Source organism: Chryseobacterium sp. PTM-20240506, assembly GCF_048296755.1.
In the GTDB taxonomy this organism is placed as follows: Bacteria; Bacteroidota; Bacteroidia; order Flavobacteriales; family Weeksellaceae; genus Chryseobacterium; species Chryseobacterium proteolyticum.
Genome location: NZ_CP182581.1, coordinates 1,441,790 through 1,496,628 on the forward strand (window position 1 = coordinate 1,441,790; position 54,839 = coordinate 1,496,628).

A 54,839-nucleotide genomic window follows, 5' to 3' on the forward strand; every position below is an offset into this window, starting at 1 on the left:
GATTTTATTAGGGCATTCCAACATTAAAGTAACTATGATCTACGCTCATATAGTTGAAGATGAAGTAGTGGAAACATTACATCTACTTGATTAAAAATAGAACGGAGACTAAAAAGTCTCCGTTTCTATTTCCACTGAATAATATTTTTTAGAAACTGAATTTTTCACCCAGGATTTAATCCAGTGTTTCTTATTATAGGCGAAAATTTCTGATCTAATATTGAACTTCCGGATCTTTGCTTTTGATATTAAAAAAGTCCATTGATACGTGAAATTAGTAAGTCTATTCAAAAACCAATCTTTAACTGAATCAGCGAAAAAAGTTCCGTGCAAACCATCAGGGTTTTTGGCGTGATTATCTCCATTCTGGTCAAGACCATCATAATGAACCAACATTAAAGAATTACTTTCATCATAAACTTTTGCAGTTGTTACAGCTCTAAATGACTCCAATGGCAAACAGAATCCATTAATAACAATTTCAGTAGTATCTTTTGGTAAAATAGGCTTGTTAAGTACATATCCAGTTTCATCAAAAAAAACATCATCAAGCTGTACACCTTCTACATCTGGAAACTTAATATTGAAGAACTTCTTATCATTTCTTTTCCGGATTGGATCATCAATTTCAAATTCTCTAAAATCCTCCGGTTCAACTAATTTATCAATTACGATCCGGTTCATCGTTGCAACATTGTTTTCAAAGGAAAGATCATAATTTCTCCAGTTCTTGATCGTATTTACTAAATCTCCAAAAGTCATATCCGGAAGAGCTCTTCTTAGATCTACTCTGTCAAAATTAAAAACGAACGGAATCGGATCTCCAGAGGTTGTATTCTGTCGCATTGGATTGATCTTAATTTCTGCAATTCCAATATTTACACCTTCCACATTAAAACGATCACTAAAAACCCTTCCAAAATACTCAAAGCTGAATTCCGGAGCAGTTTCAGCTTCATCAACTTCGATTTCAATAACCTGATCAAAATTAATAAACGGAGAGGTAGTTCCACTTCCATAAACATTTAGAATTACCCCATTTTTCTTAATAGTAAGGGAACAATTTCCATTATTGTTGGTCAAGCAACTTCCTACAAAACGATATTTACCTGGAGCATCAATTTTAAATTTTTTAATCCAATGGCCAAAGATTTCTCCTGCAACGATTTCGTTATCAAAAAATTCAGCAGAAAACACAAACGTCTTTTGATATTTTTGCTCTCCAGTAGTATAATATTGTTCCGGAGAATAAATACCTTTTTGCTTCAGCTGCGGATCTTCCAGGATATCTCCCTGAAGAGTAAATCCGGCATCCTGAAACCCAGCCTTCAGGACATGTAATAAGTATGGTACAGGTTGAATGATATTTCTATTAAGAACATCCCAACCATTGGCATTTTCTTGAATTTCATTACGGGGAAATTCTTTAATATTAGTTCCCGAAATTAATATTCTATCATTTATAAATGAGCTGAAGTTCTTCCATCCATCCTGCTCTGTATCATATTGAGTAGTGTAAAGCTTTGGAAAGTTATAATTAGTTTCCGGATACTTCTTTGAAACTATTTCATTAGCATGATTATAAATATCATTAACAAGTTTAAATTCTACCGGTAGATACTTAAGTTTTTTTTCAAAATTTGGAAGCTCTTCGAATCCGGAATCAATTTGAATACTAGCCCATTTTTTTCTTATTTCTAAAAACTCGAGAACTCCCTTTCTAATTTTTCCTTCAAATACGTGATATCCTTCATGTTTTTGCTTTAAGCTGCTATTATTAAGTGATGAATATTGGCCATTTTCACTTAGAAAATTTCTCTTATAATAATACTTGAATGGTAATGTATATTTGGTCCAAATTGAATCCTTAAAACGCGGGTTTTCTTCCGTAAAATTCGTTTCAATTCCAGTCAGTCGAATGATGGAATTTTCAGTGACAAATTGATCAGTTCTAGTCCTCATTCTCTAAAATTTTAAATTCAATATCCATAGAAAAAGTATTTTTCCCCGAATCCTTCAACTCATTTTTATTAGTGACAGGATATACCTTATATCTAACTCCTTCAGCGTAAATAAAGCATAATCGCGATTTCAATAAATCAGTGACCAAATCAATTTCTTCTTTTAACACCCAGCCGGTATTGACAGTTAAATTCTTTTTAGTGACACTGTCAAACTTTTCCTCCAGGTACTCATCGGACTCACCAACCACGCTTTCAATATCAACCGGAATTTTAAAATCACCAGAAGCAGAAAACCAATCAAAAACTAAATTTTGATTTTCCCATTCGATATGAATGACCTTTTCAGGTTCCGGAAGCGGAATAAACTGCAGATCATTTGAAACTATGATCTTTTTTTGAAGATCTGCTTTAAAGCTTGAGCGTAAAAATGTGAACTGATCAACATTAAATTTCGGTGTATGAAGGGGTTTTGGAAGTCTATATTGACTATATAATTTATTTAACTCTTCTTTCTCTGAGAGCCTATCAACATTAATTTTAATTATACTTTGACTGTATGTGCTTCTTATGGGATAATCCGTAAATAATGGGAAACATTTAGGCTTTTTCCCTGGTGCGAAATATAAATTATCAATAACGAAAGTAGATTGTATTTCATCTAGATCATTCATTTCATTGAAAGTCATTTCAACCAACGAGAGACTATATTGATACACAGGATCCAGAGAGGTTCTTATATCTTTTGCCTTTATAAAGAAATCCTGAATTTCCTCTCCAGGGAAAATTTCAACAGAACCTTTAAAATATGGAAAAGTATATTCCTCTTCTTCCTGGTACTGTTCCCCAAAGCCATTAAAAAACATTTTCAATGTCATTTTAACATAAGTTGAGGAAGAAACAGTTTTATTCAGAATGACTTTATTAGGGTCTTTTGCAAAATAATAGTTCGATCCTTTAAAATCGTGAGTGATTGCCTGAACAACACTAATATTTATAGTTACCTTTTTTACAACAGTTCCTGAGCGGAGAAGAATTTCTCCGGAATAATTACCGACTGCGAGTGTCGATGAATTTACAGTTGTAAAATTTAAAATACCATTGGTAATAAGTGCTGTATCAATAAATGATGGCTTACTTTCTACTACAATTGTTAAATTGTTAGGATTCGAAATAGTTGATGAAAATTGTTTTATCTCCGACAAATTTTTTTGCATGGAGGTATTGACAGTAGATGGATTAACATAAAATATGGTATTATCATTAATTACTTGCAGATTTACCGTTACCGTTTTTACTGCTGAACCTATTTGAATTGTAACAGTTCCGGAATAACTTCCAATAGCCTTATTTTGAATTACAGTATTATTCTGAAACTTCAAATGTCTTTGAGAGTTTACAGAATCTTGTGTAAGATTAATGAAAGGATCAGTTGCAGTAACGGTCACCGGATCCGTGACAAAAACTATAATTTTAAGATCACCGGATAAAAGTCCATCGGCCTTATTGAAGGTCAAATTATAAGTGTTTTTATCTGTTGAAATACCGGTTCCTGCCTGAACGGTTACTGAGATTTCAGTATAATAAGATTCCACAAAATGTTCCTGGTTATTTGTATCTATTCCGTAGGCTTCAATTGTGACAGGCTGCACATGATTTCCAACTGATAAATTATCCAGGTTCTGAAAATCACAAAATACTCTCTCAGTAATCAGGTTTGTTTGATTAAATACATCTCCTACCAGTTTTGTTGATGTTAACTTAACGAAGTCAACAGATCCCGAAGCAATATTTTTTTTGATTTTAAATCGATAATTTGTATAGGTATAAACAAATTCCAATTCAGGAAACGTAAAATCCTGAAACAGCTGACCTGGAGCAGCTGTTCCCATCTGCCACACTTTGTTTAACTGAGGAGGATTAATTTTCCAGTCTCTGATCGGAACATCTACAATAGTAGAGATCGTAGAGCATGCAGAACCGCCAGCATGTCCTGGTGGACAAACTAAAATATATTGAGTTTCTTTTTTGGTTCTAATTGGCATAAGTAAGGTATTTTATTATTAAAAAGTTTCTTTTGTTTGTCGGTATTTCGTTCCATGTAATTCCATATTTCTATAGCAAAACTGTTCAGATATATGATTAATCTTTCAGGTCTTTGCTCTATGGTTCTGGCTTCCGGAAAAAGCCGGTCCTTATTCCTGATTAATTTTTGAAAGCCAGACATTGAAACAATAAAATCAATGTCTTTGATCTTATATTCTTCAGTTAAATCTCCATTCAATATTTTTGAAACAGATCCAACGAGATAGATATCTTCTCCGGTAATTATTTTCGCTCTATGGCTTATTAAATCACAACATTCATTAAGGATTGCTGATTCGAAAATTTGCAAATCCTGGAAATTATTTTCTTGCATTTCGATTTTCAATTGTTTCGATTTCATTTATTGCTACTTTCATTAATTTTCCGTTTTTAGCGTCAGCCACCATATAGGACTCAATGCCTTCTTCATCTATTTTTTGAAGTAATTTTTTTACTTCAGACATTACCTGCAGGTTTTGGCTTACAACATCAATTAAATTTGTTTGTGGCTGAGATCTATTAACATTTGGGGTATCAGAACCAGGATCAGAGAAACCGCCATCAGCAAAAGGAGTTGTTTTTCCCTGGCGAACACTTTCTAAATAATCAATGACCTGGGCTGTTCTTGGATTCTGAAGCATCCAAGCCGGAGCAACCCATTCATTTACGTGAACAATTCCTGCAGGAACTTCACCCGTCTCATCAGGTCCACCAAAACCCTGATTAGAAGTGAATCCCCCTTTTGCAAATGTTGGTTTATCTGGAAGAGGAGTTGAAAGAATAGTTCCCAGCTGTATAGCACCCAGAGTTCCAATCAGAACAGCTGCTATTGTTCCTCCGATTGGACCAAGCTGGCTATAAGCCTGCATGATAGCCAGTGAAGTATTGGTAATTGTTTCCGCAATTTTTAGAGCTCTTTCAGTTTTAGCTTGTTTATATGCTATTTCTGCTTTTTTATTCGCAGTCGTTGCATCGATTTCCTGTAATTTCTTATTGTATTCCGCCTGAGTAATTATTCCGGAATTCAATTGCCCTAAAAGATCTTTCTTCTTTTTATCATTATTTTTTTCAAATTTTGCCATCTCACGCTCAGCAAGAGCGTTTTGTAATTGATAATAGGCCTGAAAAGCATTACCAAGGGCCTGAATAACCATTTTAACAGCTCCGAGTTTACCTTTTGTAGTATCAAGGTTCTTCCAGGCGGTTTCCCAGTCTTTAGCAGAAAAACCAAGGATATCAACTTTTTCTTTTTCAGTATCTCCTTCTTCTTTTACCTTTTTTGAATCTGCTTCGGATCCACCCTTCATGGATGATTGAACTTCAGTGATTTTACTATTTAGCTCCTCAAGATCCTTTTTAAGCTTTTCAAGAGACTCAGACGATAATGACGGATCCTGAAGTAACTTCTCTAGTAACTTTTTTTGTTCTTTTAAGAAATCTTCCTGAGATTTTAAATAAGCACGATCAGCATTTTCTCTTAATGCTTTTTTGGCATCTTCCAGCGTTTGTATGGCTTTCAATTCCGTTTCTGTAAGCTTCAGATAACCCATTTTAGAAAGGGCTTCCCGAGCTTCATTCATCGTCGAAATATTGTTTATTGAATCCTCAGCAGATTTTCTCTCCAAGTCTGCTGAGCTCTGAAGTGCTGCAACATCTTTTTCATATTTTTTAGTTATATATTTCTCCTCAATTCTTAACAAATTGAAACCGTGAGTCTGGAAAAACTGATCTTCAATTGTGGCATTCGCCTTAATTAAACCTTGCCGTTTTTCATTCGCTTTCTGGAGACCCGCAATTGCATTTCCGAATTCAGCTGCTGCTGCAGGATTTTTTGTTTCTTTTTTATCACGCTCCAGCTTTTTTATTTCATCATTGGTTTTCTGGATCTGATTTTTAAATTCGGCCGTTTGTTGCTGAAGTTCCGCTTTACGATTTTCGTAATCCTGAAGCTCAACATCCCATTCTTTCTGCTTATTTTCTTCCCATATTTTAAATTGTTCATCAATCCGATTTCTCTCAAGTTCTCCTGCTTTTTTATCAGCTTCAGTTTTGGCTTCATTAGCCTTGTTAACAGCATCTCTTGCTTTTTCTAGATCATCAGCAAGTTTCTTTTCCTTATTTTTATCTTTATCTGGAAGGGCTATATTTTTAGGAACTTCAGGACCAGTACCCTCAGTTTTCTTTGGCTTCCCGACTTCTACGATATCAAGCAAAAATTTATCTTGCTCTTCGTCTTCTTTTTTTTGTGCCTCTTTGATGTTGTTTAGAACCTTTTTTCTGTATTCAGCACCTGCAGCAACTTCTTCTTTGGACAAAGTTCTAGGACCGCCGCCGGAAAGTTCATTTGCTCCTGAAAAGCTGGTTCCCTGAGTAGTTTTTGATTGAGGATTCTTTATTATTTTATCCTGTTCTGCAATGTCTTCATCAATTTTTTGATCTCTCTCAAGTCTTTCAGCTGCTCTTTCTTCTAATTTTTTTTGAGCAGCAGCAGCCCTAGCTGATGCAATGATTGAATCACGAAGCCTTTTATAACTTTCCTCAGCTTTACCGTTCATTATAATCTCATCCTTTATATTTTTGAAATAATCTGGATACTGAGCTTTTAATTCATTGATAGCTGTTAATCTATCTTTTGTCGACTTGTTAACATCGGTTGCTTTTTTATAGAGTTGATCGAGATTATTAATTTCTTTAGCTGAATTCTGAGAAGCATCTTTTGTAATATTATCAAGGATCTTCTTCTTCTTTGCTGTTTCATCCAGTTCATTAGAAAACACTTTGTAAGCAGTAACAACCGCCGCAATTAGCCCAATTAAGACTCCAAGACCATTGGCATTTGTAGTAGCATTGAAAATAGCTAAGGACTGTCGGACCCTCCTTAAACTTAGATTGAGAATACCTAAAGCAACGTTATAAGCTAATATGGCAACCTGGCTTAACCAAACCGCTGCAGCTTTTGCTTTATCAGCAACAATACTCAATAAGGTGGCTCTAGTTGCATTCGTGGTTAATAAGGCGCTTAAAGCAACACCAGCATTATAACCAATAAAGCCAGCCACAGCAATCTTTATAATGTTAATTAAAAGCTTGAGCCTTTCTTTAAAAACATTAATACCATCACCACTTTCAGAAGTTACTCCGGTTAACCATCCTACTACCTGAATAAGTTTTTCAAATTGATTGATGACGTTAGTAGAAGTAAAAATATCATCATAAGCATTTTTGATCTTTTCCAGGATTGCCGGAGCATTGTTATTTTTTTTATTGAATTCGTCCTGAAGAGAACTCATTTTCTCCATTTCGATTCCTGCAGTCTTAATCGCTTTCTTAAACTCATCAGTTTTATTAGCTGCAGCACCCACAGCCTTTTGTACTTCTAATGAGTTTAATTTTAAGCTTGCATAAACCTTTGCAGTTTCAGTAGCATCCAGGCCTTTCATACCTTGAGCAAAACGAAGGAAAAACTCTTCTGGCTTGGTATTCATTAGATTTTTAGCCTCTCCCACACTCATATGCATAGAAATGGCAAAGCCCTCAATATTTTCGGCTGCGTTGGTTATGAAATTTGAAAATCCGGAAGAAGCAATCTGAGCATCAATACCAGCTTCTTCGAAAGCGGCTCCTAAACCTAAAACCTTATCAAGTCCGGGCTTTAATGCATCTGGCAGAGCACCCACCCTTAAGGCAAACTGCGAGATATTTCCCTCAGATGATGTTCCGGAAGCTGCTAAAGTGTTAAGAGCAGAACCAATTTTATTAATTGCTTCTGCATATTCAAGATTTTTTGTATCGTTGAAAAGTCCTTTAATCTTTCCAAGCTGATCAACAACACCTTCCAGTCCTCCCTCGAAACTATCTCCTAAGGCAACATAGGCTTTATCTACCTGTTGAACGAAATCTTTCATTTCCTGGATAGGAACCCCAAGACGTCCACCAACTTCAGCAATTTTAAGACGGTCGAGCTTACTGGTTCTGGTGTCCATACCATCAAATTCCGTCCAGAGATCCTTGACTTGTTCCGTTGACATTCCCGTAGTTTTCTCAACATCGGTCATAGCATCAGCAACTTTCAGGAGCTGATCAATAGTTTCTTTGCCTTTGTCAATGATAACATCGAAAAATTTTCCTGCCAGATCCGCAGAAAAGACTTCTTTAAATGTGTCTCCAAATTTTAATAAACCATTATTGAATAAACCCAGGAATCCTGAAGCTTTATTCATAGACTCATTGACTCCGTTAATTTCATCTTTAACTTCTGCAAGTCTTTGTCTGGCTCGCTTTAATTCTTCAGCTTTTTTTACAAATTCAGCAGAACCAACTGGAAGCTTTTTCAATTCGGATTCTAGCCTCCTGGTTATTCGGGATACACTTTGAAATGTATTTTCAACCTGATTTCCGTTAATGTATAAAATACCGGTAGTGGTAATTGTTGTACCTGCCATTTTCCTTGAGAATTTGTGGCAAGGTCGATTTGAGAGAGAATTTGCGAAAGGACATAAAAAAAGCACCTGAAGGTGCTATCTCTATCTATTTTCTAAAATCTTTTTTAGGTTTACAAGTATCGCTTCAGATCTTATTCTGGTAATTTCATTCATTACAAAATCTTTCACCCTCGAAGATTCTACAGCCTCATTAATGAATGGTTGTGCTGCCATTTTCATTGTATGGGATTTGAAGCTGTAAGTTGTATTTCCTTCATTGCGTTTTCTGGATCCTCCGGATCTGGTAGTATCTACTCCGGCATCTAGTATAAATCCATGTTTCGGCATTTTGATCGATAAGCTTCTCATGTAAAAGTTTGGACCAAATTTTTGAACTTTTGAAACTGCAATTGCATCTTTTACCGACTTCTGTCCACTTTTCCTGTTGACATGATCTGCAAAAGATGCTGTTTTAGATCGCAAAGATGATTCAAGCATTGCTTCAGCTCTTCTTGCAACTTGTTCTTCATTTCGATACATAAGAGAATTTTTATTCTAATTTGTCATAAAGATCCCAGACCAGGATTCTTCCTATTTCAACGTCTTTAAATTCAGGCTCAATACCTAAATTCTTATTTCCTTTTTTTGTTTGAACTTGTTTTGTAAGAATCTTTTGTGATTTTTTATATTCCATTTCTGTAAGAACATCGAAAACATCATGTTGATTAATCGGTTCTCCAGGTATAACTCCTCTAAACCATTTCAAAACATCACTTGTTTGCATTTCGACTTTATTACCCTCCGGAGTATTGGAATAATGTTCTTTAATAAGGTCTTTCATGACCTGGATATAATCATTCATGAGCTACTTTTTAAACTTTGCTAAATAGATGGCCGATATTACTGCTTGCATTTTTAAGCTCACGCCATGAGTCTTTGTTTCTATCATATGCTTTAAAATATCCATTTCAGAAACTCCGTGCTTCTTTTTAAGTACAATAATAAAGCTTCCAATAATATCTAAATTCTCCTCAGTTTCTTGGAGTTTATAAAGAGCTAAAAGCATTCTAAACCTTGTAATTATTTCCTTTCTTGGAGGCATCCCAACAAACTCAGTTTCCATGATGGCATATGAGTCTAACTTCAAATTAACTTTTACAGTGATATCTTTTTTCATAAATTAATTATCTACAAATTTGATCTAAATCTTTCCAGTCATTGGTATCTACTTTAAGAATCTGTTTATTTTTTAAACTAAACAAAACATCAACGCCAAAATCACTGGAGGAAAGTTCTACAGGTTTAATTTCAACAGTCTCTTTCATAAATGAATTATATAGGAAATGATTGGGATTACAACTATCAATCATTATTCTTGAGAGCATTTTGATAGCTAATTTTTCAGCCTCATAGATAGCATTATATTGCGCTTGAAAATCGCCTGCAGGAATTTTATTAAACATTATAGCAAAACCTAATTTTCGAACCGCTATTGTATTATGGTCATTACCTTCAAAGCCCAATTCATAACGAAACAATGCCAAAACAGGAGCTTTTATGCCTCCAACCTGTGCTTTTTTAGCAGCCCATTCTCTTTCGGAAAAAGCCACAAATTCATTGATAAAATTCGATTGTTCAACCAAATTTTCAAAATAATCCTTAGTTTCAATGTAGCTATTTTCCTTCATATGCTTTTGCTTTTTCTTTGTGATATAAAATACTTTCCGACAGAACACTCAAAAACTCATAAATGCGAACATCGTTAATGTCTTGTTTTTTTCCAAGTGGCTGCAATTCATCCATAGATAAACCAATAATTATTTTGTCAAAAGGAATGTATTGTTGTTCTTTTTTCTTGAAGACTGGTTGCAATTTTTTTTCCTCTTCAGACTCTTCTTTCACTTCCGGGAAGACTACCTTATATTGATCTGAAATTGATATCCTGGTAAACAAATAAGCCAATGCTATTGCTTCCATTTTTTTTACGGGAATTTCTCTCGTAATTGCATCAACTGCAGAAAGATCCAGATCGTCATATTTTTTGTTGATTCTGTAAAGCGATGCTACAAGCCTTTTTAATTTAAGTAAAGACCTATCCTGGTTCCATTGATGGAAGAAAGTATCTATGGTGGAGAATTGCCTGATTGAAATGTTTCCTAATCGGTCCGAAGGTTTTATAAGTCCTGGAATCGATGGAAATCTATAATAATTGTTTTCTTCTAAAAGAAATGTAGTATATTTTCCAAGTTCTGAAGCTGGAACATTTCTGATCAGCTTAAACAATTCAAATCTATGGATAGGAGTATCTTCTTTCTGATACACAATAGCGATCATTTGAGGATAAACCTCATGAAAATTTTTTGCAGGTGTATTTAAGTAAAGATGAGCTATTTCCTGAATTTGCCATTCGTTTAATTCATTCCAGGAAGTTGCGATCCAGATATTTTGAGACATTGCCATATTTTTGCTGCAATGTAATAAATTGTCTCCCTATAAAAAGGACAAAAAAAGCACCTGTTAGGTCAGGTGCTTTGCTTTAACTTCAATTTTTAAATGTATCCAATTAATATTAGAACATATTTTTATCTAACTCTTTCAGTATTTCATATTCTTCCATAGTTAGAATTATCTTCTTTTCGTTTATACCAAAACGAATCTCATTTTTTTCCCTGTTCACGGTCATAAAATCACGTGTTTTCTCTCCAGATACTTTCTTTGTAATTATTTGTGTTAAGGCTACTTTCATAATTCAAATTTATAACAACATTTTTACGCCACCTTACGGGTTTCCGTAGTAATTAAAAATTTATCAAATTGATTTCACCTGGTATTACTTTTAATGAGAATTAAATTTTATTTCGTTCCCCCAAACCACATCAAGAACCTAGCAAGCTTTTGCCCATTTACTTCAACACTTTGAACTCTCACATTTCCAATATACATTGCACCTAATTTCATATTGCTGACCGCTTCTTTTAATAAGTCACTATCAAAGAAAATATCTACTTCTTGTTTCTCATGATATGTTAGGAGCCTAATATAGTTAGGCCCTATTTCTTCTATAAATCCCTTTACTTCCATAACTCTACTTTTTATTTTGATTTACTTGGTTATGAGCCCAATTATAATCGCCTTGTCCTTTACCTCTTTTTTCGGGTAATGGTTTACCAGGCGAAATAATGAAAGATAACCAAAACTTTCCGAGTTTCATTCCTTGTATTTCTATAGACTGAGTCCTGACAGATAAATGTACCTTCTCCGGAACAATCAAAATTTTTATATCATCCAGTTTTGAATCTGTAAAAAATACATCTAACTCCTGATCCTTATCATTCGAAATGACTGTCAGCCGATCAGGAAGTATTGCTTTTAATTCCCCTCTAATTTCCATTTGTCAAAATTGATACAATTTGTAACAAATACAAAATATTTTCAGCTACAAATTGTAGCTATATTTTATCTATACTTTTTTAATTATCCTATTTCCCAACTGAATAAAGGGTTTTTCAATGTATTTATTTAATATTATAGAAATTAAATATGAGGATCCAACAACAAGCCCATAGATTAAAGTAAACATTAAATACCCTTCCATTTTAGGAAGTACGAAAAATGGTAGAATGAAGTGAATAATATAAATAGAATAAGAATTGATTCCAATTTTCTGAAACACAATATTATTAATAATTTTAAATTCTTCTGCTATCACAAACAATGCGCAAAAAGATATTGCTGAGATTATAGGAATAATCCTAAATGCGTATCTGTAACCACCAAATTTAAACAGCTCTTGATTTCCTGAAATCAGTATTCCAAATGATGTAAATAGTAAAAAAATAATTACAGAATTTCTTGAATTTGTAAGATACTTTTTATGTAAAAAGAAAAATATTCCAATAACAAACACAGATAACTGATTCAATATGTTAAAATAGAAAAATTCATAGTTAAAGTTTGGTTTTCGCTGGAAATAGAATATAACTAATTGTGCTATGACTATTAAAAAAAATCCCTTTAATAGTGATTTTCCAGAGCTTAAAAATTTAAACAAGAATGGAAAAATCAAATAAAACAACATTTCCGTACCAATGGACCAACCACCCGGAACAATTGTATTGTTGGCAGAAGGCACAAGACCATGGAAAAAGAAAACGTTTGCTAGAATGTTTTTGATTGTATAATTATCAGGATCCTTAAAATATAGGTTAAGCAAATAGTAAATTATTATTCCTAAATAATAAATTGGAAATATTCTGAAGTATCTTCGAATGTAAAACTTTAAAACATGCTTTTCTTCCTTTTCCCGGAAGTGGCTTGAAAGGCACAATGTATACGCTGAAGCAATAAAAAATAATTGAACTCCCATCTTTCCATAATCAAAAATCTCCCTTTCAAATGATGAAGTAAAATTAAAGAGCTGCGATACATGCACTAATATAACCATTAGAATTGCAATGCCTCTCAAAGAATTTATGTGTGATTGGTGCATAAGCAAATATAAAAAAATAAAAGGGCACTCCCATGAAGGCCCTAAAAAAACACAAATAATGTAAAAAAATCACATTGATTTTAAAGGTAAAGAATATTTCGAAATAATTGTATATTGGTCAAAACTAAAAAACATATCATGGAACAATCACACATCTGCCTTGTTGAAATACGGGGAATGGAAATCGCTGAAAAATCACTCGTTGCCTTTCAAAATTATACCATTACAAACTACGTTGTCACTAGACTTAAGGAATTAGAGCTGCATTATGATTCTGGAAAATTTTTGGAAATTTTTGGATCCGGCGATTCTAGCAAAATAAAGGACGGGAATGTATTTATGATTGTGAATGTGTTCAAAGACTTTAACCAAAACCAAATTCAAAATCATGTTCTAAGTGTGTTAACTAATTTATGGCGAATAAAAGACAATAGCGTACATACGGGTCAATTTTTCTACATACCATGTGATCCTAAAGGAACAGACTATTATAGAGGTACAATGCCAATTATATACAATTCTATTGGAAGTATCAACACTACACATTTCAGTCCTTCTGATTTTACAAATTTACTTTCTTATGTCAGAGAACTTCAAAATTGGCCAAGTAAATTACAGGTAGATTACAGCAAGGAAATGGAAGGAGGTGAATTAGGTTTATGGCAAAAAGTAATTAACTATAAAGACTTACACAGGGTGGAGCGATCGATGGCTTTCATAACAAATGCGAGAAGTGTAGGTTTATTACCATTAAAAATTACCAATTATATTGCATGTTTAGAATGTCTGTTTTCTACTAGCGATAGGTTTGTAAAAAGAAATACATCAGAAAGAACTTCGCTATTTTTAGTTCATCACAATACTGCTGACAAAGTACCTACACACAACTTTATTCAAGAGTGTTATAAGATAAGGTCCCAATATATCCACGGAGCGGAACTTGAAAACGACCTAAATTATGAGGAGTTTAATTCCGTAAGTATTGACCTCGATGAAATATGTAGAAAGGTTATGAATAACATACTTTCAAAAGGATTGTTTCTGTTCATCGGAAGCAAAACAGATATTGATAATTACTTTGATGGTATAGGGCCATATTAGTGGTTAAAACGAGGTACTAATATTAAATAATCCCCATTTAAGTAGGTGGGGATTATTTAATATATCCTATTTAATATTCAATTAATTTTTGGAATATTTTTTATACGCGGATGCTAATTTTTCATCATATTTATTTGCTTTATACCCGGAGCCATTATAGCCCTTTGCAAATGCATCCCAATCTTTATTTCTTAATTCATCATCAAGTTTATTATTGATAACGAAATTAACAAATGCATCCAATTGTTTTCCAGCTGACTCATACATCGCGTTGATAAAAGTCTGTAATGAGGAATAGCCGGCAAGTTTATAATTGAATCCCATAATTTGGAAACTTCCCCAGGAGGCAGAAGCAAGAGCTGCATCCCTATTGATTTTTGAAGCCTTTTGTAATCGAAGATGTTCTGCAGCTCCACCTTTGTAATATTTCTTGGTCCATTTTTCATAAAGAATATCTTCATTGCCTTTCAAATGTTCGAAGGGATTAATTCCTCTTTTTTTCAATTCCCTCCAAAAAACATGACCTTCAAACAAAATTTTAGGCTGGCCATCAGGTAAGAAGCCAGAACCACTACTTTCAACTTCGTTCACTGTTTTAACTGTTGCTATATCAGTTCTAAGTTTATTTGCAGAATTTCTTAAATCCTGCTCAGTAATTGTTTTCATCTTTTAGCAATTAATTTTAAAAATGGTATAAGACTTACTCCGGAAACGAACAATAAAACGTAAAGCCACCACATTGGTTTATTACTTTCCAAAGAAGATTTAAGATCTTTTTTTAATTCTTCATTTGTAGCCTGGAGATTAATTTTCTCTTTTTTTATTTCTGCAAGTTCTAATTCCATTGTTTTAATCCTTGATACTTGATCAGAAGTATTTTCAATATTTATTTCTGAGTTTTCATCAACTGGAATATTAGCTTCATTCCCTTTAGAATCTTTAATTGTCATGATCCTAGCTTTAGAGATGTCAGAATTGTTTTGAGGATCTGCACATTTGCTCGTTTTTGGAATGATGGAGATCTTACTTTTGGACAGGTCATAGATCTCTAAATTTGATTCTTTTCTACCAAACTTTACAGAAGCTTCAGAAGTAATATTTACTGAAGTATCTGAGATGGTTTTACTTTCATTTTTATCAACGGTCTTGTGTCGTGATCCACAGGAAAACAAAACAAAACTAAATACTATTATCTGCAGACTCTTTTTCATCTGATTGCGCTTTAATTAATTTGTTTAATATGTCTTCCTTTTTCAATACATCAATTATTTGACGGAAGCTTGCATCGGTTTTTCTACGAAGTTTTGCATCTCCTTTTTCCCTTACTGACTTTGCTTCAGTAAAAATTAAAGCTACAGCTCCTAATAAAGTTATTATCGGTAATGTTGACAAAGGAAATGGCATATAGTATGAAATAGGGAGTAGAGCATCAAAGATTAAAGCAAATACTAATAAAGCATAGTAGTAATTAAATTTTTGAATACTTCGTCTATATCCTTCCGATGAAGTATGTTCTCCTAATGCTTTGGATTTCTTTACCCCAAAGTAAAGATCTATTAGGATTGCAAGGAGTACACATCCCCAAGCACCTGAGACAACTACTAATTTAAGCCATAAAGCGGCATAATCATGTTTAATAAGTTCTAATATCATTTTAATTATATTTTACTGGTACAATTCCGACTAATTCTTCTTTGGTTCCGTCAAACTCAACCATTCTTAATTGGGTAAGTAGATCAGGAATATTCTGTGCTAAACAATAGCTGATATAAGTTTTACCATCAGCCTCAATGACATGGGGGGTTGCTGTCTGATCAGAAGTAGTCGCACTGGCATTCGTAGCACCATGATTTTTAATAACATCCGTTACTTCTATTAATTTCTGTTTATTGATCCAGTTTAATGGAACTGCATCAAAACATTCTGCATAATAGCAAGCTGTTGGAAGGTTTCCTGTTAGATCATGAGTTGCATGATAAAAAACCATCCATCGATCATTATTTATTGATCTCATTAATCTGGCTCCTCCGTACATCCCACCAGCTTTAACTTGTAGACTAGGTAATTTTTGGACAGTAGTCCATCCGCTTTCAAAGTTTTGAGATTTAACCAAATGCAATTCCCATATATCTGCAGGTCTACCTTCTACTAACCCATAGAAATAACCGTCAGGTTGTTTTTCTGGCCATATTCCAATGTTTGCAACTTTGGGCATATCTGAAATAAAAGAGCCAACTAAACTAAAATTTTTGCCGTCCGAGCTTTTATGAATATTACTTCCGGCATTATTCACATTATAATCTACTGCAGAAAAAACGTAAACATTATCATTATAGACACCAGCCCAGCAACCCATTGCGCGGGTTACACCTGCTTTACTACGATTTCCCCCAATAACAGCATCATTCGTGTACATCATATATCCACCATCTACTCTAGTTGATAATGCCACCCCGATACCACTATCTAAAACGACACTTGGGGTCGCTTTGTGGGCTGAAAAATAAAGATGATATATCCCTTTGAATTTCACAATACATTGTTCGGCATCATACTCAAAATAAGGATTTCCAATCAGGGCGTTTGGTAAAAGAACAAGTCCCTCTGTTGGAAAAACCTTGTCTTCTCCGGTCGTTAAATCAAAAGGATTTAAATAAGTTTCAGGTAAAGTAGAATCAGCCCATTTTAACATTCTGGCATTAGAGATCTCTCTGTTCCAATAAGTAATGTTTTTAACTTCTTGATTATTTGTTTGCGGAAATTTTAATTGAACTTTTGAAATTACTTTTCCTTTATTCAAAAATCCAATCTGAGTTCCATTTACATAACAGGCCATAAAATAGGCATTACCCTTAACACAGAAATGAACATATTTATTAGCATAATTAAATGCAATATTATTTGCTATCAAACCATCTCCAGTAATAGCAATACCGGATCCGCCTGCTACTATATTCATTGTAAAGCTTCCAAAATCAAAATTTGCTACCGTTACATTTGTACTGTACATATCAGGAAAACGAACTACAAAGCCCAATGAAAATGAGTACTTTGATTTTGATTCAAAGTTTCCAACAATTGAAGTTCCATCAATTGAAATGGTATTATTTTTCATGGCATCTTGTAAAGAAGGAAGATTGAAATATGAAATAACCCCTAAATCGCGGCTCCTCAATTTTGGAGAGGCTAGCCTATTCAATCGATTAAAGTCATTTGTGTTGATCTCTTTTACAAGCAAAACATCTTTCAATGTATTTCCATTGTAGACTTTATTAAAAACCTCTAAGGCAATATTCCCATTTTTTACTGTAATATTTCCTCCACTTATAGAATAATAGTTTCCACCATTATTATCAATGAAATATAATTTTGATGTAGAAGATGATGTTGTATAACCTATATAATCATCAGCTAATCCATCAAAATCAACAGCTACATCATTCCACCCAGGAACTAATGGGACATCCACTTTAATTGGAATAATAGATGTTCCTCTACGAGCAACAAAATTTCCAATTCCTGCATTTTCAACCTTGACTCTAAGTTTAGATAAATTCTGACTTGAATCAAGTTTTACGGTAAAAATAGAAGATCCGGTTCCGCTGGGAATTGATGTACTGAAGCTAACGGTTGATAAATCTTTTGAGATTAAAGAAACTTTCGATGAGCCTATCGTTTTTGCAACTTTATTAAACTGTGCTTCAGAAAACTCATCTGTCTGTGGAACATTCACTTCCATCTTTTCCCAGGTAGATCCATTATAAGAGAGTATGTTTACCTTTTTATCTGCGAGTATCAAACCTCCTGCATTTGAATAGGTTCCAGGATTTCCAAAAAACCATTTTTGAACACCTGGTGTTACTACAATATTGGATGACGGATTTACAACACCTCCAAAAGTCAGCGTTAACATATTCTTATCAGGAATAATATTTGCGATCGAAGTTAGAATTACATTCAATATAGGACCTGTTATTTCCTGAAGTTCATTACTTGTAATGTATTCGGCAATAGCATCTAAAATTTGTTGTTTAGTCATATTGTTTAAAAAAATCATTATTGAAATCATTATTGAAATCGCCTGGTGTGGCAATGTGATCAAGAGGCTTTTGATAAAGAAAAACTGAAGAATTACAGTTTAATGTTACTGCAGCTCCTGAATTGTCTTCGTATTTTTTACCCGACCAAACTTCTGCAGTTTCCATGAAAGCCCGATTGATTGAATGTCCAATTTGCCAGTTGTTTCCATTAGCGTCCTCGATAAAAAAAATTAATGGTATATTTTTACACCTCAGTATAAATCCCAGAACAGATGGAGCAAACCCCAGAATAAAAACTGATAGATTGGTTACAGACCTTTTTCTTTGCTTAGATCCATTCAAGGTGACTCTTAATTCATTTTCATCTACCAGGATATCAATAAACCGGAGCTGCTTATTTTTCTTCATAAGAATCTCATTGGTTATGATAATTTCACTTTCAAAAGATTCGCCAGGTATAGGTAAAGGAGTATAGAAAAAATGCGATGCCGGGGCAAAGTATAATCTCGTTCTAAGACCTGATATAAAATCTATATCCGGACAATGATTAATATTCTGTATGTTTATGTTTTCAAAGCTCATTACAAGCACAAAAAAACCGATATCACTACCGGTCTAAAAGGACATTAAATAAGGTAAATCCCTGAAGTCCTGGATTGCATTTTGCTTTCAGGAACAGGTCCCGTATAACATGGAAATTGTGCAATATTCCTTTTAATATAATCGGTGATCACTTTCATACTCGCATCACCAAGCTTTATAAAATCCTTACCAGACTTCGCTTTCATTTCAGGACTTAAAACCTGCGATTTCTGCCACGGAAGTTCCTCGTACTGTATTGCTATGGCATTTTGCAGAAAAACGAAATTTGGCATCAATGAAGCGTAATACAAGCCATAACACACATTAGCTTGTTTTAAAAATTTGTACAATTCAGGTTTTGCTTTGATCTGGTCAATACATTCTGGTTTTATTTTATCCAGGATATCCAAAGAATAAGACTGTTCCAAATATGCCAGAAGCATTTTAAATACCTTTGGAGAGTTTTTGATTGGATAAATTTCTTCAAACTCAGCAGGCGTTTTAATATGTTCGGAAACATTCGAAAAAAAAGGTATTGTATTTTTCAGTTCTTCTATTTCTGAAATCTTTGTCAGAGCTTCAGAAAACAATTTATCAGCAAATTTCAAAAGAGACAATCCAAGATCTCGAACGTCCCACCAGGGAGCTGCTTTCGATTTCTCTTGAGTAAATTCCTGTACGCCATAATTTGTGATATGAACTTTAATTTTCGGAATTGCCAGGATAAAAGAATAATGCACACATGCTTTTGTTAGAAGCCTAAAAATTTCTTTCTTGTTATCTTCAGTTTCCTTTTTTAACTGTAAATAAATTTCTTTCGGAACGATGTCAAATATTTCTGAGAACCCGAGCTCCTGATCAACCAGATTCCAATCAAATTCTCCAGGTAAAATAAAATATTCCGGGAGCGTAATTTTATCAATATAATATTCCATTTTTTTGTCGCATTTTTACACATAATTAATTGACAACTTTCTCTTGACCGTTTTTGTTTTTGTCTAAAGTTGTCAGATTTATGTTTGGAAACTTTCCAAACACAGTAAGATCCCAACCATTCCAAATTTTTATAATTTCAAAAATCTGAAGCGTTCGAATTTGTTTGATCGGAAGTTTAGCACAAAGAATTGTCCAGGCTTCTCTTTTATCTGATCCGGATCCACTCAGTGTTTTTCCTCCGAACGCTCCACCACTGATCAAACAAGGGTCAATACCCATTGCAGTTAGAATCTCATAATTAGCTGCAGAACCATCCAAAAGGAAGTCTCCATTAGATTGTGTTTGTGGAACTTCTTCGATCTGGATTCCTTTTATTTCTTTTCCGGTAGAATGATCAATAAAAAACGGTGAAATGATTGATTTCCCTCCAGCTTTATTTCCTTGCAAATTATCATGAATAAGATCTACAAGTTCAGTTCTTTTCTTTTGTCTTTCCTCCGGAGAAAACAAGTTCCAGTCCTGGCCATAAACATGTGAAAAATATTGATCTGAAATATGAATCAAATATTTAATGTTCAGCTGCTGTTCGAACATTGCTTTCTTAAAAGCAGGTATGGACAGAACAACATCAACCCAACCATTTTTGAATGAAGCATGCCACCCAACAGATGGATAAGATTTTTCAACCAATAAGGTGTCAATAACAGGAATAGTGAATTTTCTGATTCCTTTTTGCTTACAATAAGCTTTTATTTCTTCAACTGGAATGTTAGCATTAAAACAAGGAATAACAGTTGTCTTTTTTTCATCATACTTCTCCCAATCTGTATTCACTCCAATATTATTGATAATCCCATTCGGATCCGGAGTTTGGAAACGGCAATCAGCTGCTTTAATACGTCTTACAGAAATAATCTGATCACCATTTGGAGAAAGTAAATATTCGGGAAATGCAACACGGAAAACCTCATAATCCATAATGATCTCCGACAGAGTAATATTAAAGTTTGTCCGATAATAAAATACTGCGATATCAGGAAATGAATCAACCAGTCTTTCCTTAAAAATGATAGCCTCTTCCGTTTCTGTTCCCTGGTAAAGACGGAATCCGGTTCCAAAGTGAGCAGCTGTTAAAACTTCCAAACCACCTATGGCAATATTTGTCTTCTTAAGTTTTTCAGCGAACTCCTGAGGATAGAGATTATTATCACCCCACGGAAGCCATTTTCCACCAATTAAAGAATCAGTAATATTTGGTTTAAATGTGGAGTGTACCGGATCTGTTGTTTTGTTAAAAAAAATTGCAGTTTTATTATTTAATCCGCCAACTGCATAAATGTCTTTTGAGATTTCCATCAGTTTAGACGACGTCACAGCCGTTAAATTTTATAATGAATAGAATATTAATTTTCTTAATGCCTTCATCCGTCTTTATATTCCGGGTTCTATTATCGAAGTGATTAGGATTCTTAAAAGCTCTATTTTGAGATAATCGGATTTTTCCAGGGGTCTTTGGAGCTTGCATCAAAACTGCATTCTCATATGTTATCAATTTTCCTCCGGATTTATTTTGACTGTTATAGGTTCTGACTGAAATTGTAAATGGAACCGGATTTTTATTTGGATCCAGTTTTTTCATTTCCGTGAGAACTTGACTCAAAAAGATTGCTTTTTGCATGAGCCAAATATCAAACTGAACGCTTTCCAGAGAAAGGACATTGATTTATTTTCTCATTTTACATATTCCATTCTCATGATGAAAAAACATAATTGAAAGATTATTAATAAATTAAACTCATAATCATGCGCGCAAAACAGAGTTTTTTATCATTATGCGAGCGTTAACCACAGGCCGCCTTATCTCTTTCTACACTTGCAGTTTTCGATTTTCACGAAATATGCCCCTAGGGGCAGGCAGAAATCGCCAAAAACGCCATAAAATAGGGCATTTTCAAGGTTTTCGCACAAAAAAGCCTGCTACTGCAGGCCTATTAGCTTAATATGAGGTTGGTCACTGGATAAGATGATTGATATCTCGCATCAACAAGATGATAGAACTGCCAGTACAGGTTGTAATCTAGCGTATCACTGAAGTGGGTTGCATGCTCCTGCAGTATAGTCTTACTCCTTTCGGATGACTTATCCTTCTCAAAAGCATCATCACCCTTTAAGGGAGCATTCTCCATCGAAATAATCAGGTTAGGACAGTTATCAACATTGATCCTTATTGAAGGAAGTCTGTGATCTGTTTCTGCAAGTATAGTATTAATTAGCTGATACTTTTCAGCATGTGGAGGATTGTTTGTATTCGGTGTCTTCTTGATCACCACCCATCCTGCTTTTGTGAGCTTATTGATAACATCTTGTGCCAATGTGGTTTTACTATTTGCCTCTTTATTGTTTCCATACCTATCATAGTATAGATGAATCACATTACTGCTCGCTTTATGTGGTTCATAGTAGTCAATAAAGTCTTGCACCAGATCATCCAGGATATCAGGATTCTTCCGGAAGAATTCTTTAACAAAATTGATCGAGTTCTGCATGGCCGAAAACTGAGCTACAGTCATACAGTTTATCTTTCCACCAAAGTCAAGATTTAATTGGAGAGGAACATTCTTTATCAGATCAGTATCATACTTACAGCTCGGTACAAACTTTTCAGTTACCCCGCCCATTAGATCAATGTTATACTTATGTTGATAGTAATGCTTAGCCTTTAATTGAGCATAGAATCCATCTTTAACACCCCTAGGCCTTATATTCATAATCTCAGCATTGAACTGAGTCTTTGAAAGGGCTTCTTTCTGCATGTCCTGGATCCAACCATCCTTTAGGTTATGAGCGTTCACAAATGCATTGGCCTGGATAAAACAATACTTTTTAGGATCCTCTTTTGCCAGCTTTTCTCTATTGGTGAACCATTCACCTTTTTTAGTCATTGCAACTGATGAAACAAACACTTGAGCATGTAGCATAGAAGCGTTACTAAAAATTGCCTTCTTTGCTCTATTGGTTGTCAATACGTTATCATACAAACGTTCATAAGTCAATAGTGCAGCTTCATCACCTATAACCCAATAAGAATTTAATCCTCTTCCGGAGTTTGGATTGTCAAGAGATACCAGAACCGCAATAGCTCCATTTCTAAAATGTATCACATTCGACCAATTGGACGGAGCCTGAAAAGGCATCTCAAACCCCTCTTCTTTACCACACCTCCCAACTACATAGTCAAACCCTTCATAAAGACCAAACATCTCCATACCTTCTTTTGTCGACGGAAGAGTTCTGGATTTAATCTGAACAAATGTTTCCCCTACAATAATACCGGTAGAACGTGGCATTTGCTTTACAGCTTCTTTTATAAACCACCCCAGTACAGTAGACTTTCCCGTTCCTCTGGCAGCCTCGATATTGATGTTAGGAATTTTGAATTTCTTATTTGACAAGACCGCTGCGGCTTGCATTAAATTCAACTCTATATTCCTGACGGGCATATTGTGATATAGTACGGCATTACTCATAGTCCTCCTCGTTTTCGTCTTCGTCTTCTTCAGTAATTTCTTTCCACTCGATATCCTCTGCCTTCAGGTTATTAAAATTAACTACACCTCCTTCAAACATATCTTTTAAAATTCTTTCAGCACCTCGAGGTAATTTTAAATTATATGTAGAAGCTTCAAGTTTTCTTGGATCAACTTTGGTATTGTCTTGAAAGTCAAATAAAGATTCATATTTTGTCCAGGCTTTTAATGCTATCTCCAGCTTACCCGCTTTAAGAGCTTTTAGGTAGATATCGTGAAAGCCTTCTGCTATAATTACTTTTTCAGCTGCAGCATCGGCCTTTTCTATACTTCCGAAAAGCTCCATAGCTAAAGAATAGTCCCTGTAAGCAGTTGACTGTGAAACTTTATGATCACGCTCTATAATCCTTATTGTTTGTTTAGCCGAATATTTATTATCAGATCTTAGAGCCCAGATATGTTTTAATCTATCTTTCTTTTTTTCTTCAGCAGGTGTTAACTGTACAGATGTTTCATCTATATACCAGGCTTTAATCTTTTGGAAAGCGCTATCTTTCGTGTACTTAACAATATCCATATCACGAAAATATTTGTCTGAAAAAGTGTCTGAAAGGACAGTAATAGGAACTAAAGTGTAATATTGTAATCCTATTATTTATTAGATAATTACAAAATTTCAGTAAAGTGTAATTGTAAAATTTGATGCAATTTTGAAACTGTAATTGTAAAATTCTCCAGCACGAGCTGGAGAATAAAAGTTTATGATAACAACAATGCTAGTTGCCTGAGACTGCTAGTATACTGACAATTTTTTAATTATAAAAATAATTTCTACACATTTAGATTAAATCTAGCAGATTCCCCCATCAGGAGCTTTTCTGTTTCAGGAATATTATTTTCGTAAATATGAACATTGCCTAGGAATAAAGTAATGCTTTTCACCGGTAAATCTATTTGCTTACTGATCAGATATAAATGATAAATATCACTTGGAAGTCCTAGACTGGCATCAGAGCTCCTTTGATATGCTGATATCACTAATTTATCTTTTTCGACCTGAAACTGGATTAATGAAAGACAAGGTTGTTGATTGCTTTCAGAATTATTGGATCCTAAAAACAAAACATAATTTTTAGAGCTTCGTTTTTCCTTATTGATCTTTTTAATAAGGGGCGGTAACTGCTCAAAATAGGTTGGATAACTATTAACCAGGATAGGACCACAATAATCCCACCAGGATATCCCTTTGCTTCGATATTGATCGGTTAATCTTTCACCTGACATGAACAGCTGCAGTTCATCTTTTAATTTCTTTTTGGCTAATCCATGTCCTTCAAACAATTCCAAAAGATCTATCGGTTTCAATTCTATCTTCTCATTAATGAGATAGGTTATTTTACCCTTTTTATTGTCCTGAATTTTTCCCTGGGAAAGAATTTTCTCTAAAATCCCGTGATACTTATTAATTCTCATTTTTTATATATAATTTTGTAGTTCTCACCTTTCAACGCGCGTTAACTTCACAAAGAAGACTAAAGTCCTCCGCGTGGAGTTTTTGCGCTCTAAATTTGAAAGGTGAGATGTTCAGGTTTGCGGAGGATATTTTCCTCCATTGAGAATTACAGACAATATTCTATTAAGTTTCACTTTAGATAAAGGACAAAAAAAACTCTCAGCCGTATTGCTGAGAGTTCATAACTATCTATTTGATTTTTGCCTTAAAAAAGGCTGTTAGTATTCAAATTGAAAATTTGGAATATATTCCTCTAATAAATAATTCAGATCAGTCGATCTAATTAACTCTTTAAGGTAAGATAACCTTGGATATTCTCCATTATATAACCTTTTTTCCAACGGTAGATATTGTGTATCAATAATCAAATTTGACTCATCTAAAACAAAATAAACATCAATGCCCATTTTTCCTTTAAAACTAATTATTTCTGGTATCTGCCCTTCTTGAGTAATAAAACCACCTGCCTGTAATAAAATTTTTTTTATTTTATTTCTACTGTGATTAAATTTAAATAGAAAGCTAAAAATACATGTCTCATGAATATTTCCAGGTTGATAATCAACAGTGCATTTAAATAATTCAGACATATCTTCGACAGGTTCAGTTTTTAAAGCTCTCAAATTAAATTTTTGCAGAGAATTTAAAACACAATTTATTTCGTTATCTACAATAATTTCCGCTCTCAAACCATTAATATTAATTGATCTCTTTTCTAAAATACAATCGGTTTTGTAGTTGTGTGTACACATAATTTTACATTTTGGATAAAAAACGGAACACCCGGAATTTAACCGGGTACCAGGTTATCTCCATTGTTTAAGCGCGCCCTGAGCAATAACGTTCTGCCATGTTCCTTGCAACAAATAAAAACGTTGTCTGCTAATTGTGCAATAGTTGTTTTATTTTTTCATGATCCAATATGAATTCCTGCAGCTGCTCTTTTTTACGATTAAGAGAGCTTACTCTTCTGTTAAAAACCGGATCTGATTCTTCAGGAAGTGACTCTTCCATCCTTCGAATAGTTTGTTTTCTTCGGCTGATCGAAGATTCTAAATTTCTTCTTTCCTGGTCCAGCTGTAGCGGAGTCAAATCCTTAAAATCATTTTTACTTTCAGTGGGTAAAATATGCTTATGAATTAGATAATGATCTAAAATTTTCTTACAGGTATCAAATCTTTTAAACAGATCAATAATTTTATTCTGGATCTCAAGGGCTTTTTTTTCTTCTGCACGTTCAACCTTGTTAAGATCAAGTTTTAAACTGCAGTACTTAAACCAAATATCTATAGTTTCATTATAGGTAGAATGAAGCTCTACAGGAAACTGCATTATTTTCCCAATAAATTTAGGTGTCTCTGGATCTAATTTTATTGAAATTTCTTTTTCCGGAATGACTTTTTTTTCTTCAAATGTGGCTTTAGGTTCTATCTTTTGAAGTTTTGAAAGGAGATAGACTATCCTGGATCTATTTTGTAAAGTAGAAGTTTTATGAAGTTTAGCCAGTCTCGGATCTCCTCCTGAAGAAAGGTACAATTCTATATTTTCGGCGTGTGTTCTCATAATAAAAAAACCTCCCGGATCAGGAGGTTTTATTCTATTTTGTTTAAATTATTTTTTCTTGACTTCTGCAGGAACCTGACCCTTTGGTGAACTCTTCAGTAATGACTTCAAGGTCTCCAGCTCGGCTTTGTATCCTAAAGGAGTTCTTACATCAATTAGGCTCTGGATCTGTTCGCTTGAATAATCTTTAAGTAAGTCAGCTGCATTATCTTTTTTTAAGCAAAAAGCATAATTTCCAGCCTCCCAAAGTTCTAAAGCGTTTTTTGGAACTTCCTCCAATATAGTTCTTGAACCATCCACTCCGATCATTACAGATCCTTTAGTTACAGTAAGTATTAAAAATTGATTTGTATCAGACATAATTACGGAGTTACAGGTTCGTCTGCTAAAATTGTAATAGGACCATCATAAGCATATAAAGGACCATTTGAAATTACGTTAAATGCTGTTCCAGCACTTTCTTCGTATTTCTTTGCAGTTGTAGCATCAGCCTTTGTCATATATGCATCAAGTAAAGCCCATTTCTGGCCTGTACTATCTGTAATAACATAACACATAGGTGTGTTCTTATGTCTTTTAATAAAACCTACGTTTCTTTTAATAAAATTAGGAAGCATTCCATCAAACTGAGCTTGATCTTTAAGGTTACCTTTATTACCAACTAAGTTACTTTTTAGTTCGTTTTCATCGATAACCAAAGTAGTTTCTTTAAATCCTTTTCCAGTATCCGGAACAAGTCCCGTTGCAGGAATTGTGATACTATCAGCATATGAGGTTGTTTCTATAACTGTAGGCTTTGTTACAGTCTTAAGTTGAGCCATTGGAATGTATGCTACGTTAGCTTTTACACCTCCCACAACTTCATTATTTGGGCAATAACCCATATTTTCGGTTCTTACCGTTGCGAATGAACAATTATCTGCCATCTTATTAAATTTTGTTGATTAAACCAAGTCCTCCTCCAATGATCTGAAGGAGCACATCTTCGTTGTCAATAATCTCTTGGTGTTTCCAGCCTTTCCCATCAAAAAGGATAAGTTCCGGAGCATCTACGTCGAATTGATATTCCTCATCATCGTAAGTACATTTCAAAGGCTCTATAGCCTCTTTTATATCTTGACTTGTGGAATCAGTATGATTTTTAAATTCTTCTTTTTCAGCTTCGAATTTTATTCTCTCTTGATTTAAAGTTTCGACGTCAGAATTAAATCCTTCAACCTTTTCATTGAATTCTTTTTCTTTTTCCTCCAGATCCGTAAAACCTTCAGCTAACTTTTTAGCTTCAGAAAGAACACTTTCTTGAAAATCTTTTTTCTCTTTTTCGAAATCTTGTTTTTCTTGAGCTAAAGTTTCAGCCTGGAGCTTCAGTTCTGCTTCTTTTTCAGAAAGCTGCTCCTCAATTAGAGGAGCGGCTTTTTTTTCAGTGATCTTCTTTTCCATTACACAGTAAGTTTTAACTCGTTAGGGTAATACAGCTTATTTTGAGCAGCATTATTAAGACCTCTTTTCTTTGTAGCATCAGAAGTTTCAACAAATACATATTGGTTGACCGCGAAATCATACCCTAAATGAAACTGGATAAAAATCTTCATATCATAATCCTGGATCTGAACATCATCAATCTGAGCAGGATTATCTTTTCTATCATACAATCTGAATAGATTTCCATCAACCCATGCAATCATTTTGGTTAATCCTGGAACTCCGATTAGGTTTCTTCCGTACTTTGTTTTTTTCCTGTAAGCAGCATTATAATCAATAACTTGATCAGAAGGAGTTTCACGAGCTTCAACATAATCCTGGAAGACTTCAAAAGGAACTAGGATGTTAGAAATACTTGCATTTGCAGGAAAACTTCTTTCAAATGCGTTTACTTTAGCAACTGGATCATTTGCCAAAGCTGCATCGATAGGTATGAAGAAAGCTGGGTTTGTAGTATCTGCAGCAATTCCCGCAACTACTTCGTTAATACCATCCAATGCCTTTGCTGAGTCTGGATTTGGAGATCCTACCTGCGCCGGATCAAATTTTCCCGTAATTGAAACATTTGATAACTCAGAGGTCATCTTGCCACCAATCATATCCACAATATATTTGGAAATGGGCATTTCATTAGGCTTTTTATCTTCTTCCCACATATCCTCAACCCATGAGCCGTAGACTTCATAAGGATTGATTGGAAGATTCACTTTTAAATGGAAGTTCTTCGCAGTTTTGTTATTGAACTGAATAGATCCGAATGCGGTCCACTTATCAGAGAAAGCCTGGATCAAGTTTGTCATTAAAACAGAAGGAAATGACCATTTTCCTTTTACTTTAGATAATGGCTTTGCGAGCTGATTTAAGAGAATGTCTTTTGATAAAACTGCTGGGGTTAAAGCCATTGGGTTGGCTTTACCATAGCGAATTACTTCATTCTTGATTGCATTTACATCAATATTTTCTGGCATGTCAATAAAATTTAAAGTTGGTTATGTGGTGCGGTTGGATCATAGAAGCCGTTTTGCAATCCGTCAGATGGCTTTTCTTTGCCGTCTGTTTGAATGATTGAATGAGTTTCCTTAGAGTCACCATATTCTTTACACTTTGTTCCCAGAACTTCAATAGCCTGGGCTACAGTTTGCCCTTCAGTCGCTGCAATTCCATTTAGACTTAATGCAGCTGTTAAAGCTTCCTGAACAGCAGTTTCTTTTGCTTCAAAACCGGTAACTTTTGCCTGAAGATCTGCTAATGATTCAGCACCTTCAGCTGTAGTATTTTCAGTCTCTTTTTTTTCTAAAGCGTCTTCGATTAATTGAAGCTGCTTATTGTCAAGTTTTACATGAGCTTCACCTGATCCCCAAAAATTATTGTGGAATGTGAAAGCTTGTAATCCTAAAACAGCTAGTACTTTCTTCATTTATTTTGATTTTTAAAATTTTACTAAAGCATCTTCAAGAGTTCCGATTTCGTTGATTAAGCCGACAGAAAGCGCCTGTTTTGGAGTGTAAGTTTTTCCTTTCATGACCAATCCATCGTCCTTCAATGTTTCCTTCATGTTTTCCTGCATTCTGGAAATGAAGTCAGCTGTCATTTCTTTGAGCCTTTCTTCATAAGCTTTTGAATCTCCTGCCTGGAGATCTCGGAATTCTTTGTTTTTTTCTGTGGATTGTGGAGCGTAGATTTCATACATGGTAGCGCCCCATTTTTCGAACATTTTTGAGAAATCTTGATAAGAAAGCATGGTTCCGATAGAACCAATTAAGTCGGCAAAAGGATTTGCCATTCTGAAATTAGCTCCGGAAGCGATATCCATAGCGGCGGAGCACATATAACCTCCGGTGTACGCAATAGTTGGCTTGCTTAAATTTTTGATTGTGTGGGTTAGTTCCGCGGTTCCGGATACCATTCCGCCTCCAGAGTCAATATTCAGTACAATTCCTGAAACAGATTGATTTCTGTCAAGTCTTCTTAAAATTGCAATGATGTCCTGAGTTCCTAAATAGTACCAGGATGAATATTTTATGATCGGACCATTGATATCTAAAACAACCGGGAAAACGTCAGCTCCAGAAGACATTGCAGAACTTGCCTGCATCTCGATCTTACTCTGAGCTTGCTGTACAATACTTTCAGCTGAAGAAAAATTCTTTTGCTGATATCCAGAAATGATATTCGTGATAGTAGACAGTAGATAATTTTTATCTATTGCCAGAGGTTGGTTTAAAAAAATATTTTGTCCGTGCATCTTATTGATTTCACGGACAAATATGTTTTTACATTAAAAGTTTGGAAAGGACAGTTATTCTTCCTTTGAAGTTGAATATTTACCTAAACAGAAGAATAATAGAATTGAGGCAAAAGTAAATCCTCCCAGGATTAAGTATACCCAATTTGTAAAGTTGGATATATTAAAGAATTGACCATTTGAGCCCTTACTATAAATTACTGCAGGATCCTTAATAACATTATTAAAGATTTCAACGTATCCAACTATAGATAAAGCCAAAATTTCTAACATAAAAAAAATAGCGAATGACGTCGCAAACCTACCTTTTGTTTTTAAAAGTAATTTCATAAAGTATTTATTTTAGGTTTTAAAATTGTTTCTCCAGATATTGCAATAGTGTATTCATCATTTCCAGAATCATCTTCATTTTTGTTGTCGATAAAATCTACTCTTAATGATTCCGTAGCATTTCCAAGCAAAGTTCTAACGGTATTAGCCAGAAAGACCACAGCAAAGCCTTTCTTATTAAAATATTCTTCGCACTTTTCAATATTTTCAATTGACATATCAAGTAAGGGAAAACTCACGTCAACATCAGTGAAAGGATTCCCATTTCTTGTTTTGGAAGAGATCTTCCTGGAGAAAGTAGCAGGAACTATATCTTCAAAAATGTATAGAGCTTTTGATCTTTCGGGAAAGATCCCATTGTAAGCATTAATGTAGAGAACATCATCTGCATTATATATTTCCACTGATCTTATTTCGCGGAAAAAGTTTTCAAGCTTGTTAAAAAATACTTCCATTTTTTTGTCGCAATTTTACACAGGTTTTTTACTTAAACTTTTTAAGATTTTGGTTTTTATATCGATTAAAATCTTTCCGAATTGTCTCGTATGAAAGCTCATCTTCAGTGATATCATACAAATCCAAAAAATTTTGAATAGTCGTTTTAAAATCTATTCCGTAATTAATTTCGTTTGTAATAGCTTCAGTATAGAGTTTTTCTCTGATATCCCGTTCGATTGCTTTTGAGATCTGATATGATCTACTCTGGTTGTGCTGAAACCCTTTCCGGTTAGCTTTATCAATTCCCACCTTCAAACTGAAGTATGTGATATCCGGATTTGCCCTTTTGTAAGTATAATTCCGGTCAGATTTCTTTTGTAACGTATTTAAAACAACCATTCCAAGTAAAGTATCCTCCCGAGCTTTATAATCGTCACCATATTTAAACTGGAGAATTTTTTTTACATACCTGGGAACAGATAGATGTAAGGTGATTTGTTGCATATAATAAAATTGGTATTAACCGCAAATAAAAAACAAATCTGCTTACGGGAAAGCATAAAAAACACGTAATAATGCACTTATAAAAGTGTAATTGTGTAAACCTCCCAAGCCTAAAGTTTTTACAGCAATTTTTGAAAGTGTAAACTAATTCTGAGCGAGTTTTCAATTGTGTAATCCTATATTTTATTACAGATAATTCTGTAATTCTTAAATAAGTTACAATCTTTAAAAAAAAGTGTAATTAATAGATTTTCAAATCTTTGCCAACTTAATTACAGAATTACACTTTCATTCAATAAATTTTTTAGTGGTGGAGAGGAGAGGGAGGTGCAAAGCGTGTTCCCAGGTATTTAAAAAAAGGAATCCCCGGCTTTCGCCAGGGATGGGTTTTTTATTGATTTTCTGTAAGGATGTAAGGGCTTATTATGCCATAACCATGTATTTTGACACTAAATCCCTTCCAGAATAATCTTGACGATTGCATGCATCTTCAAGAACTTCCTGAGGACAATTTTTAAATAGGTGAATTACTTTTTTCAAATCCCTATCACATAAATCTGAATATAAAACATAGATATTCGTTCCTCTAAGCGTTTTATACTTCTTTAGGTATGCAGCAATAGTAAGTGCAGTGCCTGGACTTGTTTCTGGGTTCAAGAAGACAGTCATTAAAAAATCTAAAGCTCCAGGATTCCCACCTGACCATTCTATTAGTTCATTCATAATGTATTTAATTTTTAGCTGTTATGCGAATATGTTCAGTTGTTTTTCCGTTAATAAGTTTCATTATCCGGTCTTCGAATCTAAAACCATTATACTGAGACCAGACTCTCATCTGTTTTTTAAATCCGTTAGAAGTCATATAACCTAGTATTTTAGGGCTACAACTTTTCATAGATTCCATCGCACTGTCTTTCGGTACATCAAGGCTTAATAAGCATGAAAAGTAGTAATTTGCCCATTCTTTAAATACTTCAGATAGATAAGTTTCCTTTTCTTCATCCTGAAGAGCGTTCTGATTGATCAGCTCTCTCTTTACTTCAGAATAAGCTGCTACGAATTCATCTTTTTGAATTTCAATAGTATCTCCAGAAAACAGTTCCTGCAGTAAGCGTGAATGCACTGCAATACCGATGCTGTGGATACCTTTTGTTACCTGTAACACCTCATTTTCGTTCAGTACTTTATAGAATATGGGAGATCTTTGATTTTTTAAATATTTTGTCATTTTTAATAGATTGGAGGGTTACTATCAATTACTTTATAATGTGTCAGTTCGGCATTTTGCCACATTCTTAGAAGATCATCTGGTGTTCTGGTCCTGGATGAACCAATTTGATATCCTGTACCCTCCAGAAATATACAGGTTATGCACAAAATTGTTTTCTGAGGGAAAGAGTCCAAGGATTCAATTTTAATCCATTCGTTGTTGTTTTCAATTCCTTTTAGCTGTATTGGTCTCCAGAATTCGCAATGAACTTCACACTCTGTCACTTCATCAAAACCTAAATCTTTTGGAGATAGATTCATTCTATTCCGAGACCTATCAACCCAATGGTGTACTGTCAAAATATGCTTTTGCATTGAATATGTTAGCAAATTCCAACTTTCTCCGAAAGCTTCTTGTATTTTTTGTTCTTTTGTCATTTTCAAGGTTTTAGTTTTCTTCATTCCAGGCTTCCAGTGCTTCTATTGCCGATTGGAGATCACATTCAATTTCTTCCAATTCAGCAGTTCGTTCTTGAAATTCTTCTCCAGCTTCGCTTTCTTGCCATTTTTCTGACCTATTCTCAAATTGTTCTTCTCTTTTCTCAACGGCATTAGCCACTTTCTCAAGTTCCTGGTTCAGTTTTGTTGTACTTATTTTCATTTTATTTTATTGTTTTTTGTATTACTTTTTTATCTTCTAAGAATCCAATCAGGGTAAAAGCTTCAGCATAACTGAAGTAGTACCCAACTTTTCCGGAATATTCCTTTTTAAAATAATCGAGGGTGTCAAGCTTTTCCGGAATTAAACGCCTGGCATATTTTCCCTGGTCTTCTTTGGTCATTTCTGAACCTTCATACAAGAACCCCAACAATTGACTACTTCTGTAAATTCCATACAGCCACTCATCACTCTTTTTAAGATGAACCCCTAAAACATCCAGTCCCAGAAAAGCAAGATTAATTGGAAGGGGATCTTTATCATTAGATGAAAGGATCTTCGCTGGAACCGTCATCTTTTCCTTCAGGGAATCTAATGACTGATTGTTTAAGTGTTTCAAATTCTGCATCAACGTTAATGATTGTAATATGTTCTGTTGTTTTCTTTTTAGGCTTTCCATTTTCAAGAATCTGATTTCCGTTAGAATCTCTTACATCTAAATTTTCCATGATCCTATCCTGGAACTCATAGCCATTCACCTTACACCAGATCCCGGTTTTTTTCTTAAAGGCGTTAGAAGTCATATTTCCGAGATACTTCAGGTTTTTAGCTTTAGCAGCCTCCAGAACATCATCTTTAATAAGTTTTCGCCCAATGACTTCTGGATAGAATTCATCAGCCCATTCTTTGAAGTGTTGTCCCATGTCACTCATGTAAGCTCTCATTTTAATATTTCCGTCCGGAGCCTCAATTTTTGCATCTTGTTGTAAGTAAAATTGGCATGAATGGAATACAAAGTTTAAGAACTTGAACCATTGATCAGTCTTCCAGTCCAAGAAAAGAGAATTTCCAAAATCATCCTTTGGATCTCTTTTTTCTCTTTCATCATTTGAGGCGTGATAATAATCGGAGAAACCCATAATAAGACGACGACGTGTAGAAGATCCTCTCTGATCTTTTATTGCGTAATTTGTAGAAACACCAAACTTTGGTGAATTCCTGTAAGCGAGGTTAACTTTTGCTTCAAATTTTTCATTAACTGTAAGCTTTGAAGTGATCACTGAGAAGAAGCTCTCAAGACTGAAATTTTTTCGAACATCATCGAATAAAATAAAATCGGTATGCTGATTGACACCTTCGAATAAGAATTTATCATTTTCTATATCTCCTTTCCCGTCAATATCATGTCTATTCATGAAAAATCGCATGGCTTCGAAAAATAAAGATTTTCCAGCTCCTCCTTCTGCAACATCGTCTTCAATGACAGCATTATCTGCAGCGAAAATTACCCATGGTCTTGTAGGATCCTTGAATCTGTGAGCTGCATATCCAAATGAAAATATTTTGTTGATTAAGTGCTGTTTTTGCTCTGTGTTCTCATCATCAGAAAGATATTTTCCTGTAATTTTAAATAAAGATTCCTTATAAAAATCATCTTCTTTTTTACCATCTTCAATATATCCGGCTCTATCTTTTTCCCAATGGATCCTTGATACCTGGATTAAGTAATTCAGAAAGTCGCAATTTTCTTCCAGGATCTCGATATCATAAAGATTGTCTCCTTCTTTGGTTATTTTAAAATATGGAGTCTCAATTTTAAAATCTTTTATTTCCCTGGCTGTAATATCGTGATCAGTTTCCTCCTTAATAAGATTATTGATAAGCTGAGACTGCAGCACATAATTTTTAAAACTTTTTTCTTCAGTAATTCCTTCTGCAGAAATATTAATGATCCTATCCCCTAAGAAAAAATACTGATTGGTAGGACTAAAATCTGTGAAATCCAGAGAGCGGTTATGCATATTTGCTAAATGTCCGTCAGTGATCTTCTGCGAAGTAATCATCATATTCAATAAAGCATGAGGAATTTCCCGAATTCCAAGATCGTCTTGTTTTGCCAGAAGAAAATTCCTAAAGAAATCTTTGATGAGTTGAGTTGTTTTTAATTCTTCTACAACATGTCCGGCTACACGGGCGAAATAATAACCATCTTTCCTGGAAAGGTCATCAATCCTACAAAAGCCATTTAATCGCAAAAAATTGAAAGCATAGATGTGATGAAAGTTATAAGTAGCTCTCCCCTTATCACTGAGGGACACCTCCCAGAACTGAGCAGGCATTGAAAGACTGAGCATTTTTCTTACTTCATAGGTAATCTGAGATTTAGTTTTACTCTGATTATGCCTCATGAAATCTTTAAAATCTTTTTGTCCGGAGGTTTTAAGATATTTATCCAGCCAAAGAGTTTTCATTGGAAGATTTTGCAATGCAAGCTCTCCACCCTCTCTTTTACCAGTCTGATCTGTGTCTGGAATATTTATGACTTCGTGAGCCATTTCATGTAATTGTTTTAAAAGAAAACGATCAACATTTGAAGTTTCAGAATTAAACCAGATTACAAATTCTCCAAGGCTAAGAAGATTAATACCATCACTACCACCAGTAGCAATACAAATTCTTTCCAGTTTGAAATTTATATCAGAAGTACTTATATTTCCTGGAATAACTTCCTTTCCGGTATCTTCAGATTTTTTCTTCGCTATCTTTTTTCTCTCATTTTCAAATTCTTTCTGATAAATTTTTTTTATCCTTTCAAGCCCAAAAATAAATCCTTTGGGTCTTCCTCCTACATGTCTAAAACGACGATCTTTATCATCATCCTGGTATTTTTTAGCTCCTTTTGGCATATAGATTTTAAGCCATTGTCCAATACTTTCGTCTTTATTTATAAATGCCAGGATAGGAAATTTATCAGTTGCAATAAAACGGAACACTTTGCCTTTTTCCTCATTCAAGTAACTATATTCAACTAATGAATGAAGATTGATTTCTGAGCAATTTTCAGCTGTCACATGAGGTCCTAAAAGCTGAAGCTCGTATTCATTAAAATCTTTGGTTTCAAAATGAAATTTTTTATCATTAAGTTCTACTGGGCAATCATCAAGATCATATTCCCGAAACTCATATTTATAGAAGGTTCTATTATCCTCAAAGATTTCGATACCCGTTTCACCTTGTAGAGTTCTTCCAATTTCCAAAATAGCTTCATAGTAGGCTACATTATTCTCTAATGCATAAATACCAAAACAGTCCTGAGCGTTTATAGTTCCACCCCAATCCGTAACCCTCCAGCGATCTTCTACAAATTTCATAGAAGCAGAAGGAGTTTTTTCGTCATGTCGAATTTTAAAGTTCTTTTTGGTATCAGCTTCCGGATAAAATTTTAAAATTTCATCAAGTCCGCCGTTTGTTGCACGCAGAATTTTTCCAGCTGCCGTCTTTAATGAGTCACTCATCTTTTTTTTAGTTTTTAATCACTTTCTGATTGCTCAGAAATTGTTTCGTTTTTCTTTTTTCTTACTATCCGTTTGTCCACGCTAATTAATCCAAGCTTCTCCATGCGATCTCTATAATAAGTTGTAGAGTTATTAAAACGGTCTTTTATAAACCGGTTGAACTCCTTTACAACCATGAAATCTCTGTATTCAAACATTTCGTTGACAAACCTGGTATAGATTTTATTCTGATCTACAGGCCGTCGGTTCTTTTTCTCTTTCAAATAATTGTTACTCTTGCTTAAACTTTGTTCGTTAAGAAGCCTTTGTTTTTCCTGAAGGGTTTGTTTTCCATCGTTCAAAACCCTTGTGTAAGAATTAAGTTTGAAAAATTTACTCATCTAATCATCTGGTTGTTTAAGTTCGTCTAATGCTAAAAGATAGATCCCAATTGCTAAGATTTCAGAGTTATTATTTGTTTTAGTATTGATATCTTCCATTTGATTTTTCCACTCGGTAAAATCTATGTCCGGATTCTTTTTTTTAAACTTTTCGTAAGTGATTTTGTGAGCTTCAACCTGGTTACTTAATTTTACCTGCAGGAACTCTACAGAGTCAACATCTGAGAAAGCATTTTGAACTGTTTTTTTTATGTGTTCTATGTCCATTACCTTTGATGTTATTTTGTTTTTTTTATCTCTACAGTGATATCAGAACTTATTTTCACGATATCATTTTGATTGTAATGAATTGGTTTAGCCTTGATGAGATCAACAGAATTATCTTGAATAAAGGACATACCAATTATTTCTTTATGTAGTAATTCAAAATCTATAATACACCCCTTTTCAAATGTTATTAATTTTCCCATAGGAGTCTCTTCAATACTATATTTTCCGTTATTTTTCATTCCTTTGGTTTAAATATTTGTTTTCCACATACTGAACAAAAAAAAGTCTTTCGCAGATCTTCTTCATTTCCACACTCGCATTCACGCCATATTTCATGATTATGATGTTTAATAAGTTCATCGATTGGAATCCCATTTTCTTCGCAAATCATGAATTCTTCTATATTAAAAGGAAAACTGTTTAATGTTTTTTGCATCTCAACAAACTGCCTTATAACCGAATCCATTTTAAACCTCTTTTTGTAGTTTAATAATCTCTATTTCAGTTTTCTGAACATTGACCATCGTATTTGTAATATCACAAATTGCCTTTGCTTGTTGTAAAAATGTGGGATCTTCTTTAACTTTCTTTAAAGCCTCCATTAATGCATCTTTTATTGAAGAATTTTCTTTTGGAATTACTGCAAATGTTTTTCTTTCTAAATCACTTCCAGGGGGATAAGATCCTTCATCTTTCTCCTCTGAAATCATGTTTAAAAATTTATCTCGTATTTCATCCGGATAAAACTGAAAGGTTCTACTATCCGTTACAATACAAATATTCCCGGCAATCTCTTTGTACTTTTGAATTGTTACATTTTGCTTTTGATAATAAATTTTCTTTCCTACTAGAGATTCTAATTCTGTTTTAATTGTGTTATCCATTAGTATTTGCTTTTTCTATTTTGTTTATCTGCCTTTTTAACGCCCCTTTAAGTAGTATTACTTGACGAAGATCTTCCGGAAATCGATTCATTGTATTTCGGCTCATCAATTCAGAGTTAGAAATACTCTCTAAATTTTCGATCCTGCAGTCAGTTGATATTCCATTTCTGAAAACTATATTGTACCCCTTCTTAACTTTTCCATTCTGACTCTCCCACAACCAAACATGCTTAAAAATTAATTTCCTTTCGGTGGGTATCTTTATCATCCAATATTCATTGCCAGTTCCATCTTTTCTTAACACTTCATCCCAATCTTTTTTTGCATTATGTGGAATATGCTCTTTCTTAAAAAAAGTATGTTTATATCGTTCATACAATTCAGGACTCATTTTTTTACCCTTATTAGGTGGTACTTGGCCTTTTCTAAACAATCCTGCAGTTTTTCTCTGCACTCTCAATTCGGTTGGAATTTCGAGCCCCAGATGCTTCAACCTTGTTGTTATTCCAGTAAATGATCTTCCAATTAATTTCCCTATTGTCTTAACTGGTAATGTCATATAGTTCTCTATAATTATCCGATCTTCTTCTTGAGTAAAAGTTGTTCTTTGATACTGTTTTTCCACTTGCCACTTTTTCTTAAGTTCTTCCGGTACACTGATCATATTCTCTTTATAAACTCGCCTAACAACGGATCTTGAAATTAAAAGAGTCTTTGAAATTTCATATGATGACATTGTAAATGCGTGATCGATAATGAATTTTTCTATTTCCGGAGTTGATACTTTCTTGTTCATTTCAGTTAAAAATTTTAAAAAACCCGACCGGAATATTCCAGCCGGGTAAACTAATAACCATGAAAACTCAATTAAACATGAGAATCGAGGCAAATAGAAGATTCGAACTTCTGATCATCCGGATTGCAGCCGGCTCCCTTGGACCACTCGGGCAATTTGCCTTTTAAAAACCCGGCCGAAACCGGGTAAAAACTAATAACCATGAAAACTCAAATTAAACATGAGAATCATAATATAAGCGCAATTTCCGGTAGCTAACTTATATTGTGGAAAGAGGCGGAATCGAACCGCCGACGGCATGGATTTTCAGTCCATCGCTCTACCTACTGAGCTACCTTTCCGCCAAACACTTTGAACGCCGCGCTGATTAGGATAATAATACTTGAAGATTAAAAACTAACACGTTATACAATGATATTATCCCTTTCGAAAGTGTTTTTTGAATTTATTTCCTTAATATGTTGGCTAAACTTGAAAGTGCGCTCAAAGAATTATTTTTTTGTGTTGCACTTCTTATTTTATCAACTTCAACAGCTGTAGTAATTACTTTCTTAAACAAATCATCCTTTTCAAAAGCTCTAAATAACCCATAAGATAAATCACCCGGTGCTCCTTGCATACCTAGCACGACTTGAACATCTGCACCTTCAATATCACTTTCTTCTCTAACAAAAAAGATCATTGACAAACCTTTAGGCGCCTTACCTAAAACGTCTTTAAACTCTTTAAAAAAATCTTTAACATTTAATTTTACTTCACATCCTTCTTGTTCTCTGTTTTCTTGATTTTCCATTTTTAAAAATTTTTAATTAGTGTGTTTTATGATATTGAAGCTGATTATTTCTCCAGCTTTATTTTTTACCGGGATCTTTTGAATAAAATGCTTCCACTTTATTTTATCTATAACTAGTAACATTTTTTGACCTTCTTTCGGTTTATGAAGAGTTCTCTTATTTACTCCAGAATCAATTCTTCTTTGCCGTCTATTAGGAGTATTTCCAGCTCTAAATATTGGATAGTTTATTTTCGTTGGTTCTATGAACTCAGAGGTTTTATTTTTAATTCTACTCATAACTTGATTGATTAAAAAAAGGCATTGCACTCCTGGAGCTGGCTTTCACCCTTCATGCCTTTTTAGGAATAATAATATTTAGCTATTTAGCCGGTATTTTTTCTGTTAAAACTTGGTTCTCTTCATAACCTTCCATTTTAAAAAATTCAAGAGCAGCCTTTTTCGTTAGATTAGAATTTGGATAAGGATCTTCATTATATTTTTTCACAAAGTTGTAAACAGCTTGAGGAACCACCCCTAAGGCAAAAGACAAGCCCAATCTAAACTTAACATCTGATTCTAAACGGCTAATAATTTCTTTTTTAATATAAAATGTCATACGTTATTTTTTATCTGAATTGAACAAAAATTCGTAGTTTTGTTTGAATCTTTATACAAATGTAAATAAAAGTTCGCGAACTTTTACCAAACTTACCGAACTTTTTTTAATTTAAATTTACCTATAAAATGAACAAAGCTGATAATCAAAACGTTAACGATGATATTATTGACTTAATAAGAGAGAAAGTTAAAAAGTATGGGTTTTCAAATTATCAGATTGCCAAACTATCTGGTCTTTCAGATGTAGGAATTGCTAAAATACTGGATGGAAGATCAAAAAATCCTAGTGAGAAGACAATCTCAAAAATTCAGAATGCAATTATTAAGTACGAAAAGGATTTAAAAGAGCCAGTAACATTAAACTCTTTAAATGAAAAGCTGGATTTTATCATTGGATTGTTAAGAGCTAACAATTTAGAAATTGAGCTGATTTTTGAGATATTAAAAAACTCCTCCGGAAGTTCGGAAGAGTTAAAAAAGTTAGAGCAAAATGTAAAAAACAAGCAATTTTAATTCATTGCTAATACAAAATTTACAGTCTCTTTAATATTAATTTCTAGTATAGGTCTATCACTTACGGATTTACAGATAAAATCAAGTTCGTTAAACCCCACTTTAAGTTCTTTAATTTTCATTTTTACGAAAAATAAAGTTTCAAGGTATTCCTGCCTCGAAATCTTTCCTTCATAGAATTGCTTCTTTGCAATTTCATAAAGTTTCTCACATATATCAATTTGTTTTTTGGTCATAGCTTTTTAAATATTCAAATTCTTTATCAACTTTGTCTTCTAAAAGTAACAGAGTCTCAAGATATTCTTGTCTTGAAATCTTTCCTTCATGAAATTGCTTATTTACAATGTCATAAAGTTTTGCGTACATATTAATTTTCTTTTTTGTCATAGTTTTCTAAATATTCAATTTCTTTATCTACCTTCTCTTCTAAGAAAACTAACCGCCATAAGCGTTTTATTTGTACTCCTATGATGTACAATACTATTGCTAATCCTCCAACTATTATTTTAAAAATATAGTCTGAAGAAAATTCAATATTCTTTTCCAGGAATAAAAACCCTAGTAGCATTGAAAGATTAACGTAAATTAAGACAATATATGATATCGGCCAAGGTTTTAATTGAGCAATGCCCGCGACTAATGTAGCTTGTATACAAACGGTGCAACTCCAAATGGCCACGGAGAGATTGGCAAAGCGATTTAATTTTATCGCTTGAGTATCGATAAAGAAATCGAGAAAAACGTCTGTATAAGGAATTAACGCAACTAAAATCATTAATGTAGTAGAAAGCACCTTATTGGTGCTTCTACTAAATTTATTTAATTGATTATTTTCTTGGGGGGGTTGTAATGTCTTTTGGATCCACTTCTTCGGCTGGATCCGTGGGTCCAATTCCAGCTGCTGATGAGATGTTCTTGACAATAATCGTGTCCGAAGCAGACTTGCTAGAGTTTTGTTCATGTTTTAGTTGTATTTGTTTTTTAGATGTTTCGTCTTTTACAACATTTTCAACTTCCCTTTCGCATGATACTACCGTTAATAAAATAGCAGTTAAAAAAAATAATTTCTTCATAGTTTATATACTTAATATTTACTTGTTCAAATATATAAATGCTTGAAAAAGTATGAAAGGACTGAATAGTTGCCGAACAAATGTAAAACTTCCCGAACTATTATACAAATATTTGTTCAAATAAATGTGAAATATTAACTTTGATCAAATTACGTGATAAAAGGCCTTTAGCTTAATGTCCTAATTTTGTCACTATAAAAAATTGCTCTTTTAAAATCCCTGATGAATAAGGCATTTGAAGGCCTTATTAAAAAAATGTCATAATCCTGTCGAGGTCACAAACGCCCAAATGGCTCTAATTTAATCCAAATTGAGCCATTTTTTTGTTCTTAATTTCAGAATAATCCAGAATAATATTTGTTTAAAGCTGTAACTGACCTATTTAAAAATTCTTAATGTGGCAATTCATTACAAAATATAGCTCATTATTTACCTATTTTAGGTTTCCTATATTGTCGAAAATTAACTTGTATGAGTGATCAGAAATTTTTGGAAGAGGAAATAAAAAATGTTAATACCGGAACAAAAAACGCACAACATCATTAAATGTTTGGAGAATATTATTATCTCATTATACGCCAAAGGTATGATTGTGAGCGATATCGATGAGAAGGTTAAAGAACTATACGACTTTGAAATATCTTCCTCTGCTATTTCCATAATTACCAATGCCGTTGCTACCGAAATGGTGAGCTGCCAAAACCGCCCCTTAGAAGATTTGTATTTAATCGGAATCGTATTCGATGTTCGTGAAAACTCCAAGGTCATTAACAAAACCATCTATTTGGCAGTAGGATTACATCGGAAAGTAAAATTACCACTAGAATGCTTTCAAAGAACTAAAAGATATGGAGCTGAATAAATTGGTAAAATGCATCGTTTGTCCCGAAACACCTGTTTTAATCGAATATGAACCGACAGAATGCTGCCCAACTTTCGGCAAAATTATCAATGAAATGATTAATTGGGGAAGAGAACACAGAAAAATTATTATTCTTGATAAGAAAATTAATTAAATTAAAAGAAATTATCATCTTCAATTAAAACGTTTTTACTGCTTTTCACAATAAATAATTTTTTCCCTTTCCATATTAAAAATCAATTCATTATTAATTTCCATCTTCTTAATAAGTTGAAAAAAAGAACATAAATAGTGATAAAGAAGTACTTAACTGCACTCAAATTTTAGAACTGCTTTAAGCGAAAGGATAAATTTAGAAGATTAAATTTTATGTGTTTCAAGTGCCCAGTTCTCAAAAAGTATTTTGCCTGTATTGTATTGCCCAGTGGGAACTAAAAGTGAAGTAGGAACAACAAAATGCATATACTTATTTTCATTGTCTATAATCACTTTTTTATCCTGACCGGTAATTTGAATATACTCAGAGACAAAAGCCTCCATTTTGCCACGTCTTGGTCCTGCAATTTCAATGGTGTTATTTTTAGGTTCTTCCAAAGAAAATTGTACTATGAACTCGGCAACATCATCAAGTGCAATTGGTTGATAGTCTAAGTTCGAAACAAAAACTTTATCCCCTTCTCCCTGAACTTGGATGATGGCTTCCACATGTTCGTGAAATTGTGTTGACCTAATTATAGTGTAAGGTATACCTGAGTTTTTAATAGTATCCTCTTGAAGTTTTTTTGCTCTAAGATAACCGATTTCCAATGCATCATCTGTTCCTACAATTGATAGAACGATATGATGCTTAACACTAGCATTCAATTCTGCTTTGACAAGATTCTTTCCCGCAGTCTCAAAAAATCGAAATGCATTTTCTCCTTCGGGAGAAGATGAATTTGATAGATCTATTACTATTTCAGTTCCGGTCAAGGCTTCCTGAAGCCCTTCACCAGTAAGGATATCAACACCTTGTGATGGCGAGCCAATCACCACTTTATGACCAAGTTTTTCCAATTTGTTAGTTACAAGCCTCCCTGTTAGACCTGTACCTCCTACTACTAAAATTTTCATATCTGATTTATTTAATATTGTAAAGTTTTTTAAAATAAACTGCGCACTTGAACACCAAAGGGATTTTCAAACCAATATCTCCAATATCCATCGGCTCCTCTTTTAGCATAATCATTAGATGTTCCTCGCATACATATTTTTTCACCATTATTCGCAATACCCGCTATACTCCAGTCCAAGATTAGTGATGCTAGATTGCCATCTACATAAACATTCCTTGTTGTAATTTTGATTGGCAATCCGAATTTAAAGAAGCAGTCCAATTCTCGCGCAATCTCCAATCTTCCTCTCCGAGGCTCACCGTTATCACTAATAAAGATTGCATCCTCCTCATAGAAACGAAGCATAGTCTCCGAATGGAAAGAATTCATATGAGCAAGAAAAGAGTCGACTATTCCCTCGGGAGTTTTTGACAATGAGAATACTGAGCTTTCAACAAAATTCTGTCCAATCATAAGACTTAAATTTTCTTTAGAAGTAATTTTTTTGTCTTACAAAATTGAGCAATTGGCATATGCAACGCCACTCACAAATTAAGGTAAAAGGTGGACAAAATAAGGAACAATTTTAATGATCTAAGATTTGGTCTGAGTTTTTAGCGTATTTCTTCCGATATTCACTTGGCGAACAACCTGCTTTTTTACTGAACAGTCTAATGAAATATTTTGTGTCTTGATATCCCAGCTGATAGGAAATTTCCTTGATACTTACCTCCGTATAGTATAGCAATCTTAACGCTTCGTTCATCACTTCCTTTTGAATCAGTTCCGAAGCTGATGATCCAGTCACTTTTTTTACTGTATCGCTTAGATGTCCAACAGTAATATTAAGCTTTTCTGCATATTCAAATGGACGCTTAATACTCCGGAAATGTGATTTTACAAGATTCCTGAATTCCTTTGTGAGACTGATAGAACGTAGACTGATACTTTCGGGATTAATGAATAATTGACGTTCGTAGCACAAAACTGCCTGTTCAATAAAAGCTGAAAGCAATGGTTCTTCAACTTGCCTGTAAGCGATATCGTTCAGATCTTGTAATTTCATCATTGAATCAAAGATTGTTCTAAACCAATCCCGCTCATTATTAGAGAGAGCGATAATCAAGGTTTCCTCTAACAAATTATCCAAACTGGTTTGTGCCGTTCTACCGATATGACGGCTTTCAAAAGACAGATAACAACCGGTTGCGCTAAGAGTCTCTAGAATCTGATGAACTTGTCCAGGAGGAGAGATAAAAAGTGTCCCCACCGGCATTGTTAAATGCTTAAAATCAAATACAACTTCAAGCTGATCAGCTTCAATTAGCATGCAAGTATAATGGTCGTGCCTGTGGGGTGAAAGTGCTTTTATAATACCTGGTGTAGATCCGTTCCAAATACCAACAGCAATCCCACTGCTGTAATCCATTCTATTTAATGTAATTGAATCGTTTTTAGGCATAACAATTTCTTTGCACAACTAATTTAGTTTTTCTTTATTTAATAGTGTATATTATTCAATACTAAAATTAAAGAAGCTGACGAAATCTGCAATTTTTTCATCCGTCACAAAATTAAAAAACATCTATTTTTAACAGTTATCTAAAATTCCAACGTTGCAAAAAGACAGAATTTATAAGTAAAACAAAAAAATTAAGTATATCGTTGCCTTTTATCAGTTGGACTTTCAGTTTATGAATCAATGAATTATTTAAACTTCATTTGAATTGTTTAAATAAAAACAGGTAGTATAAAGTAACAAGCAACTTTTACTATTTCAAAAAATAACTGTTACCTTTACATCTTCTTTAAAACTAAAATAGTTATGCAAGGCAATACAGCGTACAGAAAGAAAATAATCAGATCCAGCTATGTCAAATTAACCGGGATATCTATTATCGTTAGTATTATCTGTTGTCTTATATCTTATACTTTAAAACATTTAACAGGACAGGTACAAGAATACCTCTTTGAACAAATTATAGCCACGGAAAACAAATTGTTAATCTTTTTACCAAGTGTAGGTATTACAACAATCTACTTCCTACGTAAATATTTCTTTCAGAACAGAAAAAATAAAGGAATTAAAGAAATATATACTACCCTGGAAACAAGAAAAGATCATCTTCCTTTTTTTAAAATACCTTCTCATTGTGTTAATGGCTTTTTAACAGTGATTTTCGGAGGATCTACAGGAGTAGAAGTGTCAACAGTAGTTGCCACCGCAACAGTTGGTAATCAGGCCTACAAACATTTGCATAGTGCTTGGGCCTACAAGACGGAACTGATATGTGCAGGTATTATAGCGGGTGTAACCGTACTCTTTGGAAGTGCGCTGGGCGGTTTTTTATTTGCATTTGAAGTTATTGCACGTAAATACAATAAAACCTTACTGATCAGTGGAATTAGTTCGATGATTGTAGCTCATCTATTTGTACATTTTTATGACTCAAATCCACTATTTACATTTAAGGTACAGGACTGGCGTTGGCAATCCATACCTTTTGCTATGATACTAAGTTTAATCGGAGGTATATTTGCGCTTTATTTTACGAAAATTGTCATCTACGCAAAAACATTTTTTGGTGGGATTAACAACAATTTCATCCGTGTAAATTTAGGTGCTATAACTGTTGGGGTATTTATCTTTTTTCTTCCGGCTTTATATGGTGATAGTTATCACGGACTTGGTAAAATCCTCGAATGTAGTTCGTACGACATCGTTAATCTCGCATATTTAATTCCTCTGGTTTTGCTTATCTTCATAAAGCCATTGGCGGCTTCCCTCACTCTCGGTGCAGGCGGTGACGGCGGTGTATTTGCCCCTAGTATTGTTACAGGAGCGTTTTTAGGGGTATTTTTTGCCCAATTCTGCAACCATTATTTAGGTACCAATCTTGTGATTATTAATTTTGCGTTATTTGGAGCAGCTGCCATGCTTTCCGCAGCTATTCACGCCCCTCTTACTGCCATGTTTATTATTTCCAGTATAGTACCGTCTGGATATCTATTGCTGTTTCCTTTGTTCATCAGTAGTGTTATTTCTAAAATTCTGGCAAAGAAAATCTATCCTTACAATGTGTATACTTACAAAGAATTTTCAAGCAGCCGGAACGTAATAAATTGATTAAAAGTACCGTACGATATTTAAATACAACAATCATATCAATAACATCTTCTTTGTTTATATTGGATTATTACATTTACTAAAAAATTAATTTGCAAAAACTCTACAACTACAAGTGATTAAATATTAAAATCGGGGTTACTAATTCCTTTTTGATTTGGCTCAAACGAAGTAAATCATCGATAAAAGTGTTTGAAGATACGCTCGTCTTGGTCACCAAAGCCAAAAGGCGCCAACTGAAGACAGTTGGCGCCATTTTTATTTTTTTAGTTTGGCATATAATGAATATACCAAATCGCGCTTTTACTTTAGAATAAAAATTTGTGTGCTGATAACTGCATTGATTTAAAATAATAACCACTTGCATTTTTTTTATTTGACACATCAAAAAATATAGGTATCAAAATTCTTAAGGAACAAGTGTCGTAAAAAGATAAAGGAGAAAAATCGAAATCAAAACTAATCCCTGCATAATATTTGTACGTCCTGTTGCCAGCGAAATCGTAATGATAAATAAAGATAATCCTAACAAAAGCATCGATTTTAAATCTACACCTAGTGTCATCCTGAAATCACCTATCACTGAAGACACAGCTACAGCCGGAATACTCAGACCAATACTTGCTAAAGCAGATCCAAAAGCCAAATTAAGGCTCGTTTGTAAACGATTATTATATGCAGCACGGATTGCGGCAACTCCTTCCGGTAATAAAACAATTCCGGCTATAATAATTCCAACGATAGATTTGGGGGCTCCTACTTTGAATACAAGATTATCAACATCTTTTGAAAGATATTTAGCTAATAGAACGACAATTCCCAGACATAAAATCAAAAATATAATACTGTAAAACATCATCTTTCGAGTGGGCTTTTCAGGAAGGATTTCATTCTCTTCATTCTCATCATCACTATTTTTAGGAATAGGCGCAATGAAAAAAGCACGGTGTCTAATCGTCTGAACCATTGTAAAACCTATATACAGTAATAGACAGATAATAGATATAAAGATAAGCTGCAAAGATGTATATTCTCCTTCACTGTGACTTGTCGTGTAATTGGGTAAAATAAGAATAAATACAACAATCACAACAAGTGTAATCATTGCAGTACTCACACCCTGCAGTGTAAAAACCTGTTGTTTATAACGGATTGATCCAACAACAATACAAATACCAATAATCCCTGTAAGAATAATCATCACAGCAGCAAAGACCGTATCTCTTGCAAGGCTGATTGTTTCCAAACCTTTTGCACTCAGCATTATCGAAATAATAAGAGAAACTTCTATCACGGTTATTGCAAAAGCCAAAAGTAAGGTTCCATAAGGTTCACCTACCCGATAAGCAATGATTTCCGAATGATAAACCGCTGCTAAAACGGCTCCTATAAGAAAGAAAGTGAGGATCAAAGAATATAAATGTCCCGTTAGCGAATAATGCAGCAAATAAGCTATCCAAGCCAATATTGGGACAATTATCGTCCAGCCTAAAAGATAGATCTTTTTTTTCATATATTTTAATTATCCGATGATTGAAAACTTTGGTGGGTAAAATCAGATAACATAATAGTCGTTTAAAGTTGTTATAAAATGATAATCAATAAATCTTTGTGAAGCCTTGCACAATTCCAACAATTCTTCATCATTGTGGTATTCAAAATTAAAATCGTCAGGAACATCAATTGTATATTCCGTTATTATTTCTGTATCCAGAAGATCGATTGCCATCAGATCATTAAATGAACTAAGCATACTTTTTTCTTTCAGAAGAGGCATTTTCTGCGTGATAGAGTTTTTAAATTTATATAATATAATTGTTTTCATTTTTTTATTTTTTCTTTCTCGAAGGTAACAAGCTGCATTCTAATAGACGAAAGATATTGCTTTAGATCCTGAACCGTAATATCTTCCTTATTTATAGACATAAACAGAGGCGTTTCATTCAACAGGAAATACAATTCTGGATGTGAAGACTGAATTTTACCCGTCACTTTAAAAATCTTTCTTGTAAGATTCTGTAAATTATCCGGTGGTCTCATATTTTTTTATTTAAATGAAGCATAACATAGTAGGATATTTTCAAATAAAAAAGGACAGGGGCTTTAAAAGCACCTGCCCCTTTTTCTATTAAATCCATCAAAACATATGTACTATTTCTCAGGATTTAATATGCTCATTATGAAAGTTGAGTATTATTAAGAATCTTAATAACCTCTTCACGGCTTTTGCTTAGTTTATTTTCTAATCTTCCCAGCAATTCATTTTCTTTTCCTTTTTCAAGCACTAAGTCTGAATCTTTAAGCTGTGAAAATTTTTCTTTTAATTGTTTCGATTGTTCTTTCCAATCTCCTGTAATTTTAAAAGCCTCATTAGCTTTATTGTGACTTGTATTCATAATTCGAATTTATATGTAACAGAATTATTACAATCCAAAGATGATCTATTTTAATCTTATCCTGTTATACATTTCTAAAGTAGATTTGCATATATCATACATTTTATAAGTCTTCTAAATTTTTCAGCCGTTTTTGCTTCAGTTGCTTATAGAAAGAAGGAGAAAGTCCGGTTATTTTTTTAAACTGGTTGGAAAGATGCGCAACACTGCTGTAATTGAGTTTATAAGAAATTTCAGTAAGATTGAGTTCATCATACAAAAGGAGCCCTTTTACCCTTTCCACTTTATTGATAATGATAAAGTGCTGCAAAGTCATACCTTTCACTTCAGAAAATGTGTTGGCAAGGTAAGTGTAATCATAACCAAGCTTTTCACTTATATAATCTGAGAAATTTTCTTTAGGAAGAGATTCGGAATAATGGATCATTTCTGTGACTGCATTTTTTATTTTTTCGATCAGAATGCTTTTTTTATCATCCAATAACTCAAGTCCGGTTTTAAGGAGATTTTCTTTTAACAGCTGTCGTTGTTCATCCGTAATATCATCCAATATTTCTATAAGTCCTAGATCTACTACGGCATTTCTGATATTCAGTTTTTCAAGCTCCTGATGAACCACCATTTTGCAGCGCAGGCTTACCATATATTTTATATATAACTTCATAATCCTTACCGTATTTCGAGTTTGTCAATCTATATATTGACAACCACTCTTTCAAAGTTAGTCCTTTAAATTTTAATAACTATGATTTATGCAACAAATTGAAAGACTATTACAAACCTTTCTTTTTTTAATAGATGACCTTTACATATAATAAAAATATTTTAAAATGTCAAAAGAAAAAGATACAAAGAAAAAAACAGATAAAACACCTGCGGCAAAATCATTAAAAGAGAAGCGGGAAGACAAACAAAACAAAAGGAAAGAAAAAGAAAATGAAAGTCGCAACGCAACAACCTAAATGGTAGAAATAAAAAAAGAAGGAATTATACTCAGGAAAACCAACTTGAATTTTGAGAACGAAGGCGTTCTAAATCCTGCCGTTATTAAAGTAAACGGAAAGATACATTTGTTTTACCGTGCCGTGGCTAAGGGTAATTTTTCAACTGTCGGGCATTGTGTATTGTCAGATCCGCTTACGGTAGAAAAACGGTCAGATTCACCCATCATTGTCCCTGAATTTGAGTACGAAAAACACGGTGTGGAAGATCCTCGAATTGTAAAAATAGATGATTTATTTTATCTTACTTACACCAGTTATGACGGCATCAATGCTTTAGGAACATTAACGACTTCAAAAGACTTTAAATTCTGGAAGAATGAAGGAATCATTGTTCCTAAAATTTCTTATGAAGAGTTTAAGCTTTTATCAGAATCAGAGGGTTTAATACCTGATAAATATAGAAGATACAACGAATTTCAAATTAGTCATACTGACAGTGATCCTATTTTTTTATGGGATAAAAATCTGATTTTCTTCCCCAGAAAAATAAACGATAAATTTTATTTCCTTCACAGGATAAGACCTGAAATTCAGATTGTCAGCATAAAAAATATAGAAGATCTGAATTCTGATTTCTGGCAGGATTACTTTTCACATTTGAAAGACCATATTCTTTTATCACCTAAATACGATCACGAATCAAGTTATATCGGAGGAGGTTGTCCACCAATAGAAACAGAATATGGCTGGCTGATGATTTATCACGGTGTTTATGATACCGTTAACGGTTATGTTTACAACGCCTGTGCAGCTTTATTGGACCTTGAAAATCCGGAAAAAGAAATTTCCCGACTTCCTTATCCGCTTTTCAAACCCGAAGAAGAATGGGAACTGAAGGGTGAAGTTAACAATGTATGTTTCCCGACAGGAACCATTGTAGAAAATGACAGACTGCATATCTATTATGGAGCTGCCGACGAAAGGATAGCTGTTGCATCAGTTAGTATTTCAAAATTATTGAAAGAGTTGATGATGTACGCGGTATAAAGATAATCCATTAAGAATTATCCGATTAAAATTAAAGTAAATTATGAATAAAAATATCAATTCAGACGTGGAGGATAAAGCAATTAGACAATCTTATAATGACAAAAAGCACAAAACCAATAATATAACCAACATTGTCTTTGTAAGCACTTTTCCTCCAAAAGTATGCGGAATTGCTACTTATACACAGGATCTTATAAAATCTCTTCGTTCGAAATTCGGAGAATCTTTCAATACGATAATTTGCCCGATAGAAACAGAAGAGGAAAACTATGAATATAATGAATATACCGAGTATAAATTAAATATCTCAGATGCTGTTTCTTATTTGGAATTGGCTGCAAAGATCAATAAAAACGATACAGTTGAGTTGGTGATGCTTCAGCACGAATTCGGCTTTTTTAATGAAACCCGAAATGGTTTGTATCTTTTTCTCAAGAACTTAAAAAAAGATGTTATCATAACTTTTCACACTGTTTTGCCAAAACCGGATAAAGAGCTAAAGGAAAAGGTGAAAGAAATTGCCCATTTTGCAAAATCTCTTGTCGTAATGACTAGTATTTCTGCGGAAATTCTTTCGAATGATTATGAAATTCCTTTCGATAAAATTACGGTAATACCCCATGGAACACACCTTTTGCCATTCACAGATAAAATTGCGTTGAAAGAAAAGTATAATCTTAAAAACAAAAAGGTTCTTTCAACTTTCGGATTATTAAGTTCCGGAAAAAATATTGAAACGACACTGAAAGCCTTACCGGAAATCGTTGCTAAAAATCCTGATGTAATTTTTTTAATTCTTGGCAAAACACATCCTGCAATAGTAAGGCACGAAGGCGAAAAATATCGTGATTTTTTGGAAGATCTCACTTGTAAACTTCATTTGGAAAACAACATCCGCTTTATCAATGATTATCTGCCACTCCCGGAATTACTAGAATATCTTCAGCTTACCGATGTTTATCTTTTCACGTCAAAAGACAGAAACCAGGCAGTGAGCGGAACATTTTCCTATGCAATCAGCTGCGGATGCGCTATTGTTTCCACTCCAATTCCACACGCTCTGGAAGTTCTAAAGGAAGATACCGGAATTATTATTGATTTTGAAGCTCCAAATCAGTTGTCTGTCGCTGTAAATACATTATTAGAAAATGAAAGCAAACGAGAGGAGCTACGTCAGAAAGCATTGGAAAAAATGGCTCCGACAGCTTGGGAAAATTCATCTATTTTACACGCTTTATTATTTCAGAAATTCAGAAATAATAGAACAGAACTCAATTATACTCTACCGGAAATCAATCTTGGGCATATTCAAAATATGACAACAGATTTCGGTATGATTCAGTTTTCAAAGATCAGTAGACCGGATATTAATTCAGGATATACGCTGGATGATAACGCACGGGCGATGATTGCTATTTGCAAGCATTTTCAAATCAGTAAAGACAAAGCAGATCTGCAATTGATTTCAATTTATTTAAACTTTATTAAATTTTGCCAGCATAATGACGGGAGTTTCCTAAACTATGTAAATGAACAAAAACAATTCACTAATCAAAACTATGAAACTAATCTGGACGACTCCAACGGAAGAGCAATCTGGGCTTTAGGTTATTTAATTTCATTAAAAGAAATTTTGCCACAGAAATTGTCTGAGAATGCAGAGGAAATCATTCAGAAAAATCTTGTCTGGGCAGAAAAAATCCATTCTACAAGAGCAATGGCTTTTATTATTAAAGGATTGCATTATCAAAACTCAGAAAAAAATCTTCCCTTATTAAAAGAATTAGCAAATCGTCTAGTGAAAATGTATCAACATGAAGCAAAAGACGATTGGCATTGGTTTGAGAATTATCTGACCTACGGAAACAGCGTATTGCCGGAAGCTTTACTGTGTGCGTGGATTTCAACCAAAGACACGCTTTACAAACAAATTGCGGAAGAATCTTTCCAGTTTTTGTTATCTAAAATTATGATTGATGATAATATAAAAGTGATTTCCAATAAAGGCTGGATGCAAAAAGAAAACACTGAAAAGGACACTCCAATTGGTGGAGAACAGCCTATTGATGTTGCTTATACTGTTTTGACATTATCTGCCTTTTACAAAATTTTTAATGATGAAAAATATTTACAAATGATGAACAACTCATTCAACTGGTTTTTGGGAAAAAATCATTTGAATCAGATCGTTTATAACCCTGCAACAGGAGGTTGCTATGATGGGCTTGAGGAAAAAAATGTAAATCTCAATCAGGGTGCAGAATCTACCGTCAGTTATCTGATGGCAAGGCTTAGTCTGGAATTTCAATAGAATAAATAACTTCCTTTAATGATTAAAATGAAACATAAACTTAATAAAAGAAAAACTAAATTCCGTCTACTCAATAAAAAAAACAGCTTGAATAAAATCTCTCACGTTGAATTTGCCTCATTGCTTTATATCAGAAATACCAATATCGCCTTAAATAAAGACTTGGAAGAAATTCTTCGTATACTAAAAGAGCTGCAAAAAATAAATAAAAAATCCCGATTGGTTTTTAAGACTGTACATTGACTCAACATATTCTTTGGGAAACTATTATCAATGAGATATATCAAAATCTTATGTATATCAAACTCCAAATTGAATTCATAAAGGAAAATACTGTACAAGCAAACCACTTTAATTTTTCTTTGTTTTGGCAGCAGAATAAAATTTTCGTAAAAACCATTGAAGACAATTACGAAAAACTGGAGCTATTAGGACATCAAATTCTCCCCAACGAAGAATTACTATATTGGAGAGCAAACATGTGTAATATGTATGATGAGTTTTTTCATATCATGATTTCACTTTTAAATATTTGCAAAATAGAGCTAAACTTTATCAAAACCCATTCTCCTCATAATCTATCAGAGATCATGCAGAACATTATTATAAATATTCCAAAAATCAAAAATAGTGATAAACTTAAAAGGTATGAACGAATATATATTGAGGCCTTAAAAAACTATAAAGAAGAATTTATTGAAAAGCATAGTTTTTGGAATATCATATTAAAAGCTTTGACCATGAATAAAGATAAATCTCCCTCAGAACATACAATGCTAGGTAGATGGATTGATGGTAAGGATAGAAGAAAGATTAATACCATTTAAAAACAATTTTAACCTCATAAATTAATAGCATGAAACTGTTCACCTAAAATTGCCTTGATAAACAGTCTTTAGGTTATTTCTATACCGTTACTTCTATCCTTCTCAAATTTTCAAATAAGGTGATTAGCCACCGCATTAATGAAAGATTCATCAGAATTATTATTCTTCAAATCCCTAATTATAAAATAAACCTATGAATACTATACGCTTATATAAATTTAAAGATTCAATCACCAGGAAAATACCTTTTTTGAATAAGGAATCTAATTTGGATATTTTAGATGATCCGAGGCAAATTACAATGGTAGAAATTCAAATTGTTACGGAATATGTAATTAATATCTCCAGCGCTTTTATTTATGAAGATCTGTCGTACAAAGAATTGATACACCTATGCAGTTCTGCAAAACAAACTATAGAACATTATTTTATTAAAAACAACAATGACTATGATCTGATATAATATTTCTGAATTACAAAATTCTATCTACAACCTGAAATAAGAAGCTTTTATTATTTCCAATAGTGCATCCGCCAAC

General features: G+C 33.7%; 71 protein-coding genes, 2 tRNA genes and 1 pseudogene (1 of these 74 cut by a window edge). 11 read left to right on the forward strand and 63 right to left on the reverse strand.

Annotated elements, in window-relative coordinates:
• Positions 1-94, forward strand: partial view of a tyrosine-type recombinase/integrase gene (locus ACNFU2_RS06375; RefSeq protein WP_418124206.1) — the final stretch only. Its footprint begins 1,076 nt before the window's first position; 94 of the gene's 1,170 nt are visible here — the last part of the coding sequence; the start codon falls outside the window, past its left edge; its stop codon occupies positions 92-94.
• A 14-nt stretch (positions 95-108) separates the two neighbouring features.
• On the opposite strand, the gene ACNFU2_RS06380 is transcribed toward ACNFU2_RS06375, so the two are convergent.
• The 13 genes from ACNFU2_RS06380 to ACNFU2_RS06440 all read right to left on the reverse strand — a co-directional run bounded on the left by ACNFU2_RS06380 (position 109) and on the right by ACNFU2_RS06440 (position 12,932).
• The gene (locus ACNFU2_RS06380; protein ID WP_418124207.1) at positions 109-1,962 is read right to left on the reverse strand and encodes a hypothetical protein; all 1,854 of its coding nucleotides are present in this window, start codon (positions 1,960-1,962) and stop codon (positions 109-111) included.
• Positions 1,952-4,006, reverse strand: a complete 2,055-nt coding sequence (locus ACNFU2_RS06385; protein WP_418124209.1) for a hypothetical protein — start codon at positions 4,004-4,006, stop codon at positions 1,952-1,954. Before ACNFU2_RS06385 ends, ACNFU2_RS06380 begins: the two co-directional genes overlap by 11 nt.
• Complete coding sequence (locus ACNFU2_RS06390; protein WP_418124211.1) at positions 3,967-4,407, reverse strand: hypothetical protein; 441 nt, start codon at positions 4,405-4,407, stop codon at positions 3,967-3,969. The genes ACNFU2_RS06385 and ACNFU2_RS06390 overlap by 40 nt, the downstream gene beginning before the upstream one ends.
• The gene (locus ACNFU2_RS06395; protein ID WP_418124213.1) at positions 4,367-8,488 is read right to left on the reverse strand and encodes a phage tail tape measure protein; all 4,122 of its coding nucleotides are present in this window, start codon (positions 8,486-8,488) and stop codon (positions 4,367-4,369) included. Before ACNFU2_RS06395 ends, ACNFU2_RS06390 begins: the two co-directional genes overlap by 41 nt.
• An 81-nt stretch (positions 8,489-8,569) precedes the next feature.
• Positions 8,570-9,007, reverse strand: coding sequence for a hypothetical protein (locus ACNFU2_RS06400; RefSeq protein WP_418124215.1), 438 nt, complete (start codon positions 9,005-9,007; stop codon positions 8,570-8,572).
• A gap of 10 nt (positions 9,008-9,017) precedes the next feature.
• Positions 9,018-9,329, reverse strand: a complete 312-nt coding sequence (locus tag ACNFU2_RS06405) for a hypothetical protein (protein WP_418124217.1) — start codon at positions 9,327-9,329, stop codon at positions 9,018-9,020.
• Between the two features lie 3 nt (positions 9,330-9,332).
• Complete coding sequence (locus ACNFU2_RS06410; protein ID WP_418124219.1) at positions 9,333-9,644, reverse strand: hypothetical protein; 312 nt, start codon at positions 9,642-9,644, stop codon at positions 9,333-9,335.
• 7 nt (positions 9,645-9,651) lie between these two features.
• Positions 9,652-10,155, reverse strand: a complete 504-nt coding sequence (locus ACNFU2_RS06415; RefSeq protein WP_418124221.1) for a hypothetical protein — start codon at positions 10,153-10,155, stop codon at positions 9,652-9,654.
• The gene (locus tag ACNFU2_RS06420) at positions 10,142-10,921 is read right to left on the reverse strand and encodes a hypothetical protein (protein WP_418124223.1); all 780 of its coding nucleotides are present in this window, start codon (positions 10,919-10,921) and stop codon (positions 10,142-10,144) included. Before ACNFU2_RS06420 ends, ACNFU2_RS06415 begins: the two co-directional genes overlap by 14 nt.
• Before the next feature lie 115 nt (positions 10,922-11,036).
• The gene (locus tag ACNFU2_RS06425) at positions 11,037-11,213 is read right to left on the reverse strand and encodes a hypothetical protein (protein ID WP_418124224.1); all 177 of its coding nucleotides are present in this window, start codon (positions 11,211-11,213) and stop codon (positions 11,037-11,039) included.
• A gap of 107 nt (positions 11,214-11,320) precedes the next feature.
• The gene (locus ACNFU2_RS06430; protein ID WP_418124227.1) at positions 11,321-11,548 is read right to left on the reverse strand and encodes a hypothetical protein; all 228 of its coding nucleotides are present in this window, start codon (positions 11,546-11,548) and stop codon (positions 11,321-11,323) included.
• 4 nt (positions 11,549-11,552) lie between these two features.
• Complete coding sequence (locus ACNFU2_RS06435) at positions 11,553-11,858, reverse strand: hypothetical protein (RefSeq protein ID WP_418124229.1); 306 nt, start codon at positions 11,856-11,858, stop codon at positions 11,553-11,555.
• 69 nt (positions 11,859-11,927) lie between these two features.
• Positions 11,928-12,932, reverse strand: a complete 1,005-nt coding sequence (locus ACNFU2_RS06440; protein ID WP_418124231.1) for an acyltransferase family protein — start codon at positions 12,930-12,932, stop codon at positions 11,928-11,930.
• A 162-nt stretch (positions 12,933-13,094) separates the two neighbouring features.
• Between ACNFU2_RS06440 and ACNFU2_RS06445 the strand changes: the two genes are divergently transcribed.
• The gene (locus tag ACNFU2_RS06445; protein WP_418124233.1) at positions 13,095-14,057 is read left to right on the forward strand and encodes a hypothetical protein; all 963 of its coding nucleotides are present in this window, start codon (positions 13,095-13,097) and stop codon (positions 14,055-14,057) included.
• 81 nt (positions 14,058-14,138) lie between these two features.
• On the opposite strand, the gene ACNFU2_RS06450 is transcribed toward ACNFU2_RS06445, so the two are convergent.
• From ACNFU2_RS06450 to ACNFU2_RS06640, 39 genes are all read right to left on the reverse strand, one after another.
• The gene (locus ACNFU2_RS06450) at positions 14,139-14,723 is read right to left on the reverse strand and encodes an N-acetylmuramidase family protein (protein WP_418124235.1); all 585 of its coding nucleotides are present in this window, start codon (positions 14,721-14,723) and stop codon (positions 14,139-14,141) included.
• Positions 14,720-15,268, reverse strand: a complete 549-nt coding sequence (locus tag ACNFU2_RS06455) for a hypothetical protein (protein ID WP_418124237.1) — start codon at positions 15,266-15,268, stop codon at positions 14,720-14,722. Before ACNFU2_RS06455 ends, ACNFU2_RS06450 begins: the two co-directional genes overlap by 4 nt.
• Positions 15,237-15,710 carry a phage holin family protein gene (locus ACNFU2_RS06460; RefSeq protein ID WP_418124239.1) on the reverse strand — a complete coding sequence of 158 codons (474 nt, stop codon included), beginning with the start codon at positions 15,708-15,710 and terminating at the stop codon, positions 15,237-15,239. Before ACNFU2_RS06460 ends, ACNFU2_RS06455 begins: the two co-directional genes overlap by 32 nt.
• Before the next feature lies 1 nt (position 15,711).
• Positions 15,712-18,096, reverse strand: coding sequence for a hypothetical protein (locus tag ACNFU2_RS06465; RefSeq protein WP_418124241.1), 2,385 nt, complete (start codon positions 18,094-18,096; stop codon positions 15,712-15,714).
• Positions 18,089-18,505 carry a hypothetical protein gene (locus ACNFU2_RS06470; RefSeq protein ID WP_418124242.1) on the reverse strand — a complete coding sequence of 139 codons (417 nt, stop codon included), beginning with the start codon at positions 18,503-18,505 and terminating at the stop codon, positions 18,089-18,091. The genes ACNFU2_RS06465 and ACNFU2_RS06470 overlap by 8 nt, the downstream gene beginning before the upstream one ends.
• Positions 18,506-18,723: 218 nt before the next feature.
• On the reverse strand, positions 18,724-19,614 hold the full coding sequence (locus tag ACNFU2_RS06475; protein ID WP_418124244.1) for a DUF6712 family protein: 891 nt from the start codon (positions 19,612-19,614) through the stop codon (positions 18,724-18,726).
• 25 nt (positions 19,615-19,639) lie between these two features.
• Positions 19,640-20,971, reverse strand: coding sequence for a hypothetical protein (locus ACNFU2_RS06480; RefSeq protein ID WP_418124246.1), 1,332 nt, complete (start codon positions 20,969-20,971; stop codon positions 19,640-19,642).
• 4 nt (positions 20,972-20,975) lie between these two features.
• On the reverse strand, positions 20,976-21,275 hold the full coding sequence (locus ACNFU2_RS06485; protein ID WP_418124248.1) for a hypothetical protein: 300 nt from the start codon (positions 21,273-21,275) through the stop codon (positions 20,976-20,978).
• Positions 21,276-21,606: 331 nt separating this feature from the next.
• Positions 21,607-23,142: a hypothetical protein gene (locus ACNFU2_RS06490; protein ID WP_418124250.1), complete on the reverse strand. Its 1,536-nt coding sequence runs from the start codon at positions 23,140-23,142 to the stop codon at positions 21,607-21,609.
• Positions 23,135-23,719 carry a hypothetical protein gene (locus ACNFU2_RS06495; protein WP_418124251.1) on the reverse strand — a complete coding sequence of 195 codons (585 nt, stop codon included), beginning with the start codon at positions 23,717-23,719 and terminating at the stop codon, positions 23,135-23,137. The genes ACNFU2_RS06490 and ACNFU2_RS06495 overlap by 8 nt, the downstream gene beginning before the upstream one ends.
• Before the next feature lie 254 nt (positions 23,720-23,973).
• Positions 23,974-24,615, reverse strand: coding sequence for a thymidylate synthase (locus ACNFU2_RS06500; RefSeq protein ID WP_418124253.1), 642 nt, complete (start codon positions 24,613-24,615; stop codon positions 23,974-23,976).
• A gap of 258 nt (positions 24,616-24,873) precedes the next feature.
• The gene (locus tag ACNFU2_RS06505) at positions 24,874-25,407 is read right to left on the reverse strand and encodes a hypothetical protein (protein WP_418124255.1); all 534 of its coding nucleotides are present in this window, start codon (positions 25,405-25,407) and stop codon (positions 24,874-24,876) included.
• A 130-nt stretch (positions 25,408-25,537) separates the two neighbouring features.
• A complete protein-coding gene (locus tag ACNFU2_RS06510; protein WP_418124257.1) occupies positions 25,538-26,218 on the reverse strand; it encodes a hypothetical protein in 681 nt (226 codons plus the stop codon).
• Between the two features lie 48 nt (positions 26,219-26,266).
• Complete coding sequence (locus ACNFU2_RS06515) at positions 26,267-26,578, reverse strand: hypothetical protein (RefSeq protein WP_418124259.1); 312 nt, start codon at positions 26,576-26,578, stop codon at positions 26,267-26,269.
• 2 nt (positions 26,579-26,580) lie between these two features.
• Positions 26,581-27,144, reverse strand: coding sequence for a hypothetical protein (locus ACNFU2_RS06520; RefSeq protein ID WP_418124261.1), 564 nt, complete (start codon positions 27,142-27,144; stop codon positions 26,581-26,583).
• Positions 27,145-27,148: 4 nt separating this feature from the next.
• Positions 27,149-27,658, reverse strand: a complete 510-nt coding sequence (locus tag ACNFU2_RS06525) for a hypothetical protein (RefSeq protein WP_418124263.1) — start codon at positions 27,656-27,658, stop codon at positions 27,149-27,151.
• On the reverse strand, positions 27,658-28,668 hold the full coding sequence (locus ACNFU2_RS06530) for a hypothetical protein (RefSeq protein ID WP_418124264.1): 1,011 nt from the start codon (positions 28,666-28,668) through the stop codon (positions 27,658-27,660). Before ACNFU2_RS06530 ends, ACNFU2_RS06525 begins: the two co-directional genes overlap by 1 nt.
• 11 nt (positions 28,669-28,679) lie before the next feature.
• Positions 28,680-29,117 (reverse strand): hypothetical protein, encoded by a 438-nt coding sequence (locus ACNFU2_RS06535; RefSeq protein WP_418124266.1) that lies wholly within the window; start codon positions 29,115-29,117, stop codon positions 28,680-28,682.
• A 12-nt stretch (positions 29,118-29,129) separates the two neighbouring features.
• Positions 29,130-29,945 carry a S49 family peptidase gene (locus ACNFU2_RS06540; RefSeq protein WP_418124268.1) on the reverse strand — a complete coding sequence of 272 codons (816 nt, stop codon included), beginning with the start codon at positions 29,943-29,945 and terminating at the stop codon, positions 29,130-29,132.
• 54 nt (positions 29,946-29,999) lie between these two features.
• Entirely contained in the window at positions 30,000-30,275 is a 276-nt protein-coding gene (locus ACNFU2_RS06545; RefSeq protein WP_418124270.1) for a hypothetical protein, read from the reverse strand.
• Positions 30,272-30,730: a hypothetical protein gene (locus ACNFU2_RS06550; protein ID WP_418124272.1), complete on the reverse strand. Its 459-nt coding sequence runs from the start codon at positions 30,728-30,730 to the stop codon at positions 30,272-30,274. The genes ACNFU2_RS06545 and ACNFU2_RS06550 overlap by 4 nt, the downstream gene beginning before the upstream one ends.
• Positions 30,731-30,758: 28 nt before the next feature.
• Complete coding sequence (locus ACNFU2_RS06555) at positions 30,759-31,217, reverse strand: hypothetical protein (protein WP_418124274.1); 459 nt, start codon at positions 31,215-31,217, stop codon at positions 30,759-30,761.
• A gap of 423 nt (positions 31,218-31,640) precedes the next feature.
• Positions 31,641-31,940, reverse strand: coding sequence for a hypothetical protein (locus ACNFU2_RS06560; RefSeq protein WP_418124276.1), 300 nt, complete (start codon positions 31,938-31,940; stop codon positions 31,641-31,643).
• 7 nt (positions 31,941-31,947) lie between these two features.
• Positions 31,948-32,445, reverse strand: coding sequence for a hypothetical protein (locus ACNFU2_RS06565; protein WP_418124278.1), 498 nt, complete (start codon positions 32,443-32,445; stop codon positions 31,948-31,950).
• A gap of 2 nt (positions 32,446-32,447) precedes the next feature.
• Complete coding sequence (locus tag ACNFU2_RS06570; RefSeq protein ID WP_418124280.1) at positions 32,448-32,747, reverse strand: hypothetical protein; 300 nt, start codon at positions 32,745-32,747, stop codon at positions 32,448-32,450.
• Between the two features lie 127 nt (positions 32,748-32,874).
• On the reverse strand, positions 32,875-33,087 hold the full coding sequence (locus ACNFU2_RS06575) for a hypothetical protein (RefSeq protein ID WP_418124282.1): 213 nt from the start codon (positions 33,085-33,087) through the stop codon (positions 32,875-32,877).
• Position 33,088: 1 nt separating this feature from the next.
• Positions 33,089-33,439: a hypothetical protein gene (locus ACNFU2_RS06580; protein ID WP_418124284.1), complete on the reverse strand. Its 351-nt coding sequence runs from the start codon at positions 33,437-33,439 to the stop codon at positions 33,089-33,091.
• Positions 33,408-36,380 (reverse strand): primase-helicase family protein, encoded by a 2,973-nt coding sequence (locus ACNFU2_RS06585; RefSeq protein WP_418124286.1) that lies wholly within the window; start codon positions 36,378-36,380, stop codon positions 33,408-33,410. The genes ACNFU2_RS06580 and ACNFU2_RS06585 overlap by 32 nt, the downstream gene beginning before the upstream one ends.
• Positions 36,381-36,394: 14 nt before the next feature.
• Positions 36,395-36,760: a hypothetical protein gene (locus ACNFU2_RS06590; protein WP_418124287.1), complete on the reverse strand. Its 366-nt coding sequence runs from the start codon at positions 36,758-36,760 to the stop codon at positions 36,395-36,397.
• Positions 36,761-37,027: a hypothetical protein gene (locus ACNFU2_RS06595; RefSeq protein WP_418124289.1), complete on the reverse strand. Its 267-nt coding sequence runs from the start codon at positions 37,025-37,027 to the stop codon at positions 36,761-36,763.
• Positions 37,028-37,038: 11 nt separating this feature from the next.
• A complete protein-coding gene (locus ACNFU2_RS06600; protein WP_418124291.1) occupies positions 37,039-37,269 on the reverse strand; it encodes a hypothetical protein in 231 nt (76 codons plus the stop codon).
• A complete protein-coding gene (locus ACNFU2_RS06605; RefSeq protein ID WP_418124293.1) occupies positions 37,266-37,496 on the reverse strand; it encodes a hypothetical protein in 231 nt (76 codons plus the stop codon). Before ACNFU2_RS06605 ends, ACNFU2_RS06600 begins: the two co-directional genes overlap by 4 nt.
• Before the next feature lies 1 nt (position 37,497).
• Entirely contained in the window at positions 37,498-37,914 is a 417-nt protein-coding gene (locus tag ACNFU2_RS06610; RefSeq protein ID WP_418124295.1) for a hypothetical protein, read from the reverse strand.
• Positions 37,907-38,710: an HNH endonuclease signature motif containing protein gene (locus ACNFU2_RS06615; protein WP_418124297.1), complete on the reverse strand. Its 804-nt coding sequence runs from the start codon at positions 38,708-38,710 to the stop codon at positions 37,907-37,909. Before ACNFU2_RS06615 ends, ACNFU2_RS06610 begins: the two co-directional genes overlap by 8 nt.
• A gap of 87 nt (positions 38,711-38,797) precedes the next feature.
• Positions 38,798-38,871: transfer RNA gene (locus tag ACNFU2_RS06620), tRNA-Cys, on the reverse strand.
• Between the two features lie 106 nt (positions 38,872-38,977).
• Positions 38,978-39,051, reverse strand: a tRNA-Phe gene (locus tag ACNFU2_RS06625).
• Positions 39,052-39,155: 104 nt separating this feature from the next.
• The gene (locus ACNFU2_RS06630) at positions 39,156-39,503 is read right to left on the reverse strand and encodes a hypothetical protein (protein ID WP_418124298.1); all 348 of its coding nucleotides are present in this window, start codon (positions 39,501-39,503) and stop codon (positions 39,156-39,158) included.
• 12 nt (positions 39,504-39,515) lie between these two features.
• Positions 39,516-39,782, reverse strand: coding sequence for a hypothetical protein (locus tag ACNFU2_RS06635; protein ID WP_418124300.1), 267 nt, complete (start codon positions 39,780-39,782; stop codon positions 39,516-39,518).
• 82 nt (positions 39,783-39,864) lie between these two features.
• Complete coding sequence (locus ACNFU2_RS06640; protein WP_418124302.1) at positions 39,865-40,101, reverse strand: hypothetical protein; 237 nt, start codon at positions 40,099-40,101, stop codon at positions 39,865-39,867.
• A 128-nt stretch (positions 40,102-40,229) separates the two neighbouring features.
• Between ACNFU2_RS06640 and ACNFU2_RS06645 the strand changes: the two genes are divergently transcribed.
• A complete protein-coding gene (locus ACNFU2_RS06645) occupies positions 40,230-40,616 on the forward strand; it encodes a helix-turn-helix domain-containing protein (RefSeq protein ID WP_418124304.1) in 387 nt (128 codons plus the stop codon).
• Here the strand turns inward: ACNFU2_RS06645 and ACNFU2_RS06650 are convergent.
• From ACNFU2_RS06650 to ACNFU2_RS06660, 3 genes are all read right to left on the reverse strand, one after another.
• Positions 40,613-40,852 carry a hypothetical protein gene (locus ACNFU2_RS06650; RefSeq protein WP_418124306.1) on the reverse strand — a complete coding sequence of 80 codons (240 nt, stop codon included), beginning with the start codon at positions 40,850-40,852 and terminating at the stop codon, positions 40,613-40,615. The two genes, ACNFU2_RS06645 and ACNFU2_RS06650, sit on opposite strands and share 4 nt — an antisense overlap.
• A 131-nt stretch (positions 40,853-40,983) precedes the next feature.
• Positions 40,984-41,391, reverse strand: coding sequence for a hypothetical protein (locus ACNFU2_RS06655; RefSeq protein WP_418124308.1), 408 nt, complete (start codon positions 41,389-41,391; stop codon positions 40,984-40,986).
• Between the two features lie 52 nt (positions 41,392-41,443).
• The gene (locus ACNFU2_RS06660) at positions 41,444-41,689 is read right to left on the reverse strand and encodes a hypothetical protein (protein ID WP_418124310.1); all 246 of its coding nucleotides are present in this window, start codon (positions 41,687-41,689) and stop codon (positions 41,444-41,446) included.
• Between the two features lie 508 nt (positions 41,690-42,197).
• Between ACNFU2_RS06660 and ACNFU2_RS06665 the strand changes: the two are divergent.
• Both ACNFU2_RS06665 and ACNFU2_RS06670 read left to right on the forward strand, forming a co-directional pair.
• Positions 42,198-42,503: pseudogene (locus ACNFU2_RS06665) on the forward strand (transposase); the annotation flags it as partial.
• A 34-nt stretch (positions 42,504-42,537) separates the two neighbouring features.
• Complete coding sequence (locus ACNFU2_RS06670) at positions 42,538-42,705, forward strand: winged helix-turn-helix transcriptional regulator (RefSeq protein ID WP_249413646.1); 168 nt, start codon at positions 42,538-42,540, stop codon at positions 42,703-42,705.
• Between the two features lie 206 nt (positions 42,706-42,911).
• Here the strand turns inward: ACNFU2_RS06670 and ACNFU2_RS06675 are convergent, their stop codons facing one another.
• From ACNFU2_RS06675 to ACNFU2_RS06685, 3 genes are all read right to left on the reverse strand, one after another.
• A complete protein-coding gene (locus ACNFU2_RS06675) occupies positions 42,912-43,664 on the reverse strand; it encodes an SDR family oxidoreductase (RefSeq protein WP_056015209.1) in 753 nt (250 codons plus the stop codon).
• Positions 43,665-43,693: 29 nt separating this feature from the next.
• Positions 43,694-44,119, reverse strand: a complete 426-nt coding sequence (locus ACNFU2_RS06680; protein ID WP_273648380.1) for a YybH family protein — start codon at positions 44,117-44,119, stop codon at positions 43,694-43,696.
• Between the two features lie 112 nt (positions 44,120-44,231).
• The gene (locus ACNFU2_RS06685; protein ID WP_056015211.1) at positions 44,232-45,107 is read right to left on the reverse strand and encodes an AraC family transcriptional regulator; all 876 of its coding nucleotides are present in this window, start codon (positions 45,105-45,107) and stop codon (positions 44,232-44,234) included.
• A gap of 363 nt (positions 45,108-45,470) precedes the next feature.
• On the opposite strand from ACNFU2_RS06685, the gene ACNFU2_RS06690 reads away from it, so the two are divergent.
• Entirely contained in the window at positions 45,471-46,772 is a 1,302-nt protein-coding gene (locus ACNFU2_RS06690; protein ID WP_062672582.1) for a chloride channel protein, read from the forward strand.
• Between the two features lie 409 nt (positions 46,773-47,181).
• Here the strand turns inward: ACNFU2_RS06690 and ACNFU2_RS06695 are convergent, their stop codons facing one another.
• The 5 genes from ACNFU2_RS06695 to ACNFU2_RS06715 form a co-directional block, all read right to left on the reverse strand.
• Positions 47,182-48,285 carry a calcium:proton antiporter gene (locus ACNFU2_RS06695; protein ID WP_418124313.1) on the reverse strand — a complete coding sequence of 368 codons (1,104 nt, stop codon included), beginning with the start codon at positions 48,283-48,285 and terminating at the stop codon, positions 47,182-47,184.
• Positions 48,286-48,327: 42 nt separating this feature from the next.
• A complete protein-coding gene (locus ACNFU2_RS06700; protein ID WP_418124315.1) occupies positions 48,328-48,597 on the reverse strand; it encodes a heme oxygenase in 270 nt (89 codons plus the stop codon).
• On the reverse strand, positions 48,594-48,812 hold the full coding sequence (locus ACNFU2_RS06705) for a hypothetical protein (RefSeq protein ID WP_418124317.1): 219 nt from the start codon (positions 48,810-48,812) through the stop codon (positions 48,594-48,596). The genes ACNFU2_RS06700 and ACNFU2_RS06705 overlap by 4 nt, the downstream gene beginning before the upstream one ends.
• A gap of 137 nt (positions 48,813-48,949) precedes the next feature.
• Positions 48,950-49,168: a hypothetical protein gene (locus ACNFU2_RS06710; protein ID WP_105700755.1), complete on the reverse strand. Its 219-nt coding sequence runs from the start codon at positions 49,166-49,168 to the stop codon at positions 48,950-48,952.
• A 103-nt stretch (positions 49,169-49,271) separates the two neighbouring features.
• Positions 49,272-49,832 (reverse strand): helix-turn-helix domain-containing protein, encoded by a 561-nt coding sequence (locus ACNFU2_RS06715; protein ID WP_418124320.1) that lies wholly within the window; start codon positions 49,830-49,832, stop codon positions 49,272-49,274.
• Positions 49,833-49,998: 166 nt separating this feature from the next.
• Between ACNFU2_RS06715 and ACNFU2_RS06720 the strand changes: the two genes are divergently transcribed.
• The 5 genes from ACNFU2_RS06720 (at position 49,999) to ACNFU2_RS06740 (ending at position 54,763) form a co-directional block, all read left to right on the forward strand.
• Positions 49,999-50,130 (forward strand): hypothetical protein, encoded by a 132-nt coding sequence (locus tag ACNFU2_RS06720; RefSeq protein WP_262484053.1) that lies wholly within the window; start codon positions 49,999-50,001, stop codon positions 50,128-50,130.
• Positions 50,131-51,159: a pesticidal protein Cry7Aa gene (locus ACNFU2_RS06725; RefSeq protein WP_172279012.1), complete on the forward strand. Its 1,029-nt coding sequence runs from the start codon at positions 50,131-50,133 to the stop codon at positions 51,157-51,159. It abuts the gene before it with no gap.
• Positions 51,160-51,202: 43 nt separating this feature from the next.
• Complete coding sequence (locus ACNFU2_RS06730) at positions 51,203-53,473, forward strand: glycosyltransferase (RefSeq protein WP_418124323.1); 2,271 nt, start codon at positions 51,203-51,205, stop codon at positions 53,471-53,473.
• A gap of 293 nt (positions 53,474-53,766) precedes the next feature.
• Complete coding sequence (locus tag ACNFU2_RS06735) at positions 53,767-54,300, forward strand: hypothetical protein (protein ID WP_418124325.1); 534 nt, start codon at positions 53,767-53,769, stop codon at positions 54,298-54,300.
• 193 nt (positions 54,301-54,493) lie between these two features.
• Entirely contained in the window at positions 54,494-54,763 is a 270-nt protein-coding gene (locus tag ACNFU2_RS06740; RefSeq protein ID WP_306612782.1) for a heme oxygenase, read from the forward strand.
• Positions 54,764-54,839: the final 76 nt, after the last annotated feature.

Bases quoted from the DNA above. Each gene is read 5' to 3' on its own strand.
- ACNFU2_RS06570 (WP_418124280.1), bottom strand. From the start codon at position 32,747: ATGAATCTATCTCCAAAAGATTTAGGTTTTGATGAAGTGACAGAGTGT.
- ACNFU2_RS06730 (WP_418124323.1), top strand. From the start codon at position 51,203: ATGAATAAAAATATCAATTCAGACGTGGAGGATAAAGCAATTAGACAA.
- ACNFU2_RS06445 (WP_418124233.1), top strand. From the start codon at position 13,095: ATGGAACAATCACACATCTGCCTTGTTGAAATACGGGGAATGGAAATC.
- ACNFU2_RS06615 (WP_418124297.1), bottom strand. From the start codon at position 38,710: ATGAACAAGAAAGTATCAACTCCGGAAATAGAAAAATTCATTATCGAT.
- ACNFU2_RS06685 (WP_056015211.1), bottom strand. From the start codon at position 45,107: ATGCCTAAAAACGATTCAATTACATTAAATAGAATGGATTACAGCAGT.
- ACNFU2_RS06725 (WP_172279012.1), top strand. From the start codon at position 50,131: ATGGTAGAAATAAAAAAAGAAGGAATTATACTCAGGAAAACCAACTTG.
- ACNFU2_RS06400 (WP_418124215.1), bottom strand. From the start codon at position 9,007: ATGTATCGAAATGAAGAACAAGTTGCAAGAAGAGCTGAAGCAATGCTT.
- ACNFU2_RS06455 (WP_418124237.1), bottom strand. From the start codon at position 15,268: ATGAAAAAGAGTCTGCAGATAATAGTATTTAGTTTTGTTTTGTTTTCC.
- ACNFU2_RS06705 (WP_418124317.1), bottom strand. From the start codon at position 48,812: ATGAGACCACCGGATAATTTACAGAATCTTACAAGAAAGATTTTTAAA.
- ACNFU2_RS06380 (WP_418124207.1), bottom strand. From the start codon at position 1,962: ATGAGGACTAGAACTGATCAATTTGTCACTGAAAATTCCATCATTCGA.
- ACNFU2_RS06635 (WP_418124300.1), bottom strand. From the start codon at position 39,782: ATGAGTAGAATTAAAAATAAAACCTCTGAGTTCATAGAACCAACGAAA.
- ACNFU2_RS06670 (WP_249413646.1), top strand. From the start codon at position 42,538: ATGGAGCTGAATAAATTGGTAAAATGCATCGTTTGTCCCGAAACACCT.
- ACNFU2_RS06460 (WP_418124239.1), bottom strand. From the start codon at position 15,710: ATGATATTAGAACTTATTAAACATGATTATGCCGCTTTATGGCTTAAA.
- ACNFU2_RS06610 (WP_418124295.1), bottom strand. From the start codon at position 37,914: ATGGATAACACAATTAAAACAGAATTAGAATCTCTAGTAGGAAAGAAA.
- ACNFU2_RS06520 (WP_418124261.1), bottom strand. From the start codon at position 27,144: ATGGCAGATAATTGTTCATTCGCAACGGTAAGAACCGAAAATATGGGT.
- ACNFU2_RS06560 (WP_418124276.1), bottom strand. From the start codon at position 31,940: ATGAATGAACTAATAGAATGGTCAGGTGGGAATCCTGGAGCTTTAGAT.
- ACNFU2_RS06480 (WP_418124246.1), bottom strand. From the start codon at position 20,971: ATGGAAATCTCAAAAGACATTTATGCAGTTGGCGGATTAAATAATAAA.
- ACNFU2_RS06720 (WP_262484053.1), top strand. From the start codon at position 49,999: ATGTCAAAAGAAAAAGATACAAAGAAAAAAACAGATAAAACACCTGCG.
- ACNFU2_RS06640 (WP_418124302.1), bottom strand. From the start codon at position 40,101: ATGACATTTTATATTAAAAAAGAAATTATTAGCCGTTTAGAATCAGAT.
- ACNFU2_RS06660 (WP_418124310.1), bottom strand. From the start codon at position 41,689: ATGAAGAAATTATTTTTTTTAACTGCTATTTTATTAACGGTAGTATCA.
- ACNFU2_RS06530 (WP_418124264.1), bottom strand. From the start codon at position 28,668: ATGCCAGAAAATATTGATGTAAATGCAATCAAGAATGAAGTAATTCGC.
- ACNFU2_RS06500 (WP_418124253.1), bottom strand. From the start codon at position 24,615: ATGAGAATTAATAAGTATCACGGGATTTTAGAGAAAATTCTTTCCCAG.
- ACNFU2_RS06695 (WP_418124313.1), bottom strand. From the start codon at position 48,285: ATGAAAAAAAAGATCTATCTTTTAGGCTGGACGATAATTGTCCCAATA.
- ACNFU2_RS06585 (WP_418124286.1), bottom strand. From the start codon at position 36,380: ATGAGTGACTCATTAAAGACGGCAGCTGGAAAAATTCTGCGTGCAACA.
- ACNFU2_RS06430 (WP_418124227.1), bottom strand. From the start codon at position 11,548: ATGGAAGTAAAGGGATTTATAGAAGAAATAGGGCCTAACTATATTAGG.
- ACNFU2_RS06650 (WP_418124306.1), bottom strand. From the start codon at position 40,852: ATGACCAAAAAACAAATTGATATATGTGAGAAACTTTATGAAATTGCA.
- ACNFU2_RS06675 (WP_056015209.1), bottom strand. From the start codon at position 43,664: ATGAAAATTTTAGTAGTAGGAGGTACAGGTCTAACAGGGAGGCTTGTA.
- ACNFU2_RS06645 (WP_418124304.1), top strand. From the start codon at position 40,230: ATGAACAAAGCTGATAATCAAAACGTTAACGATGATATTATTGACTTA.
- ACNFU2_RS06450 (WP_418124235.1), bottom strand. From the start codon at position 14,723: ATGAAAACAATTACTGAGCAGGATTTAAGAAATTCTGCAAATAAACTT.
- ACNFU2_RS06470 (WP_418124242.1), bottom strand. From the start codon at position 18,505: ATGAAGAAAAATAAGCAGCTCCGGTTTATTGATATCCTGGTAGATGAA.
- ACNFU2_RS06605 (WP_418124293.1), bottom strand. From the start codon at position 37,496: ATGGATTCGGTTATAAGGCAGTTTGTTGAGATGCAAAAAACATTAAAC.
- ACNFU2_RS06425 (WP_418124224.1), bottom strand. From the start codon at position 11,213: ATGAAAGTAGCCTTAACACAAATAATTACAAAGAAAGTATCTGGAGAG.
- ACNFU2_RS06525 (WP_418124263.1), bottom strand. From the start codon at position 27,658: ATGGAAAAGAAGATCACTGAAAAAAAAGCCGCTCCTCTAATTGAGGAG.
- ACNFU2_RS06710 (WP_105700755.1), bottom strand. From the start codon at position 49,168: ATGAATACAAGTCACAATAAAGCTAATGAGGCTTTTAAAATTACAGGA.
- ACNFU2_RS06700 (WP_418124315.1), bottom strand. From the start codon at position 48,597: ATGAAAACAATTATATTATATAAATTTAAAAACTCTATCACGCAGAAA.
- ACNFU2_RS06600 (WP_418124291.1), bottom strand. From the start codon at position 37,269: ATGAAAAATAACGGAAAATATAGTATTGAAGAGACTCCTATGGGAAAA.
- ACNFU2_RS06465 (WP_418124241.1), bottom strand. From the start codon at position 18,096: ATGACTAAACAACAAATTTTAGATGCTATTGCCGAATACATTACAAGT.
- ACNFU2_RS06715 (WP_418124320.1), bottom strand. From the start codon at position 49,832: ATGAAGTTATATATAAAATATATGGTAAGCCTGCGCTGCAAAATGGTG.
- ACNFU2_RS06495 (WP_418124251.1), bottom strand. From the start codon at position 23,719: ATGGATATTGTTAAGTACACGAAAGATAGCGCTTTCCAAAAGATTAAA.
- ACNFU2_RS06590 (WP_418124287.1), bottom strand. From the start codon at position 36,760: ATGAGTAAATTTTTCAAACTTAATTCTTACACAAGGGTTTTGAACGAT.
- ACNFU2_RS06515 (WP_418124259.1), bottom strand. From the start codon at position 26,578: ATGTCTGATACAAATCAATTTTTAATACTTACTGTAACTAAAGGATCT.
- ACNFU2_RS06405 (WP_418124217.1), bottom strand. From the start codon at position 9,329: ATGAATGATTATATCCAGGTCATGAAAGACCTTATTAAAGAACATTAT.
- ACNFU2_RS06580 (WP_418124284.1), bottom strand. From the start codon at position 33,439: ATGACGGTTCCAGCGAAGATCCTTTCATCTAATGATAAAGATCCCCTT.
- ACNFU2_RS06535 (WP_418124266.1), bottom strand. From the start codon at position 29,117: ATGAAGAAAGTACTAGCTGTTTTAGGATTACAAGCTTTCACATTCCAC.
- ACNFU2_RS06630 (WP_418124298.1), bottom strand. From the start codon at position 39,503: ATGGAAAATCAAGAAAACAGAGAACAAGAAGGATGTGAAGTAAAATTA.
- ACNFU2_RS06420 (WP_418124223.1), bottom strand. From the start codon at position 10,921: ATGTCTCAAAATATCTGGATCGCAACTTCCTGGAATGAATTAAACGAA.
- ACNFU2_RS06385 (WP_418124209.1), bottom strand. From the start codon at position 4,006: ATGCCAATTAGAACCAAAAAAGAAACTCAATATATTTTAGTTTGTCCA.
- ACNFU2_RS06540 (WP_418124268.1), bottom strand. From the start codon at position 29,945: ATGCACGGACAAAATATTTTTTTAAACCAACCTCTGGCAATAGATAAA.
- ACNFU2_RS06555 (WP_418124274.1), bottom strand. From the start codon at position 31,217: ATGCAACAAATCACCTTACATCTATCTGTTCCCAGGTATGTAAAAAAA.
- ACNFU2_RS06740 (WP_306612782.1), top strand. From the start codon at position 54,494: ATGAATACTATACGCTTATATAAATTTAAAGATTCAATCACCAGGAAA.
- ACNFU2_RS06435 (WP_418124229.1), bottom strand. From the start codon at position 11,858: ATGGAAATTAGAGGGGAATTAAAAGCAATACTTCCTGATCGGCTGACA.
- ACNFU2_RS06595 (WP_418124289.1), bottom strand. From the start codon at position 37,027: ATGGACATAGAACACATAAAAAAAACAGTTCAAAATGCTTTCTCAGAT.
- ACNFU2_RS06735 (WP_418124325.1), top strand. From the start codon at position 53,767: ATGTATATCAAACTCCAAATTGAATTCATAAAGGAAAATACTGTACAA.
- ACNFU2_RS06505 (WP_418124255.1), bottom strand. From the start codon at position 25,407: ATGTGTACACACAACTACAAAACCGATTGTATTTTAGAAAAGAGATCA.
- ACNFU2_RS06690 (WP_062672582.1), top strand. From the start codon at position 45,471: ATGCAAGGCAATACAGCGTACAGAAAGAAAATAATCAGATCCAGCTAT.
- ACNFU2_RS06410 (WP_418124219.1), bottom strand. From the start codon at position 9,644: ATGAAAAAAGATATCACTGTAAAAGTTAATTTGAAGTTAGACTCATAT.
- ACNFU2_RS06565 (WP_418124278.1), bottom strand. From the start codon at position 32,445: ATGACAAAATATTTAAAAAATCAAAGATCTCCCATATTCTATAAAGTA.
- ACNFU2_RS06490 (WP_418124250.1), bottom strand. From the start codon at position 23,142: ATGAGTAATGCCGTACTATATCACAATATGCCCGTCAGGAATATAGAG.
- ACNFU2_RS06390 (WP_418124211.1), bottom strand. From the start codon at position 4,407: ATGAAATCGAAACAATTGAAAATCGAAATGCAAGAAAATAATTTCCAG.
- ACNFU2_RS06550 (WP_418124272.1), bottom strand. From the start codon at position 30,730: ATGGAAGTATTTTTTAACAAGCTTGAAAACTTTTTCCGCGAAATAAGA.
- ACNFU2_RS06510 (WP_418124257.1), bottom strand. From the start codon at position 26,218: ATGAGAACACACGCCGAAAATATAGAATTGTACCTTTCTTCAGGAGGA.
- ACNFU2_RS06475 (WP_418124244.1), bottom strand. From the start codon at position 19,614: ATGGAATATTATATTGATAAAATTACGCTCCCGGAATATTTTATTTTA.
- ACNFU2_RS06655 (WP_418124308.1), bottom strand. From the start codon at position 41,391: ATGATTTTAGTTGCGTTAATTCCTTATACAGACGTTTTTCTCGATTTC.
- ACNFU2_RS06395 (WP_418124213.1), bottom strand. From the start codon at position 8,488: ATGGCAGGTACAACAATTACCACTACCGGTATTTTATACATTAACGGA.
- ACNFU2_RS06545 (WP_418124270.1), bottom strand. From the start codon at position 30,275: ATGAAATTACTTTTAAAAACAAAAGGTAGGTTTGCGACGTCATTCGCT.
- ACNFU2_RS06415 (WP_418124221.1), bottom strand. From the start codon at position 10,155: ATGAAGGAAAATAGCTACATTGAAACTAAGGATTATTTTGAAAATTTG.
- ACNFU2_RS06575 (WP_418124282.1), bottom strand. From the start codon at position 33,087: ATGAAAATAAGTACAACAAAACTGAACCAGGAACTTGAGAAAGTGGCT.
- ACNFU2_RS06680 (WP_273648380.1), bottom strand. From the start codon at position 44,119: ATGATTGGACAGAATTTTGTTGAAAGCTCAGTATTCTCATTGTCAAAA.